General features: G+C 41.0%; 56 protein-coding genes, 2 tRNA genes and 1 pseudogene (1 of these 59 running past the window's edge). 18 read left to right on the forward strand and 41 right to left on the reverse strand.

The window, feature by feature from the left end; all coding sequences use genetic code 11:
• Positions 1–116: 116 nt before the first annotated feature.
• The 7 genes from ACQ96U_RS23665 to ACQ96U_RS23695 form a co-directional block, all read right to left on the reverse strand.
• Positions 117–239 carry a hypothetical protein gene (locus ACQ96U_RS23665; protein ID WP_431723747.1) on the reverse strand — a complete coding sequence of 41 codons (123 nt, stop codon included), beginning with the start codon at positions 237–239 and terminating at the stop codon, positions 117–119.
• A 21-nt stretch (positions 240–260) separates the two neighbouring features.
• The gene (gene hemG / locus ACQ96U_RS23670) at positions 261–803 is read right to left on the reverse strand and encodes a menaquinone-dependent protoporphyrinogen IX dehydrogenase (RefSeq protein ID WP_431723748.1); all 543 of its coding nucleotides are present in this window, start codon (positions 801–803) and stop codon (positions 261–263) included.
• Positions 804–978: 175 nt separating this feature from the next.
• Positions 979–2,253 (reverse strand): hypothetical protein, encoded by a 1,275-nt coding sequence (locus tag ACQ96U_RS23675; protein ID WP_431723749.1) that lies wholly within the window; start codon positions 2,251–2,253, stop codon positions 979–981.
• A gap of 436 nt (positions 2,254–2,689) precedes the next feature.
• Complete coding sequence (locus ACQ96U_RS23680) at positions 2,690–3,619, reverse strand: ABC transporter permease (protein ID WP_431723750.1); 930 nt, start codon at positions 3,617–3,619, stop codon at positions 2,690–2,692.
• Positions 3,619–4,596: an ABC transporter permease gene (locus tag ACQ96U_RS23685; RefSeq protein WP_431723751.1), complete on the reverse strand. Its 978-nt coding sequence runs from the start codon at positions 4,594–4,596 to the stop codon at positions 3,619–3,621. Before ACQ96U_RS23685 ends, ACQ96U_RS23680 begins: the two co-directional genes overlap by 1 nt.
• Before the next feature lie 83 nt (positions 4,597–4,679).
• Positions 4,680–6,233 carry an ABC transporter substrate-binding protein gene (locus tag ACQ96U_RS23690; RefSeq protein ID WP_431723752.1) on the reverse strand — a complete coding sequence of 518 codons (1,554 nt, stop codon included), beginning with the start codon at positions 6,231–6,233 and terminating at the stop codon, positions 4,680–4,682.
• Between the two features lie 121 nt (positions 6,234–6,354).
• Complete coding sequence (locus ACQ96U_RS23695; protein WP_431723753.1) at positions 6,355–8,091, reverse strand: ABC transporter ATP-binding protein; 1,737 nt, start codon at positions 8,089–8,091, stop codon at positions 6,355–6,357.
• 933 nt (positions 8,092–9,024) lie between these two features.
• Between ACQ96U_RS23695 and ACQ96U_RS23700 the strand changes: the two genes are divergently transcribed.
• Both ACQ96U_RS23700 and eno read left to right on the forward strand, forming a co-directional pair.
• On the forward strand, positions 9,025–10,710 hold the full coding sequence (locus ACQ96U_RS23700; protein ID WP_431723754.1) for a UGSC family (seleno)protein: 1,686 nt from the start codon (positions 9,025–9,027) through the stop codon (positions 10,708–10,710).
• Positions 10,711–10,719: 9 nt separating this feature from the next.
• Positions 10,720–11,976, forward strand: coding sequence for a phosphopyruvate hydratase (gene eno, locus ACQ96U_RS23705; protein ID WP_431723755.1), 1,257 nt, complete (start codon positions 10,720–10,722; stop codon positions 11,974–11,976).
• 17 nt (positions 11,977–11,993) lie between these two features.
• On the opposite strand, the gene ACQ96U_RS23710 is transcribed toward eno, so the two are convergent.
• Positions 11,994–12,833 (reverse strand): AraC family transcriptional regulator, encoded by an 840-nt coding sequence (locus ACQ96U_RS23710; protein ID WP_431723756.1) that lies wholly within the window; start codon positions 12,831–12,833, stop codon positions 11,994–11,996.
• A gap of 360 nt (positions 12,834–13,193) precedes the next feature.
• On the opposite strand from ACQ96U_RS23710, the gene ACQ96U_RS23715 reads away from it, so the two are divergent.
• The 3 genes from ACQ96U_RS23715 to ACQ96U_RS23725 all read left to right on the forward strand — a co-directional run bounded on the left by ACQ96U_RS23715 (position 13,194) and on the right by ACQ96U_RS23725 (position 15,287).
• Positions 13,194–14,480, forward strand: coding sequence for an aconitase X (locus tag ACQ96U_RS23715; protein WP_431723757.1), 1,287 nt, complete (start codon positions 13,194–13,196; stop codon positions 14,478–14,480).
• Positions 14,477–14,887 (forward strand): aconitase X swivel domain-containing protein, encoded by a 411-nt coding sequence (locus ACQ96U_RS23720; protein ID WP_431723758.1) that lies wholly within the window; start codon positions 14,477–14,479, stop codon positions 14,885–14,887. Before ACQ96U_RS23715 ends, ACQ96U_RS23720 begins: the two co-directional genes overlap by 4 nt.
• 70 nt (positions 14,888–14,957) lie before the next feature.
• Positions 14,958–15,287 (forward strand): hypothetical protein, encoded by a 330-nt coding sequence (locus ACQ96U_RS23725; protein ID WP_431723759.1) that lies wholly within the window; start codon positions 14,958–14,960, stop codon positions 15,285–15,287.
• A gap of 129 nt (positions 15,288–15,416) precedes the next feature.
• Here the strand turns inward: ACQ96U_RS23725 and ACQ96U_RS23730 are convergent, their stop codons facing one another.
• Positions 15,417–15,623 (reverse strand): hypothetical protein, encoded by a 207-nt coding sequence (locus tag ACQ96U_RS23730; RefSeq protein WP_431723760.1) that lies wholly within the window; start codon positions 15,621–15,623, stop codon positions 15,417–15,419.
• A 128-nt stretch (positions 15,624–15,751) separates the two neighbouring features.
• On the opposite strand from ACQ96U_RS23730, the gene ACQ96U_RS23735 reads away from it, so the two are divergent.
• A complete protein-coding gene (locus ACQ96U_RS23735; protein WP_431723761.1) occupies positions 15,752–16,078 on the forward strand; it encodes a hypothetical protein in 327 nt (108 codons plus the stop codon).
• Here ACQ96U_RS23735 and ACQ96U_RS23740 read toward each other — a convergent pair.
• Genes ACQ96U_RS23740 through ACQ96U_RS23765 form a run of 6 tightly spaced genes read right to left on the reverse strand, consistent with a single transcriptional unit; the run spans position 16,075 to position 23,535 of the window.
• The gene (locus ACQ96U_RS23740; RefSeq protein WP_431723762.1) at positions 16,075–16,770 is read right to left on the reverse strand and encodes a 2'-5' RNA ligase family protein; all 696 of its coding nucleotides are present in this window, start codon (positions 16,768–16,770) and stop codon (positions 16,075–16,077) included. The two genes, ACQ96U_RS23735 and ACQ96U_RS23740, sit on opposite strands and share 4 nt — an antisense overlap.
• Before the next feature lie 35 nt (positions 16,771–16,805).
• Entirely contained in the window at positions 16,806–18,272 is a 1,467-nt protein-coding gene (locus tag ACQ96U_RS23745; RefSeq protein ID WP_431723763.1) for an AMP-binding protein, read from the reverse strand.
• Complete coding sequence (locus tag ACQ96U_RS23750) at positions 18,260–19,378, reverse strand: enolase C-terminal domain-like protein (protein WP_431723764.1); 1,119 nt, start codon at positions 19,376–19,378, stop codon at positions 18,260–18,262. Before ACQ96U_RS23750 ends, ACQ96U_RS23745 begins: the two co-directional genes overlap by 13 nt.
• Complete coding sequence (menB, locus tag ACQ96U_RS23755; RefSeq protein WP_431723765.1) at positions 19,378–20,229, reverse strand: 1,4-dihydroxy-2-naphthoyl-CoA synthase; 852 nt, start codon at positions 20,227–20,229, stop codon at positions 19,378–19,380. The genes ACQ96U_RS23750 and menB overlap by 1 nt, the downstream gene beginning before the upstream one ends.
• A gap of 41 nt (positions 20,230–20,270) precedes the next feature.
• Positions 20,271–22,124: a 2-succinyl-5-enolpyruvyl-6-hydroxy-3-cyclohexene-1-carboxylic-acid synthase gene (gene menD, locus ACQ96U_RS23760; RefSeq protein ID WP_431723766.1), complete on the reverse strand. Its 1,854-nt coding sequence runs from the start codon at positions 22,122–22,124 to the stop codon at positions 20,271–20,273.
• A complete protein-coding gene (locus tag ACQ96U_RS23765; RefSeq protein ID WP_431723767.1) occupies positions 22,090–23,535 on the reverse strand; it encodes an isochorismate synthase in 1,446 nt (481 codons plus the stop codon). Before ACQ96U_RS23765 ends, menD begins: the two co-directional genes overlap by 35 nt.
• Positions 23,536–23,651: 116 nt before the next feature.
• On the opposite strand from ACQ96U_RS23765, the gene ACQ96U_RS23770 reads away from it, so the two are divergent.
• The gene (locus ACQ96U_RS23770; protein WP_431723768.1) at positions 23,652–24,104 is read left to right on the forward strand and encodes a hypothetical protein; all 453 of its coding nucleotides are present in this window, start codon (positions 23,652–23,654) and stop codon (positions 24,102–24,104) included.
• Here ACQ96U_RS23770 and ACQ96U_RS23775 read toward each other — a convergent pair.
• Both ACQ96U_RS23775 and ACQ96U_RS23780 read right to left on the reverse strand, forming a co-directional pair.
• Positions 24,085–24,318: a recombinase-like helix-turn-helix domain-containing protein gene (locus ACQ96U_RS23775; RefSeq protein WP_431723769.1), complete on the reverse strand. Its 234-nt coding sequence runs from the start codon at positions 24,316–24,318 to the stop codon at positions 24,085–24,087. The genes ACQ96U_RS23770 and ACQ96U_RS23775 overlap by 20 nt on opposite strands.
• Positions 24,319–24,393: 75 nt before the next feature.
• Entirely contained in the window at positions 24,394–27,336 is a 2,943-nt protein-coding gene (locus ACQ96U_RS23780; protein ID WP_431723770.1) for a DUF748 domain-containing protein, read from the reverse strand.
• A gap of 327 nt (positions 27,337–27,663) precedes the next feature.
• Between ACQ96U_RS23780 and ACQ96U_RS23785 the strand changes: the two genes are divergently transcribed.
• Together ACQ96U_RS23785 and ACQ96U_RS23790 are read left to right on the forward strand one after the other, a co-directional pair.
• Positions 27,664–28,206, forward strand: a complete 543-nt coding sequence (locus tag ACQ96U_RS23785; RefSeq protein ID WP_431723771.1) for a hypothetical protein — start codon at positions 27,664–27,666, stop codon at positions 28,204–28,206.
• A 127-nt stretch (positions 28,207–28,333) separates the two neighbouring features.
• A complete protein-coding gene (locus ACQ96U_RS23790) occupies positions 28,334–28,945 on the forward strand; it encodes a TetR/AcrR family transcriptional regulator (protein WP_431723772.1) in 612 nt (203 codons plus the stop codon).
• Positions 28,946–29,277: 332 nt separating this feature from the next.
• On the opposite strand, the gene putP is transcribed toward ACQ96U_RS23790, so the two are convergent.
• The 13 genes from putP to ilvG all read right to left on the reverse strand — a co-directional run bounded on the left by putP (position 29,278) and on the right by ilvG (position 43,553).
• Positions 29,278–30,768 carry a sodium/proline symporter PutP gene (gene putP / locus ACQ96U_RS23795; protein ID WP_431723773.1) on the reverse strand — a complete coding sequence of 497 codons (1,491 nt, stop codon included), beginning with the start codon at positions 30,766–30,768 and terminating at the stop codon, positions 29,278–29,280.
• Between the two features lie 321 nt (positions 30,769–31,089).
• Complete coding sequence (gene putA / locus ACQ96U_RS23800; protein WP_431723774.1) at positions 31,090–34,260, reverse strand: bifunctional proline dehydrogenase/L-glutamate gamma-semialdehyde dehydrogenase PutA; 3,171 nt, start codon at positions 34,258–34,260, stop codon at positions 31,090–31,092.
• 419 nt (positions 34,261–34,679) lie between these two features.
• Positions 34,680–35,513 (reverse strand): helix-turn-helix domain-containing protein, encoded by an 834-nt coding sequence (locus ACQ96U_RS23805; RefSeq protein WP_431723775.1) that lies wholly within the window; start codon positions 35,511–35,513, stop codon positions 34,680–34,682.
• Positions 35,514–35,653: 140 nt separating this feature from the next.
• Positions 35,654–35,926, reverse strand: a complete 273-nt coding sequence (locus tag ACQ96U_RS23810; protein WP_431723776.1) for a PilZ domain-containing protein — start codon at positions 35,924–35,926, stop codon at positions 35,654–35,656.
• A gap of 65 nt (positions 35,927–35,991) precedes the next feature.
• Positions 35,992–36,483 (reverse strand): GAF domain-containing protein, encoded by a 492-nt coding sequence (locus ACQ96U_RS23815; protein ID WP_431723777.1) that lies wholly within the window; start codon positions 36,481–36,483, stop codon positions 35,992–35,994.
• Between the two features lie 18 nt (positions 36,484–36,501).
• Positions 36,502–37,875: a class II 3-deoxy-7-phosphoheptulonate synthase gene (locus ACQ96U_RS23820; protein ID WP_431723778.1), complete on the reverse strand. Its 1,374-nt coding sequence runs from the start codon at positions 37,873–37,875 to the stop codon at positions 36,502–36,504.
• Between the two features lie 426 nt (positions 37,876–38,301).
• Positions 38,302–38,748, reverse strand: a complete 447-nt coding sequence (locus ACQ96U_RS23825; RefSeq protein ID WP_431723779.1) for a hypothetical protein — start codon at positions 38,746–38,748, stop codon at positions 38,302–38,304.
• A gap of 58 nt (positions 38,749–38,806) precedes the next feature.
• The gene (locus ACQ96U_RS23830) at positions 38,807–39,403 is read right to left on the reverse strand and encodes a hypothetical protein (RefSeq protein ID WP_431723780.1); all 597 of its coding nucleotides are present in this window, start codon (positions 39,401–39,403) and stop codon (positions 38,807–38,809) included.
• Positions 39,404–39,692: 289 nt separating this feature from the next.
• A complete protein-coding gene (locus ACQ96U_RS23835; protein ID WP_431723825.1) occupies positions 39,693–40,385 on the reverse strand; it encodes an aspartate/glutamate racemase family protein in 693 nt (230 codons plus the stop codon).
• Positions 40,386–40,484: 99 nt separating this feature from the next.
• A complete protein-coding gene (locus ACQ96U_RS23840; protein WP_431723781.1) occupies positions 40,485–40,820 on the reverse strand; it encodes a hypothetical protein in 336 nt (111 codons plus the stop codon).
• A gap of 169 nt (positions 40,821–40,989) precedes the next feature.
• Positions 40,990–41,403 (reverse strand): hypothetical protein, encoded by a 414-nt coding sequence (locus tag ACQ96U_RS23845; protein ID WP_431723782.1) that lies wholly within the window; start codon positions 41,401–41,403, stop codon positions 40,990–40,992.
• Between the two features lie 241 nt (positions 41,404–41,644).
• Complete coding sequence (locus ACQ96U_RS23850) at positions 41,645–41,908, reverse strand: ACT domain-containing protein (protein WP_431723783.1); 264 nt, start codon at positions 41,906–41,908, stop codon at positions 41,645–41,647.
• Complete coding sequence (gene ilvG, locus ACQ96U_RS23855) at positions 41,895–43,553, reverse strand: acetolactate synthase 2 catalytic subunit (protein WP_431723784.1); 1,659 nt, start codon at positions 43,551–43,553, stop codon at positions 41,895–41,897. The genes ACQ96U_RS23850 and ilvG overlap by 14 nt, the downstream gene beginning before the upstream one ends.
• 691 nt (positions 43,554–44,244) lie before the next feature.
• On the opposite strand from ilvG, the gene ACQ96U_RS23860 reads away from it, so the two are divergent.
• The 5 genes from ACQ96U_RS23860 to ACQ96U_RS23880 all read left to right on the forward strand — a co-directional run bounded on the left by ACQ96U_RS23860 (position 44,245) and on the right by ACQ96U_RS23880 (position 46,179).
• Positions 44,245–44,481, forward strand: a complete 237-nt coding sequence (locus ACQ96U_RS23860) for a YdcH family protein (protein ID WP_215822255.1) — start codon at positions 44,245–44,247, stop codon at positions 44,479–44,481.
• A gap of 516 nt (positions 44,482–44,997) precedes the next feature.
• Positions 44,998–45,074 (forward strand) — tRNA-Pro (locus ACQ96U_RS23865).
• 340 nt (positions 45,075–45,414) lie between these two features.
• Complete coding sequence (locus tag ACQ96U_RS23870; protein ID WP_431723785.1) at positions 45,415–45,807, forward strand: hypothetical protein; 393 nt, start codon at positions 45,415–45,417, stop codon at positions 45,805–45,807.
• A 74-nt stretch (positions 45,808–45,881) separates the two neighbouring features.
• Positions 45,882–46,097: a hypothetical protein gene (locus ACQ96U_RS23875; RefSeq protein ID WP_431723786.1), complete on the forward strand. Its 216-nt coding sequence runs from the start codon at positions 45,882–45,884 to the stop codon at positions 46,095–46,097.
• A tRNA-OTHER gene (locus ACQ96U_RS23880) sits at positions 46,084–46,179 on the forward strand. The genes ACQ96U_RS23875 and ACQ96U_RS23880 overlap by 14 nt, the downstream gene beginning before the upstream one ends.
• Positions 46,180–46,187: 8 nt before the next feature.
• On the opposite strand, the gene ACQ96U_RS23885 is transcribed toward ACQ96U_RS23880, so the two are convergent.
• On the reverse strand, positions 46,188–46,958 hold the full coding sequence (locus ACQ96U_RS23885; RefSeq protein ID WP_431723787.1) for a DUF2310 family Zn-ribbon-containing protein: 771 nt from the start codon (positions 46,956–46,958) through the stop codon (positions 46,188–46,190).
• Between the two features lies 1 nt (position 46,959).
• Positions 46,960–47,526, reverse strand: coding sequence for a hypothetical protein (locus tag ACQ96U_RS23890; protein ID WP_431723788.1), 567 nt, complete (start codon positions 47,524–47,526; stop codon positions 46,960–46,962).
• A gap of 183 nt (positions 47,527–47,709) precedes the next feature.
• Here ACQ96U_RS23890 and ACQ96U_RS23895 point away from each other — a divergent pair, with 183 nt between their 5' ends.
• From ACQ96U_RS23895 to ACQ96U_RS23905, 3 genes are all read left to right on the forward strand, one after another.
• Complete coding sequence (locus tag ACQ96U_RS23895; protein ID WP_431723789.1) at positions 47,710–48,234, forward strand: HNH endonuclease; 525 nt, start codon at positions 47,710–47,712, stop codon at positions 48,232–48,234.
• Positions 48,235–48,543: 309 nt separating this feature from the next.
• A complete protein-coding gene (locus ACQ96U_RS23900; protein ID WP_431723790.1) occupies positions 48,544–48,951 on the forward strand; it encodes a hypothetical protein in 408 nt (135 codons plus the stop codon).
• 600 nt (positions 48,952–49,551) lie between these two features.
• Positions 49,552–49,839 (forward strand): hypothetical protein, encoded by a 288-nt coding sequence (locus tag ACQ96U_RS23905; RefSeq protein ID WP_431723791.1) that lies wholly within the window; start codon positions 49,552–49,554, stop codon positions 49,837–49,839.
• A 67-nt stretch (positions 49,840–49,906) separates the two neighbouring features.
• Here ACQ96U_RS23905 and ACQ96U_RS23910 read toward each other — a convergent pair whose 3' ends face one another.
• The 6 genes from ACQ96U_RS23910 to ACQ96U_RS23935 form a co-directional block, all read right to left on the reverse strand.
• Entirely contained in the window at positions 49,907–50,320 is a 414-nt protein-coding gene (locus ACQ96U_RS23910) for a hypothetical protein (protein WP_431723792.1), read from the reverse strand.
• A 98-nt stretch (positions 50,321–50,418) separates the two neighbouring features.
• Positions 50,419–50,709: a transposase gene (locus ACQ96U_RS23915; protein WP_431723793.1), complete on the reverse strand. Its 291-nt coding sequence runs from the start codon at positions 50,707–50,709 to the stop codon at positions 50,419–50,421.
• 184 nt (positions 50,710–50,893) lie between these two features.
• A complete protein-coding gene (locus ACQ96U_RS23920; RefSeq protein WP_431723794.1) occupies positions 50,894–51,304 on the reverse strand; it encodes a hypothetical protein in 411 nt (136 codons plus the stop codon).
• A 183-nt stretch (positions 51,305–51,487) separates the two neighbouring features.
• Positions 51,488–51,982 (reverse strand): hypothetical protein, encoded by a 495-nt coding sequence (locus ACQ96U_RS23925; protein WP_431723795.1) that lies wholly within the window; start codon positions 51,980–51,982, stop codon positions 51,488–51,490.
• A gap of 74 nt (positions 51,983–52,056) precedes the next feature.
• Entirely contained in the window at positions 52,057–52,539 is a 483-nt protein-coding gene (locus tag ACQ96U_RS23930; RefSeq protein ID WP_431723796.1) for a hypothetical protein, read from the reverse strand.
• A 62-nt stretch (positions 52,540–52,601) separates the two neighbouring features.
• Positions 52,602–52,964: a hypothetical protein gene (locus tag ACQ96U_RS23935; protein ID WP_431723797.1), complete on the reverse strand. Its 363-nt coding sequence runs from the start codon at positions 52,962–52,964 to the stop codon at positions 52,602–52,604.
• Positions 52,965–53,263: 299 nt separating this feature from the next.
• Between ACQ96U_RS23935 and ACQ96U_RS23940 the strand changes: the two are divergent.
• Positions 53,264–54,225: pseudogene (locus tag ACQ96U_RS23940) on the forward strand (IS4 family transposase).
• Positions 54,226–54,241: 16 nt separating this feature from the next.
• Here the strand turns inward: ACQ96U_RS23940 and ACQ96U_RS23945 are convergent.
• The 3 genes in view from ACQ96U_RS23945 to ACQ96U_RS23955 are tightly spaced (each overlapping or abutting the next) and all read right to left on the reverse strand, a layout consistent with a single transcriptional unit that may run on beyond the window.
• On the reverse strand, positions 54,242–56,035 hold the full coding sequence (locus tag ACQ96U_RS23945) for an AAA family ATPase (RefSeq protein WP_431723798.1): 1,794 nt from the start codon (positions 56,033–56,035) through the stop codon (positions 54,242–54,244).
• Entirely contained in the window at positions 56,032–56,511 is a 480-nt protein-coding gene (locus ACQ96U_RS23950) for a hypothetical protein (RefSeq protein WP_431723799.1), read from the reverse strand. The genes ACQ96U_RS23945 and ACQ96U_RS23950 overlap by 4 nt, the downstream gene beginning before the upstream one ends.
• Positions 56,511–57,671, reverse strand: partial view of a dsDNA nuclease domain-containing protein gene (locus ACQ96U_RS23955; protein ID WP_431723800.1) — the 3' portion only. 18 nt of this gene lie beyond the right edge of the window; 1,161 of the gene's 1,179 nt are visible here — the last part of the coding sequence; its start codon lies off the right edge, out of view; the stop codon is at positions 56,511–56,513. The genes ACQ96U_RS23950 and ACQ96U_RS23955 overlap by 1 nt, the downstream gene beginning before the upstream one ends.

Genomic DNA, 57,671 nt, shown 5'->3' on the forward strand with positions numbered 1-57,671 from the left:
ATCAACATTTAATGAGAAAACTTTTTGACAAGTTAGGGTTAAGCTTAAGCATTCAAAAAGTCGCTCAAGTGTATGAACAGCTGAGCGACTATGGGGCTATGGCTGGGTAAAAGTGTCTACAGTATTGGATTTTGCTCATTAACATAAATCCAATAAGTCAGCTGTTTATCATTTGCGTGTGCAACTACATGAAACAAAGCAAGCACAACAGTACCTGCTGATATTAACCATTTGGACATTACTATTATCCCAGCGTTTAATTAAACCTGTGACAAAATTAAATCCGAAAAGTTCTTGGAAAAATCTTCGATCTGTTGCCAGTTAGTAAACTCATAGTCTTTATGCGTATCGGTTGGACCTTCTGTCATCTTCATAATGAGTTTGACGAGTAATTTATCAAAAAATGAGTATTTAGAATACTGCAAAGCACCTGCAAAAACAGCAACACTATCTGGACGCCAGTTCAGCTCCAAAAGCCATTTTTTAATGTACGGATTTGAGTCAATCTGATTTCGATTAGGCTTTCTTGCTGTGAGATTAACCGAAATAAGTCCTGTAGGCTTTGTTGTTAATAGATGACTGTGTTTGTTAATCCACTTTGTTAAGGCTTTAGGATGCCCTCCATACCTTACTCCACCGGCGATAAGCACCGCTGAATAACCTGCCAGATTGATTGACTCATCTCCATTAGTTAGTTCAACGGTGGAAACTGATAACTGACAGGATATTTGCTGAGCAATAAACTGCATAATTTTTTCAGTTTGACCATCATGAGAATAATAAAGTAGAAGCACTGGTTTCATTATACATTCCAAAAATGCCTTAATACCTGCAACGGAATGAAACACAGCATAGGTGCGGAAGCAATAGGTACTGCGACTATTTCTCAGCTAAAGTTAACTTATATCAATATCATAGCGCGTGAGCGCCATACTTAAGGGAAAAAAACTACTTTACTTACCTGCAATGAAGCATATCTTAACCAACACGTGATTGTTGATTCTTTAAGTCAAGGTATTGTTTTTCCAAATGGCGATAATCGTTAGATATCTTCTTCAATCGATTTAAAACACTGGTATAAGACTGCTTTATCCTTTCTTCTTCAGTTTTATCTGATAATAACCTTATTTGCACTTCTTTTTGATTAAGCTCAATGGTGAGTTGTTTTTTGTCAAACTCAAGTTGCTTTACTAAGGACAAAAGTTGTTTTGTTTCTTGCTTACCTTTTTCAATAACACGCCGTATTAATGCATCATCTTTCACAGAATCACGCATACTACTTAGTGTTGAGTTTTCGAGTGCTAAATTTTTATTCTTCAAAATAGTAATCAAATTATTGTCTTTATAAATTTCTTCTTCTAATGCTTTTACTTGTTCTTGTGCCTCATCAACAAGACCGGTCATATTGATCATTATCTCATGCGTTTTTTCTTGATCAAAACCTACTTTGACCTGATTGATATAGGATTTATACATATCCTTTAAGCGCTCTAAATAATCAACACGCTTCTGGTAAAACTGAATCTCTCTTTTATGTTGACCCACAATTAACTGACTATACTCTTTAATTAACGTACCTTCCGTTTCATCCGCTTGACTGACATATCGCTCAGTAATATATCCAAACAGCCGTTTTAACGCTTCAATTAAGGCATTCATCTGCATATTGGCATCATCACTTTTCCGTAAAGACTCTCGCTCAACTTTTAAAATAGCCTTAAATAAATTAAAAGCACTTTGGTCCGTCAAATGACCGATGGCAATTGAATTAATAGGAATTGATCCAAACCGGTACTCCTGATTCTCAATCTCTTTTAATTTGTCATCAATAATGTCTGCATAGCTTTTTTGGTAAGTAGCCAAAAGTCTCTGAAGCTCACTCTGGAATTCCTGCATTAATTTTCCATAGCCTTCACCAGCCAGTTTTTCATATTCAGGATAATCCTGAGCATGTTCAAGCGCTTCCAGTTCAATTGATATAATACGACGACGAAGACTATATATATGTCCTTTTGTGATTTCCTCGGTCAGAAAAGAGGTAATGTCCTTTACTTCTGGCAGATCGGCATAGTGATCGAGCTTTGCTAAATGCTGTTTCAGGTGAGCGAGTAATTGCTTATCGTTACCCTCCCCTGAATTAAGCTTCTTTAGATAAGAAGATAATTTATAGTAACGATACAACACAAAGCAGGTCATGCATACAGCAACCCCCATAACTTCCAATAAAACAATTTTCGTATAGTCTAATTCCATCCCGTGCACTCCATTGCCTTAAAAAACCATGACGACTTTATGTCGTTTTTATGAAGAGCTGCCTAAGGCACTATACTTCATAGCATACACTATTTCTTTCATACTCCAGATTTACCCTAACTCACAAACTCCCCTGTAGGTCAATTAAGTAATGAACAATTAAATGTCACCAATATACGTTCTACGTCCATCTATACGCTAATCTCACACATAACAGAACTGTCATCTAACAATATTTGGTCACAAGACAGCTCCTGATAACAGATATACCCTTTCATAGTATATACCTTTAACCTCAACCTAACACCCGTAGACTGAATATTAAACATTTGTTATATGATTAGAGAGCTCATCTGATATTTTTATCAGAAAAGCCCTCTGTAACTAAATATTGTTTTTCAAGAAATATACCTTGGGGTATATGAAGATGGGAAGGTTAGCCCTTGTATAATTTTGGATTGAGTACATCTCGCAGCCAATCGCCTAGTAGGTTGATAACCAATACCAAGACGATAAGGAAAATGCCAGGAATAATAGTAATCCACCATTGTCCACTTTGCAGGTAATCAAACCCGCTTTTTATCAAGGAACCCAGTGAAGGTTGTGTAACGGGCATTCCTAAGCCCAGAAAGGAAAGAGCCGCTTCACTGATAATTGCATTGGCAATTTGCACAGTAGAGATAACAAAAATGGGAGATAGGCAATTGGGCAAAATATGACGAAACATAATACGCACTGTCGTAAAGCCCATGACTTGAGCGGCTTGCACGTACTCCTTTTCTTTTTCAGCAAGTACACAGGCACGTATTGTACGCGCATATTGTGGCCATTCAGCGATACCGATAACAAAAATCAGTATGACCATTGCAAACTGGCTGTACAAATCGCCTCCGACAAAAGCACGAAAAAAAGCCAGTACGATAATAGCCAACATAAGGGATGAAAAAGATAACTGAATATCCGCCAAACGCATCAGCAGGCTATCCACTCGACCGCCCGCATAGCCTGCAACCAGTCCTATCACTACACCTAATAAGCACTGTAAAACAACCGCAAAAATCCCGATGAGCAGAGACACTCTAGCACCATAAAGTATGGCACTCAAAATATCCCGACCTTGATCATCTGTACCTAATAAAAAGCGCTCATCCCCCTCCTCTGACCATACGGGTGGAATTTCACCATCCATGACATCGAGTGTTGCGAGATCGTTTGGGTTATGTGACGTTAATAAAGGTGCAAATATAGCGGCTAAAATAATTAACAATAAAAGGGTGGCACTGATGAAAGCAACTTTGTCTCGAAAAAAATGATAAAAGACATTCGAGTTACTAATACGCCACCAAAGCGACTGTTCATTATTCATTACTTACCTCCAGCCACTTTTATTGTTGGATCAATAAAGCCATAAATTAAATCGACCAACGTATTAGTAATAACAAATATTAATCCGACAACAACCAAGTAACCAATTATAAGTGGTGTATCACTTCGATTAATGGCTTCCAAAAACATAAAGCCCATACCTGGCCATTGAAAAACAGTTTCTGTCAAAATAGTGTATGCGACCATGGTACCTATCTGTACACCACCCACAGTGACCACGGGTAACATGGTATTTTTAAGTGCTAAGCGGAACCAGATTCGATATTTATCCAGACCTTTTGCCCAAGCAAATTTAATATACTCACTATGTAAAACTTCCGTCATTTCAGAACGTATTAAACGAATAAATAACGGCAGCATCAAACTGGATAACGTTATGCTGGGTAAAATCAAATGGGCTAACCCATCTAATGTGAATAAACCCGTTTCCCATGGTCCCCACATTGATATTAATTCACCTCGCCCAAAAACGGGAAGGTAATTGAGTATAACCCCAAAAATAAACATCAAAAAAATACCGGTTAAAAACACAGGGACAGAAATACCAACAATACTTACCCCCATAATACATTTCGTTAACCAGCTTCGAGGTTTTATTGCACAATATACGCCTAATGGGACTGAAAAAAATACAATAATCAGCGTTGCTCCAAAAACCAGCTCCAGCGTTGCTGGTAATTTAGCAATAATGACTTCAGTGACGGGCTTTTTATAAAAATACGATTGCCCTAAGTCACCTTGTACAGCACCTTTTAAAAAGCGGCCATACTGCACCATAAAAGGATCATTTAGCCCTAAACTTTCACGTAATGCCTCACGTTCTTGTTCTGAAACAGACTCACCCACCATTTCCCTGACAGGGTCTCCTAACGAGTCTTTAATCGTAAACCCTATCAGACTGATGATAAACATCACCACAACTGCTTGCAGCAGACGCTTCAGCAAAAATATGATCATAACTTGACAACCACAACTTATGAGCTGCATACCGTATACTTTTATACAAAAATATACGGGTATGCATTTATAATAAAAGCGAATTATTTAACGACTAGATCGCCCAAATATGGGAAATTCATAACATTAACAACAGGTGCTAACTGAATATTTTTTCTTGCAGCCCATGCAGGGTCTTGCCAATGAAGAGGAACAAATGCAGCTTCATTATAAAGGATATTTTCAGCTTTCTGCAGCATGGCTTGGCGTTTCGCCAGGTCTGTTTCTTCTGAGCTTTTTACCACCAGCTTATCCACTTCAGGGTTACAATAGTTACCACTGTTGTATTGACCATAGCCGGTTTCAGCATTTGGACACATAGCAAGAAACTCAATAAAGTTTGCTGAGTCTTCTGTATCAGAGTGCCAGCCAATCATCATAATATCGGCTGCACGCTTATCAAACTCAGGCCAATATTGCGCTTTTGGCATCGTTTTCAAATCAACCTTAATATTGATTTTAGCTAACATATTCGCTACAGCTTGGGCAATTTTTGCATCATTAACATAGCGGTTATTGGGTGCCATCATTGTCACTTTAAGGCCTTTTTCATAACCCGCTTCTTTCATCAACTGTTTCGCTTTTTTCAAGTCATAGCGAAGTTTGATATCATCAGAATGGCCCATGTATCCCTTAGGACTTAACTGCGCTGCAGGTGTTCCCATGCCTTTCATTAGCTTTTTAGCTATACCTGCATTGTTAACAGCGTAATCAATCGCAAGTCTTACTTTTGGATTTTTAAACGCTTCAACACGTTTTTGATTTAACTGTAAGGTGACAATCCACGTTCCTTCCAGTGAAATCATATCAACCTTGTCACTTTTCTCTAAGCGATCATAGTCAGTGGGCGGTACAGGGTTGATAAAATCCACATCACCTGCCAGTAATGCTGATACACGTGTTGCGTCTTCTTTAATGGGAGTCAAAATAACTTCTGACACATTACCTGGTGTTTTTTTGTCCCAGTAATCTTTAAAACGCTCAAATTCAACTTTAACCCCTTGTTCGCGCTGTGTCACAACGAATGGGCCTGTTGCAGAAACATGGCGAGAAGCATAAGAATTACCATGCTTTACTAAAGCATCCTTAGATTTGCCATTGCCATCAAAGCCAGTGTAGTACTTACTATCTAACGGGAAAATATAAGTTGCTACGTTTAATAGTAATGGATAAGGCTTATTTGTGACCAAGTCAACTGTGTGACGATCTACAACTTTTGCGGACTCAAAAGGCGCAAAAATGGCCTTAAAGTCTGGACTGGTTCTTAAACGATTAAACGTCCATTTCACGTCTAATGCCGTGAGCTCATTGCCTGAGTGGAATTTAACCCCTTTACGAAGATAAAAACGAATTGTTCGATCATCAATACGTTCCCATCGTTCAGCCAAACGGCCTTCAAATTTTAATTCTTGCGTCCAACGTACCAATGGATCAGCAACCATATGCGACAACTGAAGTGTACCACCAGACAATTGCTCATGAAGATCAAGTGATACAGGGTCTGCATCATAAGCAACTTTCAAAGTCTTAGCGATAGCCCCCGCACTAAGCGTCGTAGCCAGAAATGCGCTGGCTAGTAAGGCAACTCCTCTTCTCATGTATGTACTCCTATTATTATCATAAGATATCATTTCTACTTACTGGTTATGTCAATAGCACTTTACTTACTACTGCTATAGCCAGATGGCAGAATTTTACCCACATTTTCATAGGGGTAAATTACCCTTCTTGAACCAATAATCCCTCACGAGATAAATGGTCCATATGCGGCATTAGTGCGAGTAAGTTTTTGGTATAGTCATGCTGTGGCGATACAAAAAGTCTCTCAGTTTCGCTTTGCTCAAGAATTTTACCGTAGCGCATCACTGAAACACGATCACACATCTGACGTATAACAGGCAAGTCATGGGAAATAAATAACATGGTTAAACCCAGCTCGTCCTGTAGATCTTTAAGTAAATTTAAAATTTGTGCTTGTACGGAAACATCCAGTGCCGATGTTGGCTCATCACAAATAAGCAACTGTGGGCGTGTTGCTAACGCACGAGCAATCGAAATACGTTGACGCTGCCCCCCTGAAAACTCATGTGGATATTTAATACCTGCACGACGTCCTAAACCAACATGGTCGAGTAAGTCACCCACAATCTTTTCCACTTCCTGTCGACTGCCCGCTAATTTATGAAAGTAAATGGGTTCAGCAATAATATCCAGTACACGCATACGAGGATTCATTGATGAGTACGGATTTTGAAAAACCATTTGAATCTGACGTCGAATAGGTCGACGCTCACGTTCACTCATCGCACTGATTTCTTTATCTGCAAAAAAAATCCGACCGGACTCAGGAGGATAAATACCCGCTATCACTCGAGCAATGGTTGATTTACCACTGCCACTTTCACCCACAAGACCAAATGTCTCACCTTTTTTTACGGTAAAAGAGACATCATCTGAGGCTTGAATATAGCGACGGTTTTTCTCAAATAATGCATTTTTGGTAATAAATCGCAGATTTACATGTTCTACCCGAAGTAAATCTTCTCCAGCCGCCACAGACGAAATATCGCTTGCGCAGGCTTGTCCTAACCAATGATTAGATACATCTATTTGACTAAATTCTACACTGGCTTTTTCAATATAATTTACCAATGGAAAGCGTTTTAGTTTTACATCTGATCGAGGCACCGCACTGATTAAACTTTTCGTGTAAGGATGTTCAGGTCGCTGTAAAATTTGTTCCGTAGTACCACTTTCCACTAAATTGCCTTGATACATCACTGCCACTCTATCCGTGATATTAGCAATCACGCCCATATCATGGGTGACCAAAATACACCCGACCTGACGTTTTTTACATAACGAGCGAATTAATTGCAGTATTTGGTCTTGAATAGAAACATCCAGTGCTGTTGTAGGTTCATCAGCAATAATCAGCGAAGGGTCTGCACTCAGTGCAATAGCAATCCCCACTCGTTGTCTCATGCCACCAGAAAACTGATGAGGATACTGTTTTATACGTATTTCTGGTTCTGGTATACCTACCTGCTCCAGCATATTCAACGCTTTTTGTCTGGCTTCTTCCTGAGTGACGTCAAGATTAGCCAAAATCGTTTCCATTAATTGCTCTTCAACCGTAAATAACGGGTTGAGCGATGTCATTGGGTCTTGAAAAATAAAGCCTATTTCTGCGCCACGTATCTGTCGCATGCGACTTGGGGATAAGCTTGAAATTTTTTCACCTTTTAAAAAAACATCCCCACTCGCTACTCTTCCTGGAGGGCTGAGTAAATCAATAATTCCATTACCAATGGTGGATTTACCAGCTCCACTTTCCCCAACCAATCCTAAAATTTCTCCTGGATTGACTTCAAAGCTCACATCTTCTACCGCAACAGCTACACCATGACGGGATGGGAATTCTATTTTTAGATTTTTTACTTCAAGTAAGGCCATGCATATCCCCTAGTATTGCTGGGCTTAACAATGTATTACAGACTACAAATCAGCAAATAGCTGACCATGGCATGAGATACCCTCACACCTTTTTTTCCAGTAACGGGCTTTTCATACAATACCCATAGTGATGTTTTTTAGGGCCTAGCCGTCAATTGATAAATTCAAACGCTTATATAAATAGCAATTCCACCCGCCTTGGTAGTCATTAACAAATGCGAAGCCCTGTATGTGTTTTACCATACCCACGAAGGAAAATTAAAACAATGTATGAGCCGTACACACCAGGCCATGTTAAACCACTCGCTATTTTTAATGATACCCTTTGCGATTAATTTTAACATTTATCATCCATAGCCATGACCTATACAGGCCAGCCAAACTATTCGCAGCGGTATAAAATTGCTATTTTTTTGAATTTGACAGGACTCTCCCATTAATTTAGGAGAAGCGCCCTAGCGTTAATTTAAAAATTATTATCGTTATACATTAAGTTACCATGGTTTATTATTTACTCGCTTGGTTTATTATTAACCTTCAAAAAAAATACTTTCTAATTTAGAACAATCTTATAAACAACTTACTTTCTTTATTATGTATCACTCGCTTTCAGTTAAGATTTTATTCGTATTGTAGCGTTATGTTAATTTATATCGAAATAAAGTAAACATGCATGTGGCATATTGCACACTTTTTAGCAGAAAAGGTAAAGAAAATGATCACTGTTTAGCCAAAAATACGTTTAACCAGTATCCATTGCATTGACTGAAGATGCAGATACGCAGGTAGGCTCAGCTATTTATTTTGCTGGGTAGGTATTCGTCTGACAAATGAGTATTTGACTTAAAACTAATAGAATTTGGCGTACTTTTTATAAAATAAGTCCCTGTCACTTGCTAGTGTATATAGCTTTTAAGCTACAAAAAAGACACTATGTCCAGCCAACCAAACACCTCTACGCTAGACCCTCGTGGAACCCATAAAACCAGGTCACTGCAATTGGCCAAACGCTCTCTACCTGCAGCCCTGGAATCTGGCAAGGTGCTGTTTTTTGACAATACCAAGCTACGTTTTTGCAATTACAACGAGATTTACACCCGCTTAACCCACGAGCTTAATAAACATGGCATCCACTCCATTGTACGTGTCTGCCAATCCGTACGGGGCACCATGACGGAAGACATGCGCAAACTCGCAGCAAGTTTAGCGCTAGAAAACTACACAGCGGCAATTGTGGCATTAGCTGATATGGGAACGTCTGTAATGACTACCATATTGGCTATTGAATTAGAAAAAGTGGGCATACCTACCGTGTTGATTGCTTCACCACCAGGCAACCAATTAGCTGAGCATGTTGCACATTATCGCGCAGGCCAACTATGTATTTGTCATCTTGATATTTATCAGGCCAGTACGCATAAGGACATAGCACAACAGGTATTACGACAAAAAGACTTTATCTTACAGGCATTGAGCGCCCCACCTGATAAGTTACATCGACTGGCAAAACTCCATCCGCAAATGGATACCGCTCCACTTCAGTGCGATAAAGCAATACTAAGTGATGACATAGACGTACTAATGCATGCCTATGAGACACTTTCTATTGGAGATGGATTACCTGTTGTCCCTCCCTCTCAGGGCCGTTTTAAGCAAATGCTGCGCTACTGTTGTGAGCCGTTAGATACCATTGTGATTCCCGAAGCGGGTCCATCAGGAAAAAACATCACCCTTCATGATATTGTGATAAACACGATTTTAGCGGGGTGTAAACCTGCATACCTACCCATCATCATTGCTGCTTTTCGGGCTATGGCTCACTCTGCATTTAATTTTCAACAATCAATGACTAGCTCTTACAATGGTGGCAACTTGGTTTTAGTGAGTGGACCCATCGCCCAAGAACTAGGGATACATTCAGGCCAAGGATGCCTAGGGCCTGGTTTTAGAGCCAATGCCACGATTGGCCGTGCCATTAATTTAACCATTTTAAATGTGTGTCGCGCCTATCCCGGCAAAGCTGACTTGGGTTGCCTTGGCTCACCGGCTGAATTTACGTATTGTTTTGCTGAAAGCATAGATAACAGCCCATGGTCCACGCTAAATGAAGAGCATTTTGATCGTGATACGACAACGGTTTACCTCTTAAAAGCAGAGCCACCAACGGATGTTGTTGATTTTCTCAGTCAAACAGCTGACAGTCTTTTAGAAACCCTCATTGATAGTGCAACCCATTTGGGTCGCATGAATGCCTATATTCCTGGGCGAATATTAATCGTATTAACACCAGACCACGCCCGTATTTTGCAGAAAGACGGTTGGCACAAACACGATTTACGAGTTCATTTTCACCACCATATTCACAATCCAAGCACTGCCGTAAATGGAAAGGGACTCGTACCTGTCAGACCGACATCCTTTGCACAGCGAGATCCTATCCCTGCCACACGCCACCCTAATGACATTGATATTGTCGTCGCGGGTGGCCGAGGTGGACACTCCGCCATTATCGCCAGCTGGGGGCTCTACTCTGACGCTGTACTTACACCACTAACATTACCTAATGGTCAAGTCGCTCGAAGCATCAAAGAATTTGATTTAACGATAGAAGGTGTATAAGGGAATTGTATGTGTTATATCGCCAACCTAGTAGCGCGTGAAGTATTTGATTCCAGAGCTGATTTAACCTTAGAAGTTGAGGTTATTCTGAATACGGGTAAAGCTGGCCGTGCCATCGTCCCCTCGGGCTGTTCTAAAGGAAAACACGAAGCTGTTGAAGTCAGGGACAACGATTTAAGTCGATTTGAAGGTAAAGGCGTATTAAAAGCCATTAATGTGGTGACGCATATCATCAAACCACACATGGTAGGACTATCTCCCTTTGATCAACGCGCAATAGACGAAATATTACTGGCATTGGATGGGACCCCTAATAAACAGCATTTGGGCGCCAATGCGGTATTAGGCGTTTCTTTAGCAGTAGCCAAAGCTGCAGCAAACCAGTTAACCATGTCATTGTGCGACTATATAGGTCAAGACTGTGTTAAATCGATGCCTTTACCCATTTTCTCCATGTTATCGGGCGGGATGCATGGCGATGGAAATGCAGACTTTCAAGACTTTCAAATTATTCCACAAGGTGCAGCAGATTTAGAAGAAGCCTTACAAATCGGTAAAAATGTGTATCGCGCATTAAAGTCCATCTTGCTTCAACGTGGTATGTGCACTGGCGCATCAGGTACAGGCGGCTTACTTCCCGTATTATCCAGCAATGAGGAAGGACTACGCATGTTAGAACAAGCGATTGATCTAGCCGGTTACTGCCCTGGTGATGATATCGGGTTAAGTATGGATATTGCCGCAGAGATGTTTTACGCCAATGGCGTTTACCACTTGAAATCGGAAGGACGCACAGTCAGTACATGCGAGTTTACCCAATACATTGAACAACTGTGTGATCGCTACCCTATTGCATTAATAGAAGACCCACTGGGTGAAGATGATGTTGAAGGTTGGGTAGCTCTCACACAAAAATTAGGTGATCGCATTGAGTTAGTGGGAGATGACTTATTCACAACAAACAATGCACGATTCCAATTAGGGCTTTCGCTGAAAATGGCCAACGCGATATTGGTAAAACCCAATCAAATTGGCACACTAACAGAAACCTTGGACATGATTCGCTTCGCACAAGCGTCAGGTTATAGTGTTGTCATGTCGAGACGTTCAGGTGAAACCGAAGATACTTGCATCTCTGATCTTGCTGTTGCGACGTGCTGCAACAAAGTCAAATTTGGTTCACTGGCACGTCTTGAGTCAATGGCAAAATACAACCAGCTTTTGCGCTTAAAAGAATCCCTTGGAGACCAAGCCTTATACCGTTAAACCACAAAGATAAACACTTATAGGTGAAGATTATTCTTCATCAAATTAACGTATTTTTTGGGTGTTTTATCAAGATAGCTCCGAAAAAAAGAAATAAATGCACTATCACTGGAAAACTCAAGTTGTTGCGCTGTTTCTGTAATTGATTTTCCTGTAGATAATAATTCAATGGCTCGAGCTAACCGACGAATTTGTCGCCATTTCTGATAATTCACCCCCGTCTCTTGCATAAATAAACGATGAATTGTGCGCTCAGATGCCCCCACATGAGAAGCAAGCTCCTTAAGGCGTGGAGGCTGTTCACCATTTCTAATTTTTTTTAATAAATAGGGACGTACTCGAGTATCCCTGGGTAAAGGCAGGATAGATAAACCATGTGCGCTGCCCTTTAACTCATCAAACAAGACTTTACATAAGTGGTATTTAGGGCCTTGCCGCCAATCTGTATTAAAGGGTGTGGCACTTACTACCTCTAACACTTCCTTTAATAAGGGAGATATTAAAAAAGTATCAAAGTTTAAAGGCAGTTCACTGAGTTGGGAATAATCAAAATAAATTGCGCGAAAATCAACCTCTCCATTTAAGATGGTATTATGGAGGACCAGGGGTGGAATCCATGCTGCCTGATAAGGCGATACCACACATGAATGCTCCATCAACTCTACTGTCACACTGCCAAACCGCGTATAAACTAGCTGTCCTTTTTGATGGCTGTGCATTTTAGCGCGAGGAGAATGTACGTTCTTTTTACCATAATAAGCTGAAATTCCAATAATAGGTGATTGAATTGTATCGGGATTAAAATAGTTGGCTAAACGTTCAGGCTGAGCAAAAATACTATCCGGAATTTTGACCATATTACGTTATTCACTCAGTTTTTAATTATTTAATTGATAGTCTTAGCAGGGCAATCGCCTATAACTTTTAATAGATATTTCACACGTATAAACCTAGCAAAAAAAGATATACGTCATGTGCTTTCTATTGTCACATATTACGTCATATTGTTGCACATCATTTTAATACCTTTCCCAATTACTTGGATGCTGCAATCCTTCGTGCAGCGTTTCCCTCTTAAGGAACTTGTCCTTTTATTAGTATTTAATCTCTGATTAATGATATTTATTCAAGCTATTCAGTGTTAGTTTAATTTTTTCATATTGACGTTGTTAATATTTATTTCAGCTATGTCTTACTCTCGTTAAAGTACATAAACGATGCAATTAAGTGATGCTGAACATAGTATGCTCGCTGGAGAAGCAGGCTCAGGTGTTCAACGGTGTATGCAAGTGCTTGTAAAACTGGGACAAGCCTTTGGGGCATCGAAACTAGTCAAAATCACCAGCGCCCATGTGATTCCAAATATTCCAGTCACATTACTCAAGGAACTCACTGAGGGGATTGATAGTGTTCCAGTGATGACCACTCTGCACCCCCACATGTCAGCTTTCTGTCCCAAAGACTGGCAACGCATGGGCATCGCGCCTGACTATGCTAAAGATAAATTAGTGGATATCCAAAAAAGGGCCGAGTTATTCGCAGCCAAAGGCTTCAACCAAACCTATACCTGTTACCAACCAACGATTGGCAGTTTACCCAATAAAGGTGACTTTGTTTCTTGGATTGGTTCTGGTGGACAAATTTTAATTAACTCTACTGTGGGTGCTCGCTGTAACCGAGATGGCGCTTTAATTACGCTTGCTGCAGCCATTACCGGGCGTGCCCCCTATTATGGATTATTTCTCGACGAAAACCGATTGGCACGTATTCACGTTACGTTTGAAGGTATTGATGTCAACCAGCTTTCAAAAGTTGAGTTAAGTGCCATTGGTTATTATCTTGGTACACAAGCCAAGTCGTACAATATTGCCATTGAAGGCATTGATCGACAAATGCCTATAGATTACTTAAAACAGTTGATGATTCCTCTTACAGTCACAGGATCCGTGGGCATTTGTCATGTTCCAGGTGTAACCCCAGAAGCCAATCATCTCAAAGAAGCGTTTGGCGGACTGACACCACTGAAGAAATTAGCCATTAATCGTCGTATTATTAACCAAGCCCTATCTCACTATACCATCAGCAATCAAAATATAGTGCAAACCACAAGTTCACCAGGCACTTTTACAGAAATGGTGATTTTAGGTTGTCCTCACCTAACGATCCAAGAAGTGCGGGAAATAGCCCTCTTTTTAACCAACCGCAGGATACCGAAAGGACGTCAACTATGGATTGGCCTATCCCATCAGCAGTATCAATTAGCCAAAGAAATGGGATACTCATCTACCATTGAAGCGGCAGGTGGTACATTGGCCAGTGCCTGCATGTCTACCGTCCCAGATGCCCCCATTCCTCACCCTATCCAACGGGTGATGACATCATCCATGAAAGCGGCACACTACGTTAGCCAATTAACGAATGGACGTGTTCACGTTGGCGTTGCCAATGTCCAGCAGTGTTTAAAAGCACTTATGATGCCGATTGAATACAAGGGGGTAGAGTGAACGTTAACGCAAGAATGCTAAATGGGGGTTATGTGCAAGCCAGAGCCTTTGTTGTTAACCAAGCTTTTTCCTTTATTGGCGACTTTAACCCCCAAACAGGTACCTTACTGATCCCAGGGCATGCCCTATCGGGTAAATGTATGGCAGGAAAAGTGCTGGTGTGTCCTTGCGGCAAAGGCGGCACAATGGCGCCTTTTGTTCTCTATGAAGCTCATCAACGAGGATTAGCTCCTGCGGCTATTTTCTGTGACAATGTTGACCCGATTTTATTAGAATCTGCAATGATCATTGATATTCCGATATTTGATCGCTTTGAAACAAGTGTCGTGGAATTATTTCATTACAATCAATTCATTACGATTAATGACGAATCAATTATTTTGAGTCACTCATTAGCGATAAGGTGATAACATTAACGCTTGCTATCACCTTTCACCAAATTTGAGCATTACCTTGCGTTAAATTTAAAATATAAAAATGAACTTATTAAGCCATTATATTCAGGCCATTCATGGTCAAAAAACGCCCGCCTCTATCGTCAAACAATCCGAAAGTAAAAATAGCTATCTTGATGAGGGTGTTGAAGTGAAAGAAGTTGAAACAACCTATTATTTTGATAATGGTGTGATTATTAAAAATACCATTGAACAAGACACGATACCATCAGACAACGTATGTCCTGAATGCTGGATTAGTTATAGTGTCATTGATACTGCAGGAATTAATATTCAGCCGTTAAATAAACTATTTCACAATCACTGCCAAGAGCAATTCTGGTTAAAAATGCATTCAAACAAGCAGGTTTAACCCATTTATTACCATATTCATTAAACAATTATGTCTCTTGCCACAACCGATCTAATACAAGGGACAAATTATTCAACTGTCGTAAATCTGAATATTCCTGCAATAAAAAATCCCTCTCAAAGCAATCCATCATGGAGCACCATGGTCAGGATCAAGCACTTGCTGAATAATATTAGTATAACGTTCTAGCTGACTCATATCGGTTGATAAATTGGTACTACTAGAAGCGTTTACCTTAATCAGCTCTAACGCTGCCTCAACGGCAATACGCCGCTTCTGAAATTTATCCAGCTTATCATCGTTATAATTATAAAGTTTAATAAAGTGACTAATCATCACCGTCGTCCTGTAATAATGCTATGCTTCTTTAGGTTATATAGCATACTGGCAGAATGATGTGTGTTATTTCTGATCCTATACTGAGCCATACTCAAAACAGTCAATGAATGATAAGGAGATTAATCATGCCTGCTCTTAGTGCTCATCAGGCTCATAGTTCTCACCAGGATAGTACCACCCACAAACTTATTGTGACCTTAGTTGACACAATTATGCAGCGCAATACGAATAATGAAGTGATTCAGCAGTTTCTTATCGGGCAAGGCGTTTACTCACGTCAACAAGTTCAGCAACTGAGTGATGAAATACTTTTGGCGGTATATCGTGCATTATTAATTAAGCACTACCAGCAACTGCCCGATCAGCAGTTAATCACTGAGATGCGTATTTATGGCTTGGATTATTCTGTTGATTTAGCTGAAGATTACAGTGCAGCTGCAGTGGCCTACTAAACATCACCCACAGTACTTTCAAGGGGAACAGTGGCCACCACATAATACTGAGCCCCTTGGGCTTGTAACTCACTGGCAATAAGTACCAGTTTGTTAACCGTAAAAACCTGCAGGCTAGCCGGAAGCTCAGCAAGCCCACGGTATAATTGCCTAAGTGCTTCAGGCTTACCTCGTGCCACACTGAGATGAGCAAAGAACGCTTTGTTATACGATGTTCTTTGATTAGCCGTCGAGTCAATCTTGTGATCGAAAAACTGAGTCTCCACCAGTCCACTCGCTTTTCCTACCTCCTCCAAGCACCTTTCAGCCGTTTGTTGCACCATACTTGCCAAACAAGCCAGCTTCTCTTCAGGAGCTAACGACAATACCAGAACCCTTGGTTTTGCAGGTCTTGGTAACAAACGCCAGAGACCCAGCTCACCACTAAATGCCCCGCTCCCTTCTTTTAAAGGCAACAAACAAACTTGTGATTGTACTTGTTCCACCATGACAGGAATGGCTTCCACAGGAAACGACGCCATAAAATGCAAGGTACAATGTAAAAATGCGGGATCAAGCCAACGAATCCCCCGAATCTTAGAAGGGCTTGATAAATCAGCTTGCTTATGAAGCCACTTGATAAGCTTTTTCCCTTCCGTAGGGGGATATTGAATAGCCCAAAATAGTCGCATGGTTTGAGGCTGCCTAGGCATTCACTTACCCTCAAATGTCCAATATAACGATTAACTTAAGCCTCTAACTGGAGCTCAGCCCATTTTTTTAATTGTTGCCGGCTCACCTTTAGACCTTCAACCTGTAACGCCTCAGGCCACCTAAGCCAATGGTCTGGCACACAATACCTTGGCAGCTGATCAGTAATGGGTAGTTGCCACAAACCTGGCTGCCAATGGCAAGTATGCGAAACTTCAATGATTGCAACAGGTCGTTGGCCAAACTCCTGATCAGCAATGGCACATACTAAAGCCCGCTGAACACCTTCTTGTTGATACAGTATGGCTTCAATTGCCTCCGGTTGAATATTTTCCCCTCCGGAAATGAATTGAGCATCTAATCGCCCAAGCACCTTTAAGTATTTTTGTGGTAATAGCTTATCTTGCTGACACCATTGACCTATATCCCGAGTGGCAAACCAGCCCCGCTCATTGATAATCGAGCGAATTTTTCCCTGTTGCCAATAACCAAGACATAAGGTTTCGCCTCTAACCCAAATCTCCCCATTGGTGTGTAACATTATTTCTCGCCGGGGCAAACAGCACCCAGCCAACTGGCTGTCACCTTGCCAACGGCCAAGCGTAACCATGGCTGTCATTTCTGTCAGGCCATAACTCATCCAGCTTTGAATAGACGATGGCAACGTCGCAAGTAATGAGTCAGGTACAGGCCCCCCACCCAAAATAATGGTCTTTAACTGCCCTGAGTTATTCGCTAAGCCCTGTATTAATAACCGTTGAAGTTGTGTTGCAACCAGTGAGCAATGGGTAATTGGCAGTTGCAGATAAACAGCCAATTGATAGGGTTTATCCTCTGCAATAGCTAAGGCTGCACCTGCCATCCACACTCGCCATAATGTGGCTAAGCCTCCCACATGATACAAGGGCAGCGAAAGCAACCAGCAGTCATCCGGCGCTAATGGGAGTTTTACTAAGGTTCCCTGAGCACTGGCCCAATAATTACCCAAACTATGGGCAACTACTTTCGGTTCTCCTATAGAGCCGGAGGTAAAAAGTAGTGTCGCCAACTGCTTTTCGGTTCCGAGAGCAAGAGAGGTACATTGACGCTGGTCCCCATCCTCCCCGATATCCAGGCTAGGAAAAGACAGTTGAAGGAGTGGTATTTGCAATACATTGGCCGTCTTTTCTGGAAAGGCAAAGCGCGCGGTAACCTTTCCAACACAAGACACTGTGGCATTTGTTGAAAGTGCAGGATTTAATGGAACCACCACCGCTCTACAACGCCACAGTGCCAATAGCAAAACCACCTGATGAAATGAATTAGTAAGCTGGACAACAACCTGATCACCAGGAGAAATCTGTGGTGCTAACTGCTGCTGAACAACTGAAACACAGTGATCAAAAGCTGAATAACTAAGTGCTTTTTCATGTTGAAGGTATACAGCAATACGGTCGGGATGGTTTATTGCTTGAGTTCGAACCGGGCAAAAAAATGCTTCTCCCTCTGTTACTACTGAGCCCATATCTCCTCCTGAATGGCAACAGGCAAATTCAACTGAGGCTGAACACAGCTCCACATTCTGGGCGTACGCTGGAGTTTCGCTTTCATCAACTGTAATGTATCCAGCCCTGCCCACAATAACCCTGGAAGCTGCGTAGCAAACCACTCTAACTGACTGATGCCTAAACTGCTTTCAAACGCTGAGCTTAAGATAACTGACTTTCCAGTATGGGCTGCTAATTGCGCAAGTCGCCAGGTTTGCCATAAACCACCCAGCAAGGTTGGTTTTAAAACAACGGTCGACAAACCTTTCTCTTGCCAGTTTTGTTGCTCAGCAAGTGTTGAAAACCAATTTGTAGAACGCTGACTGGCAACCTGCAGGGTTTCATCCCACGCATAAGGTATTCCACTGTGTAAAAAGAAATCAGCATGTTGTCTATTATTGATTAGCGGCTCTTCAAAATAAGCGACTTGCAGGCTATCAACTAAACTCACAGCATCTTCAATCAGCATCTTTTGGTTGCCATCCAAACAAAGTGCTATTTCTGAGGGCATGAGGGTTCGCAATACCACCAGCTGTGATCGTGTCGTCTGCCAAGGTTCATGTCCTACTTTGACTTTAACAGCCTTAATCGGGTCAGCTTCTAACGCAAGTGATAAGCCATTATGAAAAAAGGCTTCACCCCTGTTATGCGTATCAGGCATTAACCAAGTAGCCAAATCACTGATTAAGGCACAGCGCGGAATAATAGGCTTACTATCAATAAATAATGGCTGCTGACGAACCAGCTCTAACCAAGCAGCTTCTAAACCCATTTTGCAACTGTCAGGAACAGGAGAAACGTGCCATTGATAAAAAGCAGGATGCTCTGACCAGTCCCAACGGCTGGGAATAACCTTCGCTAGCCAGCAACTTAAGTGTTTTATTAACCAAGATTGGCAGGCATTCAAATCCATGTGACTAAAGCCAGCCAAAGGCGCCACTTCCCCTTGCGCACAAAAGCCATCCGAATCCCAAATACTGATCAATAATCCTTCACGATAGTGATGTTGATTGGCAAACGGCTTTGTTCCCTGTAAAGGAATCCGATACCGGCTTACGCTAAGGCGGGAAATGACTCTTGGCATCAAGGCTTACGTTTAAACTTATCAAATGCAGGTGGACGTTTTTCTAAAAAGGCATTCCGTCCTTCTTGGGCTTCTTCTGACATATAAAACAAAAGTGTGGCATTACCTGCTAATTCCTGAAGACCTGCTTGCCCATCACAGTCCGCATTTAATGCCGCTTTCAAACAGCGTAATGCCATTGGTGAGTTTTCTAACATTTGCTGACACCAGGCTACCGTTTCTTTTTCAAGCGCTGCTAATGGCACCACGTGATTTACCAATCCCATAGACAACGCTTGTTGTGCATCATATTGACGACATAAAAACCATATTTCCCGCGCTTTCTTTTGGCCGACAATACGTGCCAAATAACTCGCACCATAACCGCCATCAAACGAACCCACTTTTGGCCCTGTTTGACCAAAACGTGCATTATCAGCCGCAATGGTTAAATCACACACCAAATGCAGTACATGCCCTCCCCCTATTGCGTAACCAGCGACCATCGCGACAACGGGTTTAGGACAAGTACGGATTTGTCGTTGTAAATCCAACACATTTAAATGCTGAGTACCACCACTGTCGGCATAACCATATTCACCACGTACACGCTGATCACCACCAGAACAAAAAGCCAGATCACCTGCCCCGGTGAGAATAATAACGCCCACTGACTCATCATAACGTGCATGGTGAAATGCTTGCTGTAGCTCCTGAATTGTTTGTGGGCGAAACGCATTTCTTACTTCAGGCCGGTTAATGGTTAGCTTTGCAATACCATCTGCGGTTTGGTAAACAATATCCTGAAAACCATAGTCTTGGGTTTGCCAATCCATCACCTGCTCAATACGAGATGTAACCAAGTCACTCATTAATTACTCTTCCTACACATTATTCCTGAAAAAATTCCCACTCACTTTGCCGTCACTTCCCTTTCACCTTGACAAAACCATTGATCACAACAGACTTCAACTGACTTATTGAGTGATTGCAGCTGGTGATAAGCTTGCGCATTCGCAACATTAATTTCAATCAAGGTAGAGGTATTACGATTGAGGGCAGCCTGATAATCATGCTTAAAATTTACTACCCGCTTTGGATTGCAATAATCAAGCGAAAACATACTGGCAGCTGATTGAAAGCAAACACCATGTGCTGCGGTAAAATAATCCTGACGTGTTTGTTCTGTCAGAGGGAAATGGTGAAAGATACCACCACCATCATCGTTTAGAACGATCACCACTAACGGTGAAGAAAGCTGCTTTAGAAGCAACAATGAGTTCAAATCATGTAATAAAGATAAATCACCTAAAAATAATGTCACTGGCTTACCTGATCCTTGTGCAACGCCAGCAGCGCTGGCAAGTAAACCATCAATACCACTTGCTCCTCGGTTCGCAAACAGTTGCCACACTGGGCGGTTCCCCACAATGGCATCCAACAGCCGAATAGCCATACTGTTACCAGCAAAAAGATAACCAGAAGCCGGAAGGTAAGATTTGAGTACGGTCGGTATGGCTAGTGCGCACATAGGATCATTATCAGCAGGTAACTGCTGTAATACTGTGCACCTAAGTTGTTCGTTAACCTGCTGCAAGTTTTTTAACCAAGAGGATGCTGTATTCGCTTTTTTAGATAGATGCTGATTAAACTGTTTACACCACACTTCAGGTATTGCTTGTACACGCAAAGCAACCTGATGGCTTGGGTCATAGCGCTCAAAAGAAGAGGCCACCAGCCAATAATCACCCGCAAAATGTTGTAAATAACTTAATAGTGCTTTAGCAACTAAATGGGTGCCAAATTGGACAACAACAGTTGTCTGACCCAGACAGTGCTTTATTTCAGGATGACTCAACCAAAGGCTATGATGAGGTAAGAGCAGAGGATGATCCCCTACCAAGCCAATAGCCTGCACATCAGCAAGCACAGGCCACTGCAACTGTTCAGCCAGCTTCATAATTGCTGCAGCATCACCACGAGAAAGTCCCGCACCTAACACGAATAAGCCATGTTGAGTGGACTTCAGTTGCTCAACAAGTAATCCTGTGTCGGCTTCCAAGCATACCCCTTTACTGACTTCACTAAAGCTGGTTGTTACTGAAAATTGAGCATAATGGGTAAAAGGCTGTGTGCTTGTTAACCACCGTGTGAGTGGTTGCAAAACAACTTCTGCAGAAAAAGTACTGACAGCTGAATCATTTGAATAAAGTGGCTCACGGAACGACCAGTTTAAATGAACAGGTCCTCGATGCCCGTCAGCAGACGCTTTAGCCACTAAGACATCAATAGTTGAAAGCACAAAGGCAGGACTCACTTCTGTCGTTGGTACGGGTAACTGGGCTTCATATTGAAGATAAGAACCAAATATACCCGACTGCTGTATCGCCTGATTAGCACCACAAGCCAGTAACTCTGGAGGACGATCTGCTGTCAGCAGTATCAATGGCGTGTGCGTCATGGCCGCTTCCACCACAGCGGGTAGTAAGTTTGCTACTGCCGTTCCTGAGGTCGTGATGATAGCAACAGGCTTTTCACAGGCTTTAGCCAACCCCAACGCAAAAAATCCCAGTCCTCGCTCATCGGGATGCACATGTACCTGTAGTTGAGGTACCCTTGGTAGCTGAAGCACCAAAGGTGCTGATCGCGATCCAGGTGCTACGCATACATGCTCAACACCCAGTCGATACAATTCTTGTAATGCAAGCCATGCCCAACAGGCACTGATACTACTAAAGTTGGGCAATAGCATTATCGGTTGTTGCATGTTGCATATACTCCATAAACTGCGAAAGTTTTTGATCCAGCTCCTGCCATTCCTGGTCAGCCTCGGAGCCATCAACCAATCCTGCGCCACTGTACAAATCAACCAAGTAATGAAACGCATCAACATGTGGTGATAATGAATGGCGGTTGTTGTTACTAACACGATGCACATGAGCACTTCGGATCGTGACACAAAACTCTGCCTGGTTTTTACCCCAATAACCTAATGCTCCGGCATACCAGCCTCGATGATATGTTTCTAAATCGCTGATGATTTGTAGCGCAGAATGCGCAGGAAACCCCTTAACAGCAGGTGTCGGGTGTAAAGCTCTCAGGATATCAGCAACAGTAGTGTCAGATAAAAGCTGCGCGCTGATCGGTTGGAACAAATGATGGATATAAGGCAGTGTCTTAACATTCAACTGACCTAAGATCAGTTGCTTAACGAGAGTGGCTAACTGCTGCTGGATAAATTTAACAACCCACTGATTCTCATGCTGCAACTTTACACTTTTGAGTAATGCCTTACTAAACTGTAAATCGTGGTCAGGATTGGAGGATCTAGCCATAGAACCCGCTAACGCCTCCGTCGTTAACGCTCCGTTTAGCAGACTAAATAGTTGCTCTGGAGAGTATCCCACAAGCCCTTCACCTGGCTGCAGACATAAACAAAACGGATAACTTAAGTGTGGTCTACTGGTTTGCCAAATAGTTAAAAGTTGCCAGGGGCTGACATGATGATTAAAGCGCAAGCGTCGTCGCCGGCTTAGCACTACTTTGTCACACACCCCTTGTTTAATCGCATCTAAACTTGCCTTCACCTGTCGCTGCCAACCTTCCACATTAGGTTCATCATGGCAGTGCACATAGTGGGGTAATGGCGGCTGTTTCGGCAAAGACCAATGAAGGTCTGACACAAGCTTGCGTAGTGCTAAGCGCTTGATAGGCCACTGATCAACATGTTCAAGATAGGTTTGCACTATCAGGTGCTGTTGCCCACCCTGTGCTTCTAAAGACAAACTGGGTAAAAAAAACAAAGCACCTGGAAAATTTTGCCACGCCTGAGTCTGATCAAAACCTACACCACCCCAGTACCGCGGACGACCATCACCAATAACCGTACCCGCCAACCGCTTTTCCACACTAGCCGTTAACTCACTAACAAGTCCGATGTCCTTAAGCGTATCGGCACTGCCTAAAGCCGCTACGGTGAGTGTCTGTTCACGTTGCTGCCAATACAGTTGAGGCACAACAGTTTGGCCTGATAACCAATCAGGCCACTGCTTAGTGTCTGAACTTATTGGCAACATTACACGGCAGATGATGGGCCAGGTCGTTCCTTTTATACAGTGAGTGTCGACAAGTTTTTCCAGCTTGGCTAAGCAGGCACTAACAGTCTGACGATCAATCATATACTTCTTAAATTCCAACCTATACCGAAAAGACCAGAGCAATCTGCACATTCACTTGTATTAAAGGTTAGTGCTACACTGCAGATCCGTTTTTCACGAAGTAATCTGTACCTGTTATGGCAACAAATGGCTTATCTGCACAACAATGGTTAAACGCAAACCAAGCTCACTTAACACCCGCCAAGGTGATAAAAATCCGCGAAAATATTTTGAAAAAGCTACAGGCATTAACAGAGGATAGTGCTGAAACAGCTGGTTTAATTGAAGCATTAGATGTCATTGATCACTGGTTGCACCTTGCATCAACACCAGATTCAAATCATCCTGAACCCAATCAACAAAGCACACCAGCCCAGTCACAATCAGCCAAAATACAAGAGCCAGCCCAAATACAAGAAAGAGTACCTGCCAGTAACGAAACATGGGATTTAAACCCACTTGTTCCTGATACATCACAAAACCAACAGCAAACGCTTTCAGCAAGCGAAAAGCAGCAAGCCTTTTCAGAGCTGCTCAAAAGTAACCCCTACCCACTATCAAACGACTCAACTAGTGAAGAGCAATCTTGAGACGCTGACACTCTGCTACCAGCATTTCATAATGCCAGGGTTGACCATCAGGAGAAGTAACTGCTTGCTCATTGAGCTTCTGACATATCTGTTTGATGTTATGATGTTTCTTTAGTAGGCGTTGGATGGCATGCTTCCGCTGTTCATCCACTTCATTTTCATGCGAGTTAGACTGCGCTGAACGTTTCTTAACTTCCACTTTCAGATCTTTCATGAACAGTTCCTTGTGTTTTAGTGAGACAAATGTCATCACCGGTATGTTCACGACCACTCATGCACATCAGTTGCCTTACTTTTCACCAATAACTTGCAATCCCAGTAGCGTAGGAATGGTATTATCCTTATCTGGCTTTAATAGGGTGTTGACCTCCAGCAACGCAACGCGCTCCTTCGCTAAACCATATTGCTCAACAAGAAAGTCAGCAATCGCTTGCGCACGCCGCTCAGCCAATGCCCGTATAGTAATGGGCGGTACGGGTATTTTAACCATGAGCTGCTCAGCCAACTGGGTCGAGTCCTGTACGACTTGTCGAGTAAGCGTCTTAATTCGACCTTGATCCAGCCACATTTCATAGAGTTCAGTTAACGCTTCCCGGCGCTGCAATGTGGTTAACTCAAAAGCCTCTTTCCCTAACGTTTTCGCCAGTTTTGGATTTTGTTTGAGATAAACCTGCTGAAGCTGTTGCTCAAGCAACTGGTATGCGATTGCTTTACTATCCAACAGCTCATTAGCCTGTCCAGTAACCGTTAATTGCAACTTAGGACGATCTTGTAAAGCTTTGACTAACTGATGTAAGTGGTCTTGAAACTCTGATGATATCTCATAGCTACCCGGCTTAAAGCCGACTTGTTGAATATCTTCAGAACCTTCTGGCAACAACCCGGCAAGTGCGGTAAACGGAGAAGTCACCACCTTGGTAATATTGCTAAAAAGTGCTTTCAGAATCAATCCACCATAACTGATGTCTGGCTCTGACAAATTACCTTTCACAGGCAAATCAAGGTCAATATTACCTCGACTGTCTTTTAATAGCGCAATACCTAGCTTTAGTGGTACATCAACCGCTTCAGGACTTTTAACTTTTTCGCCTAACGTTAGCTGTTTGATAACAAAACGATTATCCGCCACCAGCTGGCTGTTCTTTACCCGGTAATGCAAATCTGCCTGCAAACTTCCTGACTTAATGGCGTACCCCACAAACTGTCCTGAATAAGGGGTAAGGCTACGGAGCGGTAAACGCTGAAAGTGCATTTTCAAATTGGCTTGCTGGTGAAAATTGAGTGGGAAAAACTCACCAGAAATACTGACAGGTGACTGCTTTTCTACCTGCCCCGTTAAATCAATTTTCGCAAGCTTAGCCTGTTTGGTATCTATTGGACCAATATGTCCTGAAAGCTTTTCAACATCACTAGCAAACTTGCGTATCAAAGACTCATCACTAAAGTGCATTTTGCCATTAGAGACAGTCAAACGTTGCAGCGAAAAAGCAAAATCAGTCTTCTTGGCTGCTGTGTTCTTTTTATTATCACTTGCAGGCTCTTGCTGATCATCTGATGCCAGTTGTAAAAGATTCAATTTACGTTGACGATTAATTTGCATGTCGATAAACGGATTAGTCAGTGCTAACTCATTTATGGTTAATGCCAGTGGCTGCATTGAAAAATTAAGCCGATCACCCTGCAAAGACTGCCAAGAGAGTAAAGGTTGATTCTTTAAGTTAGTAAGCTGTAGATCTGAAACAACCAGTGTACCTTGCACCTTCCAGGCATCCGGTTGCTGTAAATTTCCTGAAATACGTAACTCACTACCCAACTCACCTCGGTTAATCTTTAGCTGCTTAACCTTGATATAGGGAGAAACAGAAGTAAGCCCTAACTTGGCCACACTTAACTGTAAATTAGTCACACCCGACTTCAGATTAAGCTCCCCAGTAGCAGAAACATCACCTGAGGGCATGACCTGACTATTGATGGAGACATTGATGGGTTTGCTAACATCACTGGATAGGCCTTTAATTGACACACTTTTCAACCGGACTTCATGATCAACAGCAGGAGTGAGTTGTTGATTTTGGAGGTGCAAATTACCATCTGCGAGTTGAATACCCGAAACTTGCCACTGCCATGGCACGGTTTCAGTCGGCGCTTCGGAAGAAGCTGGAAAAAAGGGTAGGTCTTTTGGTTGACCATCTTGTCCTAATGTCAAATGTAAGGCAGGGGCTGTTAGCTGAATACTGGGGATCAACAGCCTCTGCTTATTCAAGACCAGTTCCAGATCTTTCACCGTTGCCTCTGATAGAGAAGCAGACCATGCCGTGGTCGTAGCAACGGCAATATCTTGTACAGCAACCTTTTTAGCGTTTGTTGTTAACCCTGCTTTAGGATTCCAGTTGATATTGGCATCCCAAGTCAGTTTGCCTTTATTAATGTTAAGGTTAGATCCCAACGATGACAGCCAGGGCTGAACAAAACCTATTGAAACAGCCTTGCCTTGCGACTGAAGTTTAACCTGTTGCTCAGCAATATCAGCCTCTCCAGCAACGGTTACCAGACCACCCGTGTTCAACGTTGAAGAAAGCGACAATGCGGTAGATTGACCTATTTGAGTATTCACATTGGTTACAGCCAAGCCAATGTCATCAATAATAATATCCTTGCCTTGCTTTAAGCGCTGATCACGAAAAACCACTTTGCCGCTTGTTATTGCAATTTTATCAATAAGAATATTGGGCAACACTGTCGTATTCTCACTGAGTTCTTTTTTGTCTGACGCTGAATGTTTAGCTTCTTGTGAAGATGTATTTTCGGGAATAAGTCTCAACCAGTTAAGTTGGCCTGAAGTATCAATTTCAACTAAAACATACGGCTGCTGTATGCTAAACGATGGGATATTAATTTGCCCAAGGACTAAAGGCCATACATCAAAGTTGAAATCCAGTGTTTCGAAACCTGCTTGTTGAACAGGCTTAACCTTAGCGTTAGGTTGATACGTGAGTGACACATTATGAGCTGAAGCTTGTAAAGTAAAGGGGTTAATGTTCAGCTTGCCTAGCTTTACTTGATAGTCAGGTTTATCAGCAAGCAACCATTTGATTAAATCAGACGCAAAATAAGGTATTACCAGCCCTACAATGGCAGCATAGCCCCCATAAATCCCACCTAAAATGAGTAACCAGCGACGTCCGCGCCGAAAAAAAGGACGATCTTTTTTTTGCTCGGTGTTTTCAACCATAACCATCGCTCAAGAAATTCTAAACAAAAGGCTGGATATATTAACATGCAACAATGAGAAAATAACCAGACCCACCTTGTCTACTCAGTAGCAAAAACAAAGACAGTTGTTGAACTATTGTACAACTGATTAAGCACAATAGATGCTTATCTCATCTTAATCGTTTTAGAAAGCGAAACAGCCATAACTATCCAACCCTTTCATTCAACAAGTAAAACATACAGCATTATTCAATTTAGTGTTGATGTAAAAATGATCTAAGACCTGAAATTAACGAGACTAATACTTATATTTAAGGGACAGTCATTAACAAAGGGCAGCTATACCATGAAACGACTTTATTATTTAGCCGATGAAATTGACGAAGTTGAGCGCATTTCAGAAGATTTACATAAAGAAGGTATCACTGACTGGCGTTTTCACATCCTAAGCCGGGATGATGCTGGACTCTATAATCACCAGCTTCATGCTGCAACCCCTCTACAACGTTGTGACCTCATTCATCGAAGTGAACAGGGGGCAATGATTGGCTTTTTTCTGGGTTCTATCGCCGGATACATTGCTTTACAGCTCAGTCCAACAGGTAATGATGTTCACTGGATGACTTTCATCGTTGTTATTGTTCTATTTACCATGTTTGGTACCTGGGTTGGAGGCTTGGCAGGCTTATCTCATGAAAACTACAAGATTAGTCAATTCCATGATGCATTGGACAATGGTAAGTATTTAATTATGGTTGATGCACGGCGCCACGAAGAACCTAAAGTACGAGCCACCATGAATAGATACCATCCTGATACAAATTATGTAGGAATGGACTCAGTGTTCACCAATCCTCTGGCTCACCCCCAACCCACCAGCCATATTTAAGGGCATCGTTATCGTCAAGATGAGGCTGGTTTTTTGAAACACTATTGACCAACACTAGACATTCAATGTACTCAGTGTCAACATGTGTCGTACTTTAGAAAAAAGAAACCTAAGGTTGTCGCGACACATGCAAAAGCCTTCCTATCACCACGGTAACCTAAAAGCGGCGCTACTTTCAGTCGCACTTGACCATGTTCGACAGTATGGCGCAGACAAAATTAGTCTTCGCGCTTTAGCACGAGACTTGGGTGTTTCTCAAACCGCTCCCTACCGCCACTTTGCAGATAAGGATGCCCTGTTAGCCGAGCTTGCTGCTGAAGGTTTCAATTTATTAGCAGAAGCGCTTCAGCCTGCAACACAAACGGCTCAACATGACCCTGTTTCGGCTATGGAGCAAGCCGGAGTCAGCTATGTTAGGTTTGCACTTACTCATCCAGAACATTACCACCTAATGTTTGGCAGTGCTCACTTCCATGACAGATGCTTCCCTGGATTAGACCGAACCACAGAGCAGTCCTATGATGCGATCCTGCAAATCATTGAGGCGGGCATCAGCCAGGGTGTGTTCCGTAATGAGGCTACGGAATTGTTAGCCTTGAGTGCCTGGTCTACTGTGCATGGCTTAGCCTCTTTGCTCATTGATGGGCTTATAGACCAAAGCCGTGTTGCGGATAATGAACAACTCATAAAAGCCATTGCCAATACACTGATGCAGGGAATTTTTACACCCCCCGCCTAATACACGCACGAACGCCTTAAGCAACGTTGCCAATATGAGCCTATCCTAAAACAAGTGCCATGCTCTGTTTTAGTTTGTGCACGTATTTAATCCCTCAATTTGCTTGCAATTACATGGCTAATAAAAAATATAAATGGTTGGACAAGCTAGACGAGATTGAGCATCAAATCGGTGATGTTTTACTGTGGGTTATTGTTATTAGTGCGCTACTTTGGCCATTTTATGTATGGCTCAAAGGGTTCTATGAGTGATTGGCTACATAAAATTTTAATAAAAAATAAGGCGGCAACTGCCGCCTTATTGAGTAAGATGAACAACACTTATAAGTTAACTTAAAGTGTCTCCAAACTTTTCTTCATTTTATCAAATTGCTGGTTAATTTCTTCTGCAGGTTCATCGGTCATCAATGAGACACCAATAATTGCGACCAGTGAAAGCATAATACCTGGAATAATTTCATATAAATCAAACCAGCCACCTTCAAACTGCTTCCACACCACGACGGTCAAACCACCCACGATGATCCCTGCCAGCGCACCGGGTAAATTCATCCGTTTCCAATAGAGGGAAAGTACCAGTGCAGGACCAAATGCAGCTCCAAAACCAGCCCAAGCATAAGACACTAGATCAAGTACTTTGCTGTTTTCATCCAGTGCCAGTAAAGTTGCAATCACTGCAATACTTAATACTGCTACCCGGCCAATAATCATAACTTGCTTAGGAGTTGCATCTTTCTTAACGATAGCTTTATAGAAGTCTTCTGCTACCGCTGATGAGCATACTAATAACTGTGAGTCAGCCGTACTCATAATGGCCGCCAAGATAGCCGCTAATAAAATTCCGGCAACAACAGGGTGGAATAGTGCATTCACCATGACCATAAAGATGGTTTCAGAGTCACCAATTTTCTGCTCCATACCTATGCCTGCAAAACCCACCAATGCAGCACCAAGAAGGCTTAATGCCGTCCAACTGACTGCAATCCTTCGTGCTGCTGGAATTTCTTTATTGGCACGGGCAGCCTTAAAGCGAGCCAAAATATGTGGCTGACCAAAATACCCTAATCCCCACCCCAGCAAACTAAGCACGGTAATGAGAGAAAGAGGATCGCCCTTAACGTCATTAAACAAAGTCAGCAGTTCTGGATTTTTCGTGTTAACTTCTGCAAGCGTTGCCTCAAATCCACCATTGGTTTGAATAGCAATAACAGGCACGATCACCAGTGCAGCGGCCATCAAAAGCCCTTGCACTAAGTCCGTCCAAGATACCGCTAAAAATCCACCAAACAATGTGTATGAAACGACACACACCATACCAATCAATACTGCCCATTTATATTCAACCCCAAAAACCTGGTTGAATAACTTGCCACCTGCCACTAATCCAGAACTGGTATAAAACAAGAAAAAGAGCAGGATAAAGATGGCACAAATCACTTGAAGTAAGTTCGATCGATCTGCAAACCGGTTTGAAAAAAACTCAGGTAAGGTTAATGAGTTATTGGCAACAATACTGTATGTACGCAGGCGGCGAGCAACAATTAACCAGTTAAGCCACGTTCCCACCAATAAACCAATGGCTAGCCAAGCAGACTCCATACCAGAAGCAAATGCATAACCAGGCAACCCTAGTAACAACCAGCCACTCATATCTGAGGCCCCAGCACTTAATGCCGCTGGCCATGGACCTAAAGAACGCCCTCCCAAAAAGTAATCGGTGGAATCTGCTGTTCGCCGGTAAGCCCACCAACCGATCAGCAACATACCCACAAGGTACACTAAAAATGTTGAGGTAATAATTACGTTATTTACTGCGTCTGACATCAAGTTAAACCCCACTACTGGTAGTGTCTTCCGACACGTTATTGTTATTCTCCAAAAAGCATCCCAGCGAATCCAGAGCACTGCCAACATAAAATACACAAGGAAAATCAGTTACCTTCTTCGCCTGTGTGAATTAATTAGCTCCTTGCTCACTATTTTTATGTCATCTCCCCAATTACAACTATCAGACTGTAACCAGGGAGTGATTGAATGCTGTGTTACTCAAAACACCCACATTCAAAACGAGCGGCCATAATTAGACTTATCAGCCACTTTTAAAAAAAGAAAAAGCGCGAGTCTACACTGACTCGCGCCTAAAGGCTACACGCTCTCGGTACCCAGTGACAATAGTGTCGCGTTGCCACCCACTGCAGTGGTATTCACCGTGCGAGTGCGTTCTGTAGCAAACCGATAAAGATAATGAGGACCCCCAGCCTTAGGTCCTGTTCCAGATAACCCCTGTCCCCCAAATGGCTGTACGCCCACCACAGCCCCAATTTGGTTACGATTGATATACACATTACCAATACGTACCCGTTGATCAATATACTCAGCCGTTGCTTCATTTCGGGTATGAATGCCTAACGTCAAGCCATAACCTGCCTGATTGATTTGCTCAATCACCTGATCAAGTGCCTGGGCTGCATAAGTCACCACATGCAAAATTGGCCCAAAGTTTTCCTGCTGCAACTGCGCCATAGACTCAATTTTAAAGGCAATGGGAGCAATAAAATGACCTTTCTGCGAGGAAGATAGGGTTCCTTCTGCAATGAGTTCAGCCTCTTGCTGCATGTGATTAATATGTTTAATCAGCAGCTGCTTGGCGTCACTGTCTATCACTGGGCCCACATCGGTAGATAGCGTGCTAGGATCTCCCACTTTTAACTCAGCCATGGCGCCTGCAAGCAACTCCAAAATTCGAGGCGCAACATCTTGCTGTACAAACAACACGCGTAATGCAGAGCAACGCTGACCAGCTGAAGCGAAAGCCGACTGCACAACATCTCGAACTACCTGCTCTGGTAATGCAGTGCTATCCACAAGCATTGCATTCTGACCACCTGTTTCAGCAATTAATGGAATGATTGCCCCCTTACGAGCAGCCAGTTGCTGATTAATAGCCTGAGCCGTTTGGGTTGACCCCGTAAATACCACACCGCCTATACGCTCATCAGCCACAAGCTTGGCGCCAACAGTTGCACCGTCACCAGGTAAAAACTGAATGACACTGCCGGGTATACCTGCTTGTAGCAGTAACTCAACAGCTCGATGTGCTATTAAGCTGGTTTGCTCTGCAGGCTTAGCAATAACGGTATTACCTGATACTAGCGCAGCAACAACCTGTCCCATAAAAATGGCCAGAGGGAAGTTCCAGGGGCTGATACAGACAAAAATCCCCCGGCCTTGCCAGTACAAATGGTTACTTTCCCCTGTGGGTCCAGGCATCACTTGCTCGCTCCCAAACATTTGCAATCCTTGCAATGCATAGTAACGACAAAAGTCGACCGCTTCGCGGATCTCATCAATGCTGTCCTGAATGGTCTTACCTGCTTCACGATGGCAGAGAACAATTAACTCAGCCATATTTGCTTCCAGTAAGTCTGCAACACGCTGTAAGCAAGCCGCTCGCTCAGATACCGGAGTCGCATTCCACGCAGCCCAACCGTCATAAGCCGATTGCATAGCCTTAGCAACATGCTCATCTGAAGCCCAGGCGATGTTGCCCACCTGATCTTCAGGGTTATAAGGACTGATGACGGTTTCCAAATTCCCATCAAGCAGTGACTTGCCACCGATAATTGGGCCAGCTTGCCACTGATGGTGCATAAAAGCCTGCCGTTGTTCGGCCAACCACTGCCACTCAGACTGAACGGCAATATTGTAGCCTTTGGAGTTCAAACGTTGGCTACCATACAGGTGTGAAGGTAAAGGAATACGATTATTCGCTACGCAGGCATATTGCTGAATGTGTGCAACAGGGTGTTTAACCAGCTCTGAAACAGGGGTTCTTGCATCGACCAAACGATGCACAAAAGATGAGTTAGCGCCATTTTCTAACAGACGACGAACCAAGTACGGCAATAAATCTTTATGTGCACCAACAGGGGCATAAATTCTTACACTTTGCTTATAGTTGGTAATGACAGTGTTATAAAGCGCATCCCCCATGCCATGTAACCGCTGGAATTCAAACTCTTTGTGAGTTGCCATACTAAGCACGCTGGCTACAGTATGCGCATTATGACTGGCAAACTGAGGATAAATGAGTCCTCTTAAATGGCCTTCCAACAGAAAGCGAGCGCAAACTAAATAGGAAATATCAGTCGCGTCTTTACGAGTAAAAACAGGATATCCCGCTAACCCTAACTGTTGGCAATGCTTTATTTCACTATCCCAGTATGCCCCTTTTACCAAGCGTACAGGGATACAATCACGCTGTTGTGCGGACAGCGATGCTAACCAGGCAAGAACCGGTAAAGCCCGCTTTGAATAAGCCTGTACCACTAAACCTAACTTACCCCAACCTTGGTTTACTGGGTCTCGGTAAAGCTTCTCAAAAAGTTGTAGAGAAAGCTCTAAACGATCAGCTTCCTCAGCATCAATGGTAATGGCAACATCATGTTCACGAGCCAGTTTAATCAGTAATCGAACTGTCTCAAACAGCTCGGTTAATACTCGTTGGGACTGAGTGGGCTCATAGCGTGGATGCAGTGCAGATAACTTAATCGAAATAGAAGGACGCGGTGTACCTTCACTTTTATAGTTATCTTTTCCTACAGCGGTTATCGCCTGGGCATAATCATCGTAGTACTTCTTTGCATCAGTTTGAGTCAGTGCCGCCTCACCCAGCATATCAAAGGAGTAAGTAAAGCCTTTGTCACGGGGTTTATAACTGTTCTTCAACGCTTCTTTTATACTGCGCCCCAGCACAAAATGCTTACCCATGATTTTCATAGCTTGATGCATAGCCTGGCGCACCACAGGTTCACCTAAGCGATTGACCAGCCGATTTATGACATTTGCAGGCGCACCATCAATCTGGCTATCCAGTGTAATGACCTTACCTGTCAGCAGTAGCCCCCAAGTAGACATGTTGACCAAAACAGAGTCACTTTTCTTTAAGTGCCCTTTCCAGTCCGCCACACTTAACTTATCTCTAATCAATGCATCTGCGGTATCTGCATCAGGAATCCGCATCAAGGCCTCTGCCAAACACATCAGCAAAATACCCTCTTGCGTATCCAAACTGTACTCTAACAACAGCGCATCGATCATATGAATCGCATCGTCTTGAGCACGAACCTGCTCAATGAGTTGGGTAGCTTTTTCTGTGATCTTTTGGAGTTGCTGGGCATCAGGCTCAGCTATGGCAATAAGCTGTTGCACATAACCCGTTTCATCAACCGAATAATTTTGGCTGATAAATGGCCATATTGTTTGTGGTTGCTGCTGAATAAAGGCTGGATCAAAAACCTGTTTGACCGAAAACATACACTCTCCCCGACAGCCTGGTCACAAACCATCGGGCAATAGGCAAACTCATCCCAAACCTAAAGGAAGGCCTTAAATGCTGTTACCCTAATTGGCGATATTTGGCGTGCTAGGCTATACAAAAATGCTTTGTTATCAACCCTTGACCCGAATTGTTAATTGTTATGAGTCAAGGCTCCAAAATGTAAAGCGATTGTTATAAGTGTTATACCCACAGCAAAGGATATAACTCTTGTTATTAACCCAAATGTAACGTCTAGAAGATTACAGGTCTTACAAAAAACTATGATTTTTTTGCAAAAAACTCTGATCTAAAGCAATGCATTTTTCTAAAATGGCATATTCATGCTTTGCATCACATTCTCAAAACAACAACCAACTAAAAAGGTACACGTTGACACTTACCTTACAAAGAGCAACTAACTGATAAAGCGACCATGCTTACGAAGCTGCCCAGGTGTCTGCCCTGTCTTTTGCTTTAAGGCATGCGTTAAAGCACTCTGGCTGGAAAATCCTGTTTGCTGAGCAATTTCAATTAATGATAAGGATGTTGAAATGAGTAATTCTTGGGCACGTTTAATACGCAATTGAGTAACATATTGGTGGGGGGTTAACCCTGACTGAGCCTTGAATACAGCATGAAAATGGCTGGGACTCAAGCAGGCTTGTCCTGCTAACTGGGTAATTGCAATTTTTTGGTGTAAATGACGCTCTACGTAACGTTCAAGCCGGCAAAAATCGAGTGGTGCATCACATGGTTTATCGTTAGAAGTTCCTGCTAGCTTAGCAGGGTCATATTGAGTCCAGGGACCAGCGCATACATTAACTTCAGCAATAGACTGAATCCTTTCACCAACAACCAACATGAAGCTAACCGCTAAATGCTGAGCCAACACGGTGTTATGTGGAAAACGCTGTATTTCGCTTACAGCAATATGAATGAATTGGCGTAATTCAGGATCAAGCTCAAAATAACCTGGTTGATTAAACAAGCTCTCAACAATTTCAGGCGCAATAATAGCGGGCGTGAACTCTAGCGGAATATTTACAACCCATATACGGTTTTCACCACAGCCACAGAAGTAATGAGGACAGTCGGAGGGAACCAGGCAGCCATTACCTGAATCAACCCAATTTCCCTTGCCTGCAATTTCAAACTCTGTTGTGCCTTCAAGACCAACAACAAGCTGATGGAAAGAATGCTGATGCCGCTTACTGTGTTGCGGCAAGCTCATGACTTCGACTGCATGCATTGTGCTACACCCCATGCAAAATGAGGACTATTTTTCTTGTACGTTTATTCTGGGCGAGGATAGCTTGCAGCACAATACATTGCAATGTATGGATTTCAGCAAAGTAAAGCAATCCACATCATTACAGGACAAATCAGCAGTTAGTCATCACCTTTATTAATCATACGCAACCCAAAACCATTGTCCGTGTGACGAACGACTTCCATTTGTAAACGAGGGGCATCTCCACCAGGTAAGCCAACGACCTGAATGTCTACCAGAGTTCCCACTTCAGGGAAAAAGTCGTCTGCAAGAAGAAACACACCACCATCAGAAATATCTTGGGTTTTTAAACGCTTAGAATCACCCTCTGGCACGGTCACTTCAACGACAAACGTTACTTTAGTTCGGTCAGTACGCCGTTTTTCCGTCATAGGTTTAAGGAGACTTGAATACAATTACTCAATAGCTAAGCACAAGCCCTGCCATATCTCCAGTTTTAGCGCCACTTATTTATAAGCAAATCGGTAATAGGTAACAAGCCTTCAGCATCCTGCTGATCAAAACGAGCTAAGCTTGGACTATCAATATCTAATACTCCTCGACAGTTTCCCTGTTTATCAAACAAAGGGATTACCAACTCACTCAGTGAAGCACTGTCACAGGCAATATGACCAGGAAACTGATGAACATCTGTAACAATTTGGGTAGCTGCTTTTGCTACTGCAGTGCCACACACCCCCTGTCCAATAGTTATTCGATTACAAGCAGGCTTACCCTGAAAAGGCCCCAAAACCAGCATATTCTCTGACAAAAGATAAAAACCAGCCCAGTTAATATCCTCTAACTGCCAAAACAATAAACTGCTCAGATTGGCGAGTGATGATATTAAATCATCATCGTCCTCCAACAACCCTGCAGCCATAAGCTGCAGGTCACTATAAAAAGTGGGTTTATGTTCATTAGACAGGCTATCTGTTATCTCAAGCATTAGCACTCCTGTTGCAATTTACTTTTGTGAGCCATTGAGATAGTACTGCCGGCATTCTTTCAGTGTCTCTGAAATAAGAAAGGCTAACTCCAACGACTGATCTGCATTTAACCGAGGATCACAGTGTGTATGGTAACGGTCACACAAACGGTCTTCAGTAATCGCTTGAGCCCCACCAATACACTCCGTGACATTCTGTCCTGTCATTTCAAAGTGTACGCCACCGGCATAAGTACCTTCAGCCTGGTGTGCAGCAAAGAAGTGTTTAACTTCAGCCAAAATATCATCAAATGCACGTGTTTTGTAACCCGTTCCAGCTTTGATCGTATTACCATGCATAGGATCACAGCTCCACAACACCTGCTTTCCTTCTTTTTTCACCGCTTGAATAAGTCGTGGTAAATTCTTTTCTACTAAACCTGCCCCCATACGTACAATGACATTAATCCGGCCAGGCTCATTAGTTGGGTTTAATGAATCCAGTAACGTTATCAAATCGTCAGTATTCGTTGTGGGACCTGCTTTTATACCAATAGGATTGTGCACTCCACGCAAAAACTCTACATGAGCACCATCTACCTGGCGGGTCCGATCCCCAATCCACAACATATGTGCTGAGCAATCATACCAGTCCCCTGTTAGGCTATCCTGACGGGTAAGTGCTTCTTCATAATTTAACAAAAGCGCTTCATGTGATGTATAAAAATCTGTTTCGCGAATAGACGATGTATTATTGGCGGTAATGCCACAAGCGGCCATAAAAGCTAATGCTTCATCAATCCGGTCAGCAAGATGCTGGTAACGTTCGCCCTGACCACTATTCGCTAAAAATCCTAAGTTCCAACGATGTACCTGGTGTAAATCCGCTAAACCTCCTTGGGCAAAGGCGCGTAATAAATTCAACGTTGCAGCAGACTGGTTATAGGCACGCACTAAGCGTTGAGGATCAGGTGTTCTGGCTTCCGCGGTAAAATCAATACAATTGATAATATCACCACGGTAACTTGGCAGCTCTACACCATTAACCACTTCATTATCAGTAGACCGAGGTTTGGCAAACTGGCCTGCAAGCCGCCCTACTTTAACCACGGGGCAAGCGGCTGCAAACGTCAGTACCACCGCCATTTGCAACATCACTTTAAAGGTATCTCGAATATTGGTTGCATTAAACTCCGCAAAACTCTCTGCACAATCACCACCTTGTAGCAAAAATGCTTTACCAGCGGTTACATCGGCAAAATGCTGACGTAATTGTCGTACTTCACCTGCAAATACTAATGGTGGCATTTGAGCCAAATTTTGCTCAACCAATTTAAGTGTATTTTGATCAGGGTACGTTGGTTGTTGCTGGATAGGGAAATTTCTCCATCCGGAGGGAGTCCACTGCTTCATAAATAGTTACTTGCTCACTCAGATTGCAATCATAATCCAATAATCAATTTTCATAGCAAAAAATGGTTCACTACAAACAGTCATGCAAATGAAAGTATATCAACAAAACACAGCTTAAGATGATTACGCCAAGTTTTGTGTATTTTACCCAACATGAGTTAGTACACAGGGTAAATATTAATGACTGCTCGCATCATAATGATTCTTCGCCAAGGGTATACTCTACAATAGAGCATAGTGATAAGTGAACCCAGAGTATGCAAGGTTAATCCATTCTTTTACAAATACATCAAAAACTCAGCATTTTGACTTTGCAGGCATACACTCAAAGTTGAAGTTCCAGCAGTGCATAAAAAAGCAATCTGATTATTTATTAACCAGTATATTCTTGAATTTAAACCAGCCATATTGTCAATCGAGCACATATTAATGAGCAGAAGGTGTAGATGAGGCGTCATAGACGAGCGTCGCTGCTTCTTTCTGCAAAACAAGCTTATACCCTCTACCGAGTATTTTGGGCTTAATTGTTAGTGAATAATTTAAATTACCTTGATAATGCAGCATAAGTTTAGTGTCAGAAACCGACCAGTGCGCCTTAAGTAGAAAGGTTTCGTACCACATTTGGAGATATTTTTTGGCAAGTACTCTGTAGTTCAGATCTAATAGAATAAACACATTCGACTCTTCAAAAGGACAGTCAAACGATGTCACAAGCAAATAACCCACAGAGGTTTTATATTGTGCTTCTATACAATAGCCAGGTATAACCGTGTTTGTATTATGATCATTAATATATAAAGCACTCCCTTTTCGCACGTCATCATAAGCATCTTTAGGAAAACCAATAAGCTTAAAGCTGTCTGTTTGTTTCATTAGCAGTAGCCTAGTCGTGTTTTCTAATGAGTTGCGAAAAGGGTAATTCTTAAATCTGTTACAACTGATTGATCAAGGCATCAGCTCGCCCGTTAACTTCAGCAATCAATGCTCGGTTATTCCTAGCTTGCATAACCTTATTACAAGGTAAGTGCTCACCATAAATTATCACAAAGCTTCTACGTTGTTTAGGGGGCAAAACTTTGCGATAAATTTTAGTGATGAAACAAATTTTCATATTTCTTTTTTGATCAAATTTGTTTTCTACTTTAAATGCTGTCTTCATATTTAAGCCTTTCACATATGAATTCCCATGAGAAAACAACGTATTATTTTTTATATTTTCTAAAAAGTGTGAGTTAACACCCGCTTCTCTAAACTCAACAAACAACATTCTATGAGGTTTTGGCTGTTTATTCTGTTCAAAAAAGCTAAACCATTCCCTGTCATTCTGTGATCCACCAAACTTATTTTGATATTCTGCAAATTCTTTACCAGAAGCGGAGTCTGTTAATTTAAATGACTGAGGTATGTTCAACCTGATTGCGGGTGAGCCACTTGACACCAAGACATTATTATTAAGGGTACGCTTTACATTAACCCCACACCCCGAAAATACAACGGATAAAATAACTAGCAAGAAGGTTCTGCTCATAATTCACCTATATTGAATTATTGTTATCATTGGTATAAATGCCCTAATTAACAGCAAGTGCTTATTTATAGGGCATGTTCACACTAGGAGTTAGGAGCTTATACGATTCAAAATGACGCGAGAAGAACCCTGTTAACAGAATCTAATATACACCTTTCACAGATGAGTTTTATGCACGCTGTTCTTTACGTTTATCCTGATAGACCTCTAGATTAATAATGATATCCGCTGTTTTATCATTTCAACGCCACCATTTCTGGATGTCTGATCTTTTACTGCGGATTCCCCCTTAAGATAATGCTGTTTTTACTGCAAAATCAGCATGAATTTGTGTGGTATCAAATAACGAAACGTGTGTATCGGACTGATTGACAAGCAAGCCAATCTCAGTACACCCCAGGATAACCCCTTCAGCACCTTGCGCTTTCAAATCATCAATAATTCGTAAAAAAGCCTTTTTAGATACCTCTGTTACCTTTCCTTGACACAGCTCTTGATAGATAACCTGATGCACAATTTGTCTATCATGATCATTAGGCACCAATACATTTAACCCATGTTTTTCATACAAACGTCCTTTATAAAAATCATCTTCCATTGTAAAAGCAGTACCAAGCAAACCAACCTTTTTAATGCCCTGAGTGATGAGTGCTTGTGCAGTTGCATCGGCGATATGAAGTAATGGGATGGATACTTTTTCCTCTATGTAGGGTGCCACTTTATGCATAGTATTAGTACAAATTAAAATGAAATCAGCACCTGCAGATTCAAGGCGTAAAGCCTTTTCCGCAAGAAAATGCGCTGCTTCATCCCAATTACCTGCATGTTGCAACTTTTCCAATGGAGCAAAATCAATACTATATAAAATAATTTTTGCCGAGTGCAACCCACCAAGTTTTTGCTTAACGCCTTTATTGAGTAGCTGATAATATGTAGCAGTACTTTCCCAACTCATTCCTCCCAACAGCCCAATCGTTTTCATCACACAAATCACCTATTTAAAACATATTTTTTAAAAGAAGATAAAAACTGACAAATAAGTAAAAAAACAAAAAATATTTATAACCTGTTAGGTCCTAAGTTATATTCCTTCTTCTGCAATTGACCGATCAACTTGAATAAACTCGACAGGAGCACCGTTTTCTTCAATAAAAGCAACTAAAACCCCTGGGCTAGGGCTATTAGGTTTAATAATTACATTTTTTCCTTCAATAGCAGCTTTCAGATCTTCAACTTCAAAAGCTACATGGAGCAATTCTTTCACTATGTCAGGAAAATCAGCATCGTCATCATACCTTACCCACTCAATGCCATACTCATTCTTACCATATCCACTCACATACATTTTTAAGTGAGGTAAATACCTTTCATCAGGTAATTTTTTCTTAGTGGGAATACCTAAATGATGATATTTCATAAAAATAACATTCCTGTTAATCGTTACTACTCATATATTTAGCTATAAAAATGTCTCTTAAACGTAGCACTTATCCAAACGAGCGACTCTCGTTGTATTGTACAAAAATTATTAACTCACCTCCATTCACAATGGCTAAAAACAATTATTTTTCAGTCCCATATCACCATTAACGACTGTTAACAAAATAACCAACTATCGTCATAGCAACAATTAATACGACAAATACAAGGCCACCATATATTAAGCCAACTCTTCGTGCTTTATGGTAACGACCAATCAACGCATAGCGTTCATCTAGTGACAGGGTTTTAAGACAATGTGGGCATTTTGCCTGATAGACATACATTTGTAGCGCACAATGTGGACATGAAGATGTTTTGTGTTTAAAAATACTCCATCCACCCCATACTGACACATCTATAATACTCAAAGAAGGTTTTTTAGGTTCTTGAGTTAAGGACTCTTTCCAGCCATCAATCAGCCAAGCATCATCAACTGCAGGACAACCGCATACCTGACAAAAATCATCACCGGCTGAGTTAACCGATTGACATGCTGAGCAAATCCACTGGTACTTCATAACCCTTATTTATATCTCATCAAGTCATACACTATTACCATAGTCTCTCATACAAGGTAAACCCAAACGTTCTCCTTAATAAAGTATACACATTACATTTCTAGTTTTTGCATCATTACATAACTTAAAATAATTAAGCTAAGCAATATTTTTGAAAGACATAGACCAACTTTCGAGTCATGTTTAATCGCTTCTTATAAATAAGCAGTTAAGTATGACTCGACTTTATTGAAATTATCGATCAAACTACCGCAGAACGAATAGTACGTTTCATTTTAACGGGTGCTAATTCGCGAATATCATACTGTTTTGCCAACTGCATAATTAATAATTGCAGGGATCGCTGACTACTGACTGCTAAATCAATTTGATAGTAACGTTCATTATGGTCCAGTTTTGCTGAAAAGTTAGTTATTTCGAAGCCTCGAACACGGCTGGTATTAAGAATACGTTCTAAGCATCCTGGGGTATTGCGAGCGACTAAATGTAAATTAAACTGTGGCATTTTTCGTACACTCCATCATTTCCGAATTTGCAGCACCAGGGGGAACCAGTGGCCAGACATTTTCCTGAGGGTCAATTTCTACATGCAACAAGAATGCACTCTGTGCATTTATTAATTCTTGTAATGCATTTTTTATTTGATTTTTATGTTTGATATGAAGGGCGGGGATATTAAAGGCATTGGCTACAGCAACAAAGTCGGGATTATCATTCAACTCTACCGAGCTATACCGTTCCGTAAAAAATAGCTCTTGCCACTGTTTAACCATCCCTAAACGATGATTATCAAAAATAATTATTTTAATGGGTAATCGATAACGATTTATCGTGGCTAGCTCCTGTATGTTCATCATAATCGAGCCATCGCCAGATAAACAAACTACACAACTATCAGGGTTAGCAAACTGAGCACCTATCGCCGCAGGCAAGCCAAACCCCATCGTCCCCAACCCACCACTTGAAAGATGTTGTCTAGGATGGGGAACGGGATAATGCTGAGCAACCCACATTTGATGCTGACCAACATCCGTCGTAATAATAGTCTTACTAGGGGCTGTATCCCCCAATTCTTTAATGAGTGCTGGCGCATAAATGCTGTCCCCTGGATGATCATAGCGCCAACTGTGGGTTTGTCTTAATGCTTGGCAATGTTGTTGCCAAGAACCAATATCCAATTGTTGTGATAATGCTTTAAGACTATGCTTTAAATCACCATGTAAAATAATATCAGGTTGACGCAGTTTACCGAACTCTGCAGCATCAATATCCAAGTGAATGACTTTAGCCTCTGGAGCAAAAGTATCGAGCTTTCCTGTTACACGGTCATCAAATCTTGCTCCAACACAAATCAGTAAATCACAGCCTTGCACCGCTAAGTTTGCAGCTTTGGTTCCATGCATACCCAGCATCCCCAAATAATTAGGGTTTTGTTCAGTGTCATTCCCCAAACCTTTTAACGTGACAACGGAAGGGATACCCGTCTCTTGTGAAAATGCCCTAAATGCTTCTACAGCATCGGCTAAAATTACGCCACCACCACTGTATAGAACAGGCCGTTGACTTTGAACAATTAACTGCTTAGCTTGACGAATTGATTCATCACCGCAACAAACGGGATCATCAATATTCATTTGCAAATTTAGCGGTACAATTTGAGCTAATTGGATATCCTTTGGCACATCAATTAACACCGGTCCTGGTCGACCTGACTGAGCAATAATCATTGCTTCTTCAAGAATTCGTGGTAGCTCCCTTATATTTTTTACCAGGTAATTATGTTTCACGACAGGGATCGACATCCCCAGGATATCCACTTCCTGAAACGCATCAGTACCAATTAAAGGAGAAGCAACCTGGCCTGTAATACACAGTAATGGAATAGAATCCAGATAGGCATTGGCGATACCTGTTAGCAGGTTTGTAGCACCAGGCCCAGAAGTAGCAAGGCAAACCCCCAGTTTTCCTGAACTACGGGCATATGCCTCTGCCGCGAGAGCAGCACCTTGTTCATGACGGCACAGAATATGGTCAAGCTGACTGTCATATAGGGCATCATAGACGGGCATAATTGCTCCACCAGGATAACCGAACAGTGTTGAAACACCAGCCTGTTGTAATGCCTGAATAATATACTGTGCGCCATTCATGCTGTAATTACCGTTAAATATTATAAGCTGCCAAAAAAAAACCCCCGGGGTTTTGCCTCGGGGGTTTTTAGGTATCCTTTCTTTAGTAGCTATGCAGGAAAACCCCCTCGTTGGTGAATAATCACCACGAGTTTAATAATCTTAATGAGTTTACCTACAAATAAATCGTACATATCAAAAACTAATGTCATCAAAGTGTCTAAAATAGAGCTTCAAAAAAACAGTCTAAACTAAGCTCTATAGTTTTATCAAAAAGTTATTGATGAATATTCCAAACTAACTCATCAACATTAAGCGGCACAAGCGTACTATATTTTCTTATCCCACTTATTAGAAACAGATCTACTACTTATTGTAGTCTATTTGCACTGCCTGCATGAGCAACACTTAATTACTCCACATTCCTCTATGAACTTATCAATACACTTTACGAAATATGTGTGCATACTCCATTCATTGACTTATGAGCATTTGCAGTGCTCAGCTATAATCAAATAACAGCATAGTTTGATGATGATTACAACCCAAAATTTTACTTTTCCTCATTAGTTGATTGAGTAAGACATCACCTTAGCCTTCTTCTAGACTATTTCTCACAACATAATCTGACTAGTGGCGATTTTTTAAACTGGCAGTGTGTGTACAGATTATCTACACTTGTAATGTGAAACCTACATGCTGGAGGAGCGCAATGATTCGGCATAAGCATAGCCTGGTTGAAGAATTTCCTCATTATCGCGACAAAATTTCCCGCCTGAAGCAAGAAAACCCAGAGTTTGCAAAGCTAGCTGCAGAGTACCATGAAATAGACCACCAGCTTCATGGATTGCAAATGCGAGAGATACCCATTGATGATGGCTTTTATGGCTCCCTGAAAAGAAAAAGAGTTCATATCAAAGATCAAATCTATTCTGCTCTAACGGGTTAGTAGTTTTGGTTAAAAACTAAAAGATTCTTTCTTAGCACAGCGGTTAATACGTCAACTGATATATAATCATGACGTCAGTCTCAATTTTGCTTGAGCATAAACCAATTATAAATGTTCTTTTAAAAACATTTTTATTCTGTGTTAAGAAAAAGATTATTCGTCAGTTTGATTAAATCAGCGCTACCTAGCGCCATATGTGCAGAGAACCAGTAGCTTATTACCAAATAAGCTACTGGGAAAACCTCTATTTGTACCGATTTAATGACTAAGCTAAGTCACTCAAAAACACTGAATACAATATTTCCCAATAGTGAAGGAGTATCTTTCACCTACTTAAGTACAATATCCCACTCTTTAGTCAATCACCGTATCAGGACAAAAGTTCTCTTCATTGATAACGCTATTAAACGGCTAAAAACACAAAGAAATTACACAATGAATTGATTGAACAAAGAAAAACTCAGTTGTAAGATAATCACACAGATTTTTATGCTACGACAAGGATAAAAGATAAAACGGAGTGTAGCTCAGTCTGGTAGAGCATTGTCTTCGGGAGGCAAGGGTCGCTGGTTCAAATCCAGTCACTCCGACCAATAAAATCAATAAGTTAGCTCCCTACCCTCACTTCAAAAACAACCTACTGTGTCAGAACTGTGTCATATCGCCATCTGGACTCAAAAATTGGTGTGTAGCTAATCAAACTTGAGCACTGTATATTACAGTCGTCTTCTATTGAGCATGAAGGATAGTTGCAACATTGCTTGCTATTTCCAGCAGGCTACTTAAGCATCACTTAATATTAATTATTTTTTTGTGCAGTTGTTTTCTACACTATGAATATTGATTCTTTTCTTTATTTACTTGGGCAAATAGTGCCTCCGTTTCTTCTTTTGTATGCATTTAGCAACACACGGACCAGGATTTTGGTTTCTCATGGGTATACCATTTTTATGCCTAATGATTAGTGGATTAAGCCTAGTACTAAAATTAATTAAATTTCAAAAAAATAAATATCGTTTGATTCGACCTATATTAACTATTCTTGTATCTGGTAGTTTATGTAGCATTGCTGGCTATTCCTATAGTGTTGCACAAGACGAAGCCAAAGAAATTTACAAGAAAATTGATGCTCAATGCAAACAGGAAAGTAAGTGCCCAAAAAAAATCAATGGTTGGGAACGATTCTATGATGATAACGTATATCGAACCGTTGTAGGTAACTATATAACTTACCCTATAACCTATCATCATTCGGAAACTACTTTTAAGCTAGTCCTACATAAATCATTAGATTTAGAGGACACTTATGAAGGGGGTAGCGATTAAATAACCTATAGTGAATATATTTACCAACAAGGCTAGTAAAATGCTCTCTCCCCTATTACTTAACTGGATAAGAAATGATTGACGAGCTTATACCATTAATTGAAGATCTTGAGTCGCAAGGTGCGGTGGTCATATTGAAGTGGGATGGCGAGCGAAGTACAAATACTAAAAGTGTGGTTATAATGCGAAATGATACAGGCTTTTCTTGTAGAACTGATACCGATGATTTTACAGAAGGCTTCTTAAGTGTCCTTGAAGAATACAAAAAACACCATGAGAAAGGTGATTGAGTGGCTTAAGGTGGGCGTCGCCCGAAAGGGAGCGCTCTCTGGCGACAGCCGGACGCAGGTTCGAATCCTGACCTTTCTCCCAATAAGATTTTAACCCCGCCGGTTCCAAGCAATATTTGATAACAGACTGCACTTCTCACACTTAAAGTTAAAAAGATCATGAAATGCACTTTCTAAACGCCATTCACCATTACAACTAGGACATTTACGAGCTAATTCTTGAGTTTCACTTCTACAATAACCTTTATATAAGTAATAATATGTCTTTTTACCTGTAACTTCCTTAATAGAGTCACAAACCTTAAGCCCTAACCTGGTCAAAGGACTATCAAGCTTTGAAATCTGGTTTGTTCCAAACCTTTCCCCAACAGCACAATTCATTTGTAAACTATCACATGACTGGTAATCAGACATCCAGCATATAATATTATAATATTCATCATCATATGTTTTTGGTATTCGATAGAGAGGAACAACACCAAAGCATTCACCACAACTAAGTGGGCACTCAAGAGAAAGATAAGTGGTATAAAGAATATATGATTTTGATTCTCTACATTTGCAAATATCTAAACACCTTGGCTCTTTCCCTAATAAAGAAATCAAAGGTTCTGAAAACCTATCTTCTATTTCTTTAAAGTATTTATTGACATATTTATTATTAAATTCAAATGAAAGCGAATTTTCCTCAGGCGTTTTAATAAAGACTGAAAGTGCTTCATTTCTATGAGCAATGGGATGCTCTCTACCTAATATTTGACCATTCATTCGCCAAGAGCCTAGCAATAAATCGATAAGGTTAACTTGATCATCTAACTCTGATTTTTTAGTAACGCCAAAATTAACTTCAACTGTATACATTCTAAATCTTCTTTTTCTCAGAAAAAGATAAGGTCAAATAAATGATCTTAAATATTCTCGGCCTACCATCAACCAGTTTAATATACAATATCTCTTTAGTCTTTCCAGATGTTACAGCACTATGATCCTCAAAATTTTCTTCAACAATGGAATAAATAACTCCCTCTCTTTTGTCTTCAGATAGCCGAGTGGATTCAACCTCTCTAACTGAATGATAGTTTTTCGTATTAACCAGGTTTGTAATAACCTCTTTCACTTCATCATAGCTGTTGATCACTTTTACAAGCTTTTTATTAATTAGCTCATACGCAACAAAATCACTAGAAAACAAGGACAATACAACATCAACATCCTTATTCTGCATGCCTTTTTCCATAGTAAGCGCAATACCTACTAGGTCATCAGCATTTAACTCATCTTTAGCAGACAAACCATTAATTAACACAATTGATAATAGAATAGATAAAAATACCTGGTTTAAGCATTTACTTATTATTTTGTTTCTAAATTTCAATTGCTTTTTCCCTTGTTCCAAGATAAAGAAGCTTTGATGACAAACGTTCATCACTAACGACATCCTCCTCATCAATAATTACTACTGATATTTCCTTATCAATGAATCCAAAATTACTTGACTATTTATACCATATTTACCGCATACATGGTCAATAAATCGCCTCTCATCCATTCCCACCATAGACACCCAATTCATTACCTACACTTATCATTATCTTGTGATTGCAAGGCATTAATGATGCAGTTTCAGACATGGCCAATACTGGCTCTAATCATTGCTAGTAATGTCTATAGCCATCGAGGTGGCCTGGATGCAATGGGTGGCCACACAGATAGCGCTACAGGGCAATACCATTGCCATACAGATACTTGCTTCAGTATGGCTCCAAAAGTCTATGATCGGAAAAACTGGAAACACTGGACAGATGAAGATCATGACTGCCAAGATACTCGTGAAGAAGTCCTTATCCGTGATGCAGAGCAGATAGGTCTTTCACCAAGGGGTTGTAAAGTCACATATGGCGTATGGCAGTGCCCTTATACTGGTCTGGTGTTTAGTAATCCCTCGGATCTCGATATTGATCATATAGTCCCACTCAAAGAAGCATTTCGAAGTGGTGCAAGCCTCTGGAACGCTGCACGAAAACGAGAGTTTGCCAATGATCTTGAAAACCTACTCGCTGTTTCTAATTCAACTAACCGACAAAAAGGTGATAAAGACCCTACTCACTGGATGCCAGAAAACTGGTATTACCAGTGATTACATAAAGAAATGGAAATATATCAAAGCAAAATACCACTTATTCATGGATTCTGATGAAAAAGTCAGTATTCAAATGTTTGAATATCGGTGTCATTAGTTAATGTTTAACTGCTTATATTATAACACACTGAAAGCACAAAATAGTTCAATACTTTTCTTGCTTATATTATATTCAATTTACAGAAAACCAGATAAAGTCTAGTGTCACCTTTAGTACTGTAATTTCTTTGCTGTAAAGTTAAATTGGTTCTTTTTAGTGTTAATTTCATATAATATTCATCGCTCACTATAACTCAAGGAGATTATATGGAAAACCATTATCAACCACCACAGTCAGATAGTCGTCGGGAAGATGACAATGCTATAAGTAGATGGATTGTCCCTTCATCTTTAGGGTTAACCTTTGTCTCTGGAATCATATACTTTGCAATTTATAAAATCGTACCGCAATTCAAAGAGGTTTTTGATGGTTTTGGTACTGACCTGCCGTTATTGACTTTATTCATCATCGATACATATTATTTTTATAGCATTCTTATTTTAGTGGGTGTAATACCTTGCATATTATTATTTAACAATCGTTATACTTATAGAGCAAAACAAAAAAAGTTATTCTCACTTGTAATTTTTAATCTTATTCTATCTTTTTTAATTTTCTGTTCTGTGCTTATAGGCTTATATTGGCCAATATTCCAGCTAGGAAGCGTAGTATAATATTGCTCAGCAAGAGCGTAACTGAATCAATCAAATGATGACTTTAGAGAAATTTCTCTTAGCTATCTATAAATACTTAATTATCTAAAGACTAAACATCTATAACCTACATTTGAGTATTTATCGCAAAAAAAAAGCAACTTGTGTAGTATTAATCCTAAAGAAATGAGGAATAATACTGCACATATTAATCTTATATACTTTTCTTTAATTTTGAGTTTAGCCAGAATTCTAAGCTCATCTTTGGATTCTAAATATCCCCAAAACCCCATTGTAAGAAAGTACAATGCCAGATAGGATGGCTGAGAATGACTAGCAAATGAATAAATTGCCTCGAATACCCCTAGAAAAATCGACACTAAAGACAATACACCATAGATGTATCGGTTACCGCAAGATTTTCTTTCAGTATCAATTTCATTACTCATAATCTTCAATTATCTCAACCAGTAGTTACAGTTCATACTCACGTTGCCAGCATATCAATCGTACTATTTTACCTGACTCACCTCACTTAAACCAGACAGCCATGCCTAGCTTAACTGATGAACGTTAGGTAAAATGCACCCTGCCGTAATCTTACATAGTTTGAGGTTTGTAGTGAGAGCGTTTATAGCCATAGCAATATTTGTCACCGCAGTGTTCTTGTCAGCAATGATGATCACTGAAGGTTTTAGTTGGCTCTACCTACTAGGAGCTATGGCCTGTTTTATCACTGCGTACTTTACTTGGCCAAGCAAGAAACGAGGTCAGCGGAACAAAGATAGTTGGTACTATGACTTGTTTGAGCTATTAATTGAGCTGCCTATAGAGTTCCTACTATGGCTATTCAGATTACTAGGACGTATGTTTCGAAGTAATGATGGTGGTTTTGATATTGACTTGTAGTATGTCGAATACTACTACAAGTTAGGCTAGATCTCATTTCTTATTCGGTTGGGCTTAGATTTCATAGTTAATTACATTTTAACGATGTCGTTGGCTCAGGATCGCGAAGGTCATGAGCGTATAATCTCCAAGCATAACGATCAACATCTACAGCTTCCATTACCCATATGTACAAATCTCCTGTGCGCTTTATTTTGCGATTCTCACCGTTCAAAAACATGGTTACTGATGAGTTTGTATTGTAAATAACCCGATAAGATACTTTCGACGATGTTGGTATATTTATGAAATCGATAAAGGCATCACGCTTATCATGCGAGAAGCTAACAACGTGAACAGTTTTGCTGCCTCGACAAGAATTCTCAGCTGATACTAAATCCCATTTTCCAGTCAGCTTCTCAAATATACTATTTGATTCTGCGTAAACAGAACACATAAACATCGTTGAAAATAAGAGATAAAAAATTGGTAACTTTTTCATAACCATATTTCGATTCGTTCAATGAGTCTAACGCATTAGAACACGGCATTGAAAAGCCACAGGCCAGTCCTGCTTATTTTGCTTGATAAACGCATACTTCACAGCTGGTCTTTCGCAAAGTATGCAGCGGCCTTTTTTAACAGGGAATTTTCAGATTTTAGCTTCCTGATCTCTGCTTCAAGATCCTTGATCCTCTGGGTCTCGGTTTGTTTTGGGGCTACCTTCATCGTGTACTCAGCTGTCTGTTGGTTAATCCATGCGTAAAGCAAACTAACACCAATACCTAGCTCTTTTGCAATCGCTGTCTTAGGCCTACCTGACTCTAAAGCCAGCCTAACAGCTTCTTTTTTGAACTCGGCTGAATAGCTTTTATTTCTCTTTGCATTCATGGGATACACCATAGTTTAGGTGAATTTCATCCTAAAGTGGGGTGTCCGTTTAATGGGGGGAAGATCAATACACCTAACTATTAATGAACGTCACTCTGACATAAAACCTAACATCATTGTAAGCATTATGGTTAGTGGTATCCGGTGAGCTTGGGAGATACCAGCTCTTACCCGATTAAATTTTTCACCCACCTATACAACGCCCTATAAATAAAATAACCAATGCCACATGGGGAAATGCTACAGTTGGACGCATTGCTTGCTTAGCGTATTCACAAATTTTGCCAATACCGCTATTTTCTATTTTTTGATATTCGCTGTTGAATTGAAACTCGCATCCCTCGGTTCCTTCTCGAATGTTCTTCTCTATCTGCAATAGTCTAGGTTCTATTCGAGATTGAAAGGTCTTCCAGATTGAATCCTGCAACCATAGCAACAACAAAATAAAGAATACCACTGCAGTATTTGTACTTGCTACCTCAGATAACAGTAAGACCAAGATACTGATTAGCTTTATATACAGAGAGTGCTTCTCGTAGCTTTCAAACTGATTTTGGAGTAAGCTCCACTCTAATTCATACTTCTTTCTTTCCATTTTAATACCTAGGGGCTAGATTGAATTTAACGAGGCTGTAGAAAAACAATATTTTACAATAAACTTTTTGTCCTCAGATGCCACAGTCACCAATAATGAATATCCAGTATATGGATCAAATTCATCAAGAACCCACCAAAGATATTCAATACCTTTGTGACTCAATGTTCTTCTATTTTTTTGCTAATTGCCATTAATATAGCTTACGATTCGTTTATTATATTTTTGTTGTTGGAAATAGTTCACAACACCAATCACCTTAGTTGTCAACTTGCCAAAAAACGTACTTACACCATTTGCATACATTATCGTAGTGACACTAGTTTGGTTACCTTGATTATTAAGACTTACACTGCAAGCCATTGTATCCCATGGTATGAAACTACATCCCTCTTCGATATTTCCGTTTTCATCTTTGGTTTCATATGAGTAACTAAGCTTGTATTTAAAGGGTTTATCAATCTTCTCTAACTTCAGTATACATCTTACTTTTATATCTCCATGACTGTTAACAAGGCTATATTCTTTTCCGACCTGATCTTTACTAAAGTCATTTTCAGTAACATACGCATCACCAAAAATGCCCACCCTTTCGTGCAATAAGGGAATATTAATTAATACATCAAAAACCTCATCAATTGGCTTATTTACGATATAGCAGGTTTCAAAATACTTCATGCTTGCAATAACCCCCCCCCTCAGCTCTAACGCTTTAGTAAACTACAGTATCAGGCATCACGTTGACATTTTTATCATGAGTATCGTCGCTCATAAACCTCAATAAAGGCCTTTATATCATTAGCTGGATACTCATGATTACGATTTAATTTATACGTTTTTATTTTCATTAACTCATTTAACCTTATAAGCTCAGAGTATATGCATGCTGATATATGCTGCAATTTTACAGAGAACTCAAATTCAGATATTTGTCTATCTGTTTCATTCCATTCTCCGCAAGATTCATATTCACTAACTTGTATATCAACTATATGCTGCTGCTCACTATTTAATTCCATTTCCCATTTATATGCTCCAGGCTCATCAAACAGAATACATCTAGATGTTTTAACCGAGTTCAACAAACTGGTAAAAGCATTAAGGAATTCAGCAATCGGATTATTGAATACATGAGTTAAAACGAACGCATAATTTTCACCATTAGCATCTAGCTTAATGTAGCTCCAACCATGATCGCCCAAACTCAATGTCAATTCAATCTCTTGATGATCCATGCACTCTAAAACTCATAATGACTTAAAAACGATACCCACCAAGGGGCAGCTTGATTTATCTGTTAAATATTTTTTGTCTCAACCCCATGCTCTTCAAGAATAGAAAGGCCATCAGCTATTGTACATCTCTGTTCCTTTGGGTCCCATCCCTTTGAAAGTCCACTCTCAATGAGCAGCCGAGCATAACTCGGTTTGTTAAGGTTTATTTCATGGGCGCTTGAAGTCAACTTGTTACCGGTAACCGGGTTCTCAGACACATTAAACTTTATTATAAGAGGTGTTGATTTCATCCCCTCTCTATATGCCTTGAATTCAACCAGAGCCCGATATTCACTAATAGTTAATTCGCTCTTTATATATCCTTCATCCAAGCACCACAAATATGGCGTATCCTCTATAACAAGCTTTCTTAATTTTTTCTTCAATACGAATCCTTATACCCTAAATATTTAAAGCTCCCAACAGGGGCAAAACTTCGAGTGCTAGCGGAATGTTTGTCCCCTCTTACTTGTGCTTACTATAAGTCTCTTACCCTCAACTAGGTCTTAGGTATTTCAAACTCGTCATTCAGTACTCTAAGTTGATTGGTAATCCATTTTTTATATTCTGACCTATGTACAGGACAGAAAGCTGAATAACTTTGAAAAATCAATTGGTTAGAAGTGAATTGATCCTTCACTGGTATTACAATTCAGGCTGCGAAACCATTAAGAATTGTACAACAATGAAAGAGATCAACTCACTAGCCAAAGAGCTTAAAGGGGTTTTTGGTTGGCATCAAGCCCGAGTCATCTTGCTAGCCCAATTTATTCTGGCGCTGGTGAAGGTTCGTTCAGTCAATCTCACACGTATAGCCCACGTGTTTTATGGTACCACTTTGCCTACATCGAATTATAAGCGGCTTCAACGGTTTCTTCGAGATTTTACCCTAGACTATGATCAGTGCGCTCGTGTGATAGCTAAGTGGTTTTGCTCAGATGAAGCCTGGGTGCTGTGCTTAGATCGTACAAACTGGAATTTTGGCATACTAAAAATTAATTTTATGGTCTTGGCCGTGGCACATGAAGGGTTAGCCATACCCCTCTTTTGGGTATTATTACCAAAGAAAGGTAATTCCAATACCGAAGAACGCAAGGCATTAATCAAACGCTTTTTGTATGTGTTTGGTGTTGAGAAAATAGCGTATTTAACCGCAGATAGGGAGTTTAGGGGAAAAAATTGGTTACAGTTTTTGGTTGATGAACACATTCCCTTTTGCATAAGAATTCCCAATAATACCAAAGTCTGGAACAGGCATCAGAATCAACGTTTACCCGTTTCACGCTTATTTGGTTTGCAACGTAATGAACAGATGAATTTGAAAAAACAAAGAGACATTTGGGGTATTTCAGTGTACTTGTCTTGTATCATGGGAAAGCAAGGACGTGTGATTGTTGCAACGAATAAGCAGCCCCAAATTGCTATTAAACGTTATGCTATCAGGTGGTCAATTGAAACGTTATTTGGTTGCCTTTTAAATTAGGCATCTTGCAAAACAAGCTTAAGCCACTGAAGCTAAAAAAGCATGGTCGAAAACCGAAAAGTTTATTTCGTCTAGGGCTTGATTATTTACACCGGGTATTAGTAGAAGGAAGTGCTCACCTATCAGGATTTCGGCACTCCCTGAAAGTTTTGTCCTGTACATAGACTTCATACTTTGCCGTCATTCCACCTGGCTAGGTACTTGATTATTATCAATTACCCCTAAGTACATTGGCTGTTCAAAGCCTGAGAATTCCGGCTTCCACTCTATGTCACCCTCTACTCCGTTGTAGTGATACTCTGTGGTAGAGAAGACGATCTGAGCTCGATTATCTTTGCAGATGCTTTTTAGCCTAGCGATAAATGCTGCAAAATCCTTGGTTTCAATATCATGCTGCCGTGGTGTATCAAATATCAGGAATTCTATGGAAATGCATCCCGTGGAAATGAACAGTTCAAAGAAGGCAGCTCTGAGAGCAAGAACAGTTCGCAAAAGTGTACTACCACTGAATTGGGATAATTTTTCCGCTCCAAACAGAACATTAAAATCGGAGTCAACAGTAATGTCCCTCGAAACGTTCTTCGTACTGAGAACATCAAGCCATTCAATAATCTTCTTGCGATAGGAGTTTCTAAATTCGAGAATTCTGATATCATTCGAACTCGTGCCGCCTTCAAAAGAGGAGATATCGCCTTGGAGGCCCCTGCGATTATTCAATAGCTGAACGTAATTCTGTTTCTCGGACTCGATCCTTTCCATTACTTCCTTTTTACCTTGTCGATCAATAATTGATCGCGTTAAAGCACTTATTGCCGCTATCAGAGATGTTGTTTGGGAATCTTCCTCTTCTTTCGTCAAACTAGATTCTAGCGAGGCAATTTCTTCATCGAGCTTTCTTAAGTTAGATGTATATTCATCCACTCTAATTTCTTGAAATCTGGTATTCCTATCTAAGTCTTTGATTTGATCGCGAAGATAAAGCAAATTTTTCCCGTACGAGTCAGAGCTGGAGGTAAAAAGACCACAACCCGGCGTGACACAAATATCCTTAAAAGAGCTAAAAAGTCGCCGGGATTCTTCGTTAAGAGATAAGGTATTGATCTCGATCTCAATTTCGCCCTTTATCTTATTGAACCCTGATATCCGGCTTTCTAGGTCCTTTATTGAAGCAGAAAGATTAAGCCGCTCATTCTGCTTCTCACGAATTAGTCTTTGTAGAACATAATCTGCGTCGTTTGTTGCATCAAAACTATTACGGAGTTCTTCCAATTCATCTTTCAATTGTTCCAACTCATCATCGATCTCCGCCACGGAAATGTTATCAACATCGGACTGCTCTTCGAGTCTTCGGATAAACCCTTCAGTATTGACGATTTGAATATTAACTAAATCAAGCTCTCTTTTCTTTTCTATGAGAAAACGCTTGGCCTCGAACGAATGTTTTGGTGCTGTGCCAATCCCCAATCTGATCATCTCGGCGTATTGATCTTTTATGAAACTACTTGGGGCTTTGTAAGCACTCGTGTAACCAGCGTCTTGGTCTATATAAAAAAGAGGCAAAAATGTCGATATATACGGATAAGTGGGTTCGTTATTATTGGTTGTCAGCGCGAGCGGTGATAGCCCAAGTCTCAAAAAAAGGTACTCGGAAATCTCTTGTTCGTTGTAGAATATACGCGTTTCATTAGAGCCTCTTTCCGACACTTCTATATGAAACTTATCAGAAAATGACCTTTCGAAAGTGAAGAAATCCTTCTCATGCTCTACAGTGAGGCGGGCTGACGAACATTTCTCCATAATGTCGTCCCTATATCGAACAGGGTATCCAAGCGCGAAGGCAATAGAATGAATGACAGGCGTTTTTCCTGCGCCATTCGGCCCATATAGCTGGGTAATATCACTAGCAAACACGAGATCCTTCGAACTCCAGCCATCTTTCCCTGAAGGATGAATTTTTAATTCAACAAGTTTCATTCCAAATCCATTGCAATTTGTTTTTCTATTTGTAAATCAAAATAATTTCGTTCAATTACCTGGAGCGTATAACCGAGGTCTGATTGAACCTCTATTGCTTTTGATACGACCTTTTTCCCAAACTCAGTAGCTTTAATGCGGGAATCATGGCGGTCAACCTCAACAAGGCTTACTCTCTCAAGAAAGGTTAGCGCTTTGACTGTCCGCATCCTCAGGTTTGCCGACCATCCCAAGTGTTGGGATGAACCTTTAAAGCCTGAAAACGTTCGCTCAAAACATTCGCCAATCAACTGACCTAATTCGTCTGACTTCGGCTTGCGGCGTGTTTTGGACAACAAGAGAATAGTCATCGCGAGCAAGGGGAGATGAAAAAGCGCTTCATTACTGAGCCGATGAGTTGCTGAGCTACTGAATTGATCTAGAGACAATACAATTTCTTTTTCAGATGCTTCTTGAAAGAACTCTTCGTAATCCATCACGCGTTTCCTCTAACTAAAAATGAGAAAACAGCGCCGAGAAGGAGATTGCGATCAAGAGTGGCAGACAAATCATTGTCATCCAAAGTTGACAATACTTTATTAATTTGACTTTGAAGAATTGACAGACTTTCTCCTGATTTAACCCAGTCAGCGGCATTACTCTCTATTTCTTCAAGAATAAAATTCAGATCGAACTCTGGAATAGTATGGCGTTTATCTCTAAACCATATATCCCATTGAACCTTACAGTCAGATACGAACTCTATCATTCGTTCTGATGCACCCGCCTTACTCATCAGCCTGTGAATAATCGAAGCATTCTTGATGGCCTGAGAGTCGCCTCCATTTCTTAAGCTCTGATATGCCGCTTTGGAAATACTTAAAATATCGAGCATTTCGACAAGACTAACGCCTGCTATATCATCGAGGTCCTCTTCTCCGATCTCCTCTAGTAGTTTACCAAACGATTTCCGTTCGACAAGGGATATAAGACTGTTAAGGATTTCCTCACACTCTGAGCGCTGCAAATCTATTTCACTGTATTGATAAATGATCTCTCTTGCTTCAGAGAAAAATTTATCATCATGTGGATTCAAATATGAAATATTCGATTTAAGCTGAAGCTTCTTAATGCGCTCTATAATATCCTGATTTTCTATTGGCGCTTCTGGGCTTAAAGCGTCATTAAAGTTTTCAAGCAGCAATTTATAATAGTTGTTATCGCTATTGTCCTGTATTGCATCACGCAGCCCCTCTAAATCGTCGTTCAGATGAACATTTGTGAGAAAAACGACGTTACTACAGGAGTTCTTAAATCTAATAGTGTGGATAAGGAGCTTTCCAGCGTAGCTATCAGCAATCTTGGCTGGTTCGCATGTCTTAGCGCCTTTCCTTATCCCGAAGACATCATTTACAGACCATTGGTAATTCAACTTACCCTTAGTTTTGACCTGAAAGAAATTATAAACATGGTTCCCATCGACATTGAGGCGAGATACGAAATCGTCCTGGTAATCACAATACACCCGATCTAGCGCCTCATCTTCCAACAAAGACAAACACTCAAAAGCCGCTCCGCGAAACTGAGCCTGATAACGGGCAATGGTTTCCCTTCCAACGTTCTCCCGTGGCTCAACTTCATGAAGCTTTGGACTACC

The sequence above is a fragment of the Zooshikella sp. RANM57 genome, assembly GCF_050749885.1.
Taxonomy (GTDB): Bacteria; Pseudomonadota; Gammaproteobacteria; order Pseudomonadales; family Zooshikellaceae; genus Zooshikella.

Excerpts from the sequence above, each read along its gene's own strand:
- ACQ96U_RS23925 (WP_431723795.1), bottom strand. The coding sequence starts at position 51,982 with ATGAAGTATTTTGAAACCTGCTATATCGTAAATAAGCCAATTGATGAG.
- ACQ96U_RS23815 (WP_431723777.1), bottom strand. The coding sequence starts at position 36,483 with ATGCTTGAGATAACAGATAGCCTGTCTAATGAACATAAACCCACTTTT.
- ACQ96U_RS23910 (WP_431723792.1), bottom strand. The coding sequence starts at position 50,320 with ATGAAAAAGTTACCAATTTTTTATCTCTTATTTTCAACGATGTTTATG.
- ACQ96U_RS23810 (WP_431723776.1), bottom strand. The coding sequence starts at position 35,926 with ATGACGGAAAAACGGCGTACTGACCGAACTAAAGTAACGTTTGTCGTT.
- ACQ96U_RS23730 (WP_431723760.1), bottom strand. The coding sequence starts at position 15,623 with ATGATTAGTCACTTTATTAAACTTTATAATTATAACGATGATAAGCTG.
- ACQ96U_RS23690 (WP_431723752.1), bottom strand. The coding sequence starts at position 6,233 with ATGAGAAGAGGAGTTGCCTTACTAGCCAGCGCATTTCTGGCTACGACG.
- ilvG (WP_431723784.1), bottom strand. The coding sequence starts at position 43,553 with ATGAATGGCGCACAGTATATTATTCAGGCATTACAACAGGCTGGTGTT.
- ACQ96U_RS23830 (WP_431723780.1), bottom strand. The coding sequence starts at position 39,403 with ATGAGCAGAACCTTCTTGCTAGTTATTTTATCCGTTGTATTTTCGGGG.
- ACQ96U_RS23680 (WP_431723750.1), bottom strand. The coding sequence starts at position 3,619 with ATGAATAATGAACAGTCGCTTTGGTGGCGTATTAGTAACTCGAATGTC.
- eno (WP_431723755.1), top strand. The coding sequence starts at position 10,720 with ATGTGTTATATCGCCAACCTAGTAGCGCGTGAAGTATTTGATTCCAGA.
- ACQ96U_RS23715 (WP_431723757.1), top strand. The coding sequence starts at position 13,194 with ATGCAATTAAGTGATGCTGAACATAGTATGCTCGCTGGAGAAGCAGGC.
- ACQ96U_RS23840 (WP_431723781.1), bottom strand. The coding sequence starts at position 40,820 with ATGAAATATCATCATTTAGGTATTCCCACTAAGAAAAAATTACCTGAT.
- putP (WP_431723773.1), bottom strand. The coding sequence starts at position 30,768 with ATGTCAGACGCAGTAAATAACGTAATTATTACCTCAACATTTTTAGTG.
- ACQ96U_RS23920 (WP_431723794.1), bottom strand. The coding sequence starts at position 51,304 with ATGGAAAGAAAGAAGTATGAATTAGAGTGGAGCTTACTCCAAAATCAG.
- menD (WP_431723766.1), bottom strand. The coding sequence starts at position 22,124 with ATGCAACAACCGATAATGCTATTGCCCAACTTTAGTAGTATCAGTGCC.
- ACQ96U_RS23845 (WP_431723782.1), bottom strand. The coding sequence starts at position 41,403 with ATGAAGTACCAGTGGATTTGCTCAGCATGTCAATCGGTTAACTCAGCC.
- ACQ96U_RS23745 (WP_431723763.1), bottom strand. The coding sequence starts at position 18,272 with ATGGGCTCAGTAGTAACAGAGGGAGAAGCATTTTTTTGCCCGGTTCGA.
- ACQ96U_RS23825 (WP_431723779.1), bottom strand. The coding sequence starts at position 38,748 with ATGAAACAAACAGACAGCTTTAAGCTTATTGGTTTTCCTAAAGATGCT.
- ACQ96U_RS23860 (WP_215822255.1), top strand. The coding sequence starts at position 44,245 with ATGATTCGGCATAAGCATAGCCTGGTTGAAGAATTTCCTCATTATCGC.
- ACQ96U_RS23915 (WP_431723793.1), bottom strand. The coding sequence starts at position 50,709 with ATGAATGCAAAGAGAAATAAAAGCTATTCAGCCGAGTTCAAAAAAGAA.
- ACQ96U_RS23805 (WP_431723775.1), bottom strand. The coding sequence starts at position 35,513 with ATGCATGCAGTCGAAGTCATGAGCTTGCCGCAACACAGTAAGCGGCAT.
- ACQ96U_RS23895 (WP_431723789.1), top strand. The coding sequence starts at position 47,710 with ATGATGCAGTTTCAGACATGGCCAATACTGGCTCTAATCATTGCTAGT.
- menB (WP_431723765.1), bottom strand. The coding sequence starts at position 20,229 with ATGAGTGACTTGGTTACATCTCGTATTGAGCAGGTGATGGATTGGCAA.
- ACQ96U_RS23930 (WP_431723796.1), bottom strand. The coding sequence starts at position 52,539 with ATGGATCATCAAGAGATTGAATTGACATTGAGTTTGGGCGATCATGGT.
- ACQ96U_RS23900 (WP_431723790.1), top strand. The coding sequence starts at position 48,544 with ATGGAAAACCATTATCAACCACCACAGTCAGATAGTCGTCGGGAAGAT.
- ACQ96U_RS23780 (WP_431723770.1), bottom strand. The coding sequence starts at position 27,336 with ATGGTTGAAAACACCGAGCAAAAAAAAGATCGTCCTTTTTTTCGGCGC.
- ACQ96U_RS23665 (WP_431723747.1), bottom strand. The coding sequence starts at position 239 with ATGTCCAAATGGTTAATATCAGCAGGTACTGTTGTGCTTGCTTTGTTT.
- ACQ96U_RS23790 (WP_431723772.1), top strand. The coding sequence starts at position 28,334 with ATGCAAAAGCCTTCCTATCACCACGGTAACCTAAAAGCGGCGCTACTT.
- ACQ96U_RS23950 (WP_431723799.1), bottom strand. The coding sequence starts at position 56,511 with ATGGATTACGAAGAGTTCTTTCAAGAAGCATCTGAAAAAGAAATTGTA.
- ACQ96U_RS23870 (WP_431723785.1), top strand. The coding sequence starts at position 45,415 with ATGGGTATACCATTTTTATGCCTAATGATTAGTGGATTAAGCCTAGTA.
- ACQ96U_RS23710 (WP_431723756.1), bottom strand. The coding sequence starts at position 12,833 with ATGGTCAAAATTCCGGATAGTATTTTTGCTCAGCCTGAACGTTTAGCC.
- ACQ96U_RS23700 (WP_431723754.1), top strand. The coding sequence starts at position 9,025 with ATGTCCAGCCAACCAAACACCTCTACGCTAGACCCTCGTGGAACCCAT.
- ACQ96U_RS23835 (WP_431723825.1), bottom strand. The coding sequence starts at position 40,385 with ATGAAAACGATTGGGCTGTTGGGAGGAATGAGTTGGGAAAGTACTGCT.
- hemG (WP_431723748.1), bottom strand. The coding sequence starts at position 803 with ATGAAACCAGTGCTTCTACTTTATTATTCTCATGATGGTCAAACTGAA.
- ACQ96U_RS23945 (WP_431723798.1), bottom strand. The coding sequence starts at position 56,035 with ATGAAACTTGTTGAATTAAAAATTCATCCTTCAGGGAAAGATGGCTGG.
- ACQ96U_RS23765 (WP_431723767.1), bottom strand. The coding sequence starts at position 23,535 with ATGATTGATCGTCAGACTGTTAGTGCCTGCTTAGCCAAGCTGGAAAAA.
- ACQ96U_RS23775 (WP_431723769.1), bottom strand. The coding sequence starts at position 24,318 with ATGAAAGATCTGAAAGTGGAAGTTAAGAAACGTTCAGCGCAGTCTAAC.
- ACQ96U_RS23685 (WP_431723751.1), bottom strand. The coding sequence starts at position 4,596 with ATGATCATATTTTTGCTGAAGCGTCTGCTGCAAGCAGTTGTGGTGATG.
- ACQ96U_RS23875 (WP_431723786.1), top strand. The coding sequence starts at position 45,882 with ATGATTGACGAGCTTATACCATTAATTGAAGATCTTGAGTCGCAAGGT.
- ACQ96U_RS23695 (WP_431723753.1), bottom strand. The coding sequence starts at position 8,091 with ATGGCCTTACTTGAAGTAAAAAATCTAAAAATAGAATTCCCATCCCGT.
- ACQ96U_RS23850 (WP_431723783.1), bottom strand. The coding sequence starts at position 41,908 with ATGCCACAGTTTAATTTACATTTAGTCGCTCGCAATACCCCAGGATGC.
- putA (WP_431723774.1), bottom strand. The coding sequence starts at position 34,260 with ATGTTTTCGGTCAAACAGGTTTTTGATCCAGCCTTTATTCAGCAGCAA.
- ACQ96U_RS23885 (WP_431723787.1), bottom strand. The coding sequence starts at position 46,958 with ATGTATACAGTTGAAGTTAATTTTGGCGTTACTAAAAAATCAGAGTTA.
- ACQ96U_RS23770 (WP_431723768.1), top strand. The coding sequence starts at position 23,652 with ATGGCAACAAATGGCTTATCTGCACAACAATGGTTAAACGCAAACCAA.
- ACQ96U_RS23675 (WP_431723749.1), bottom strand. The coding sequence starts at position 2,253 with ATGGAATTAGACTATACGAAAATTGTTTTATTGGAAGTTATGGGGGTT.
- ACQ96U_RS23740 (WP_431723762.1), bottom strand. The coding sequence starts at position 16,770 with ATGCCTAGGCAGCCTCAAACCATGCGACTATTTTGGGCTATTCAATAT.
- ACQ96U_RS23785 (WP_431723771.1), top strand. The coding sequence starts at position 27,664 with ATGAAACGACTTTATTATTTAGCCGATGAAATTGACGAAGTTGAGCGC.
- ACQ96U_RS23820 (WP_431723778.1), bottom strand. The coding sequence starts at position 37,875 with ATGAAGCAGTGGACTCCCTCCGGATGGAGAAATTTCCCTATCCAGCAA.
- ACQ96U_RS23750 (WP_431723764.1), bottom strand. The coding sequence starts at position 19,378 with ATGCCAAGAGTCATTTCCCGCCTTAGCGTAAGCCGGTATCGGATTCCT.
- ACQ96U_RS23725 (WP_431723759.1), top strand. The coding sequence starts at position 14,958 with ATGAACTTATTAAGCCATTATATTCAGGCCATTCATGGTCAAAAAACG.
- ACQ96U_RS23735 (WP_431723761.1), top strand. The coding sequence starts at position 15,752 with ATGCCTGCTCTTAGTGCTCATCAGGCTCATAGTTCTCACCAGGATAGT.